The sequence below is a fragment of the Obesumbacterium proteus genome, from assembly GCF_001586165.1.
GTDB classification, from domain to species: Bacteria; Pseudomonadota; Gammaproteobacteria; order Enterobacterales; family Enterobacteriaceae; genus Hafnia; species Hafnia protea.
Map to the genome: position 1 here is coordinate 803,685 of NZ_CP014608.1, position 57,671 is coordinate 861,355.

51 protein-coding genes, 1 tRNA gene and 2 pseudogenes (2 of these 54 cut by a window edge) are annotated in these 57,671 nt (G+C 48.2%); 43 read left to right on the forward strand and 11 right to left on the reverse strand.

Annotated features, from left to right (window positions below; all coding sequences use genetic code 11):
* The 7 genes from DSM2777_RS03920 to metF all read left to right on the forward strand — a co-directional run.
* A protein-coding gene (locus DSM2777_RS03920) for a hypothetical protein (RefSeq protein ID WP_061553229.1) crosses the window boundary here: on the forward strand, positions 1-123 show its final stretch. It extends 183 nt beyond the left edge of the window; the window shows 123 of its 306 coding nt (coding positions 184-306); the start codon falls outside the window, past its left edge; it ends in the stop codon at positions 121-123.
* Complete coding sequence (locus DSM2777_RS24390) at positions 123-1,232, forward strand: flagellar hook-length control protein FliK (protein WP_162270907.1); 1,110 nt, start codon at positions 123-125, stop codon at positions 1,230-1,232. The genes DSM2777_RS03920 and DSM2777_RS24390 overlap by 1 nt, the downstream gene beginning before the upstream one ends.
* A 19-nt stretch (positions 1,233-1,251) precedes the next feature.
* Positions 1,252-1,722, forward strand: a complete 471-nt coding sequence (locus tag DSM2777_RS03930) for a flagellar basal body-associated FliL family protein (RefSeq protein ID WP_046459841.1) — start codon at positions 1,252-1,254, stop codon at positions 1,720-1,722.
* 30 nt (positions 1,723-1,752) lie between these two features.
* On the forward strand, positions 1,753-2,439 hold the full coding sequence (locus tag DSM2777_RS03935; RefSeq protein WP_046459842.1) for a FliA/WhiG family RNA polymerase sigma factor: 687 nt from the start codon (positions 1,753-1,755) through the stop codon (positions 2,437-2,439).
* Positions 2,440-2,452: 13 nt separating this feature from the next.
* Positions 2,453-3,316, forward strand: a complete 864-nt coding sequence (gene motA / locus DSM2777_RS03940; RefSeq protein WP_046459843.1) for a flagellar motor stator protein MotA — start codon at positions 2,453-2,455, stop codon at positions 3,314-3,316.
* Positions 3,316-4,275: a putative lateral flagellar export/assembly protein LafU gene (gene lafU, locus DSM2777_RS03945; RefSeq protein WP_046459844.1), complete on the forward strand. Its 960-nt coding sequence runs from the start codon at positions 3,316-3,318 to the stop codon at positions 4,273-4,275. The genes motA and lafU overlap by 1 nt, the downstream gene beginning before the upstream one ends.
* 303 nt (positions 4,276-4,578) lie before the next feature.
* Positions 4,579-5,487 carry a methylenetetrahydrofolate reductase gene (gene metF / locus DSM2777_RS03950; protein ID WP_025799618.1) on the forward strand — a complete coding sequence of 303 codons (909 nt, stop codon included), beginning with the start codon at positions 4,579-4,581 and terminating at the stop codon, positions 5,485-5,487.
* A gap of 175 nt (positions 5,488-5,662) precedes the next feature.
* Here metF and metJ read toward each other — a convergent pair whose 3' ends face one another.
* Positions 5,663-5,983, reverse strand: a complete 321-nt coding sequence (metJ, locus tag DSM2777_RS03955; RefSeq protein WP_025799616.1) for a met regulon transcriptional regulator MetJ — start codon at positions 5,981-5,983, stop codon at positions 5,663-5,665.
* 277 nt (positions 5,984-6,260) lie between these two features.
* Here metJ and metB point away from each other — a divergent pair, with 277 nt between their 5' ends.
* The 4 genes from metB to DSM2777_RS03975 all read left to right on the forward strand — a co-directional run bounded on the left by metB (position 6,261) and on the right by DSM2777_RS03975 (position 12,329).
* Entirely contained in the window at positions 6,261-7,424 is a 1,164-nt protein-coding gene (gene metB / locus DSM2777_RS03960) for a cystathionine gamma-synthase (RefSeq protein WP_040044400.1), read from the forward strand.
* A 56-nt stretch (positions 7,425-7,480) separates the two neighbouring features.
* Positions 7,481-9,916, forward strand: a complete 2,436-nt coding sequence (locus DSM2777_RS03965; protein ID WP_040044401.1) for a bifunctional aspartate kinase/homoserine dehydrogenase II — start codon at positions 7,481-7,483, stop codon at positions 9,914-9,916.
* A gap of 761 nt (positions 9,917-10,677) precedes the next feature.
* Positions 10,678-11,136: a nucleoside deaminase gene (locus tag DSM2777_RS03970; protein ID WP_061553230.1), complete on the forward strand. Its 459-nt coding sequence runs from the start codon at positions 10,678-10,680 to the stop codon at positions 11,134-11,136.
* A 23-nt stretch (positions 11,137-11,159) separates the two neighbouring features.
* Positions 11,160-12,329 (forward strand): cyanate transporter, encoded by a 1,170-nt coding sequence (locus tag DSM2777_RS03975; RefSeq protein WP_237087841.1) that lies wholly within the window; start codon positions 11,160-11,162, stop codon positions 12,327-12,329.
* 54 nt (positions 12,330-12,383) lie between these two features.
* On the opposite strand, the gene yicI is transcribed toward DSM2777_RS03975, so the two are convergent.
* The 3 genes from yicI to DSM2777_RS03990 form a co-directional block, all read right to left on the reverse strand.
* On the reverse strand, positions 12,384-14,708 hold the full coding sequence (yicI, locus tag DSM2777_RS03980) for an alpha-xylosidase (protein ID WP_061553232.1): 2,325 nt from the start codon (positions 14,706-14,708) through the stop codon (positions 12,384-12,386).
* A complete protein-coding gene (locus DSM2777_RS03985; protein ID WP_061553233.1) occupies positions 14,695-16,104 on the reverse strand; it encodes a glycoside-pentoside-hexuronide family transporter in 1,410 nt (469 codons plus the stop codon). Before DSM2777_RS03985 ends, yicI begins: the two co-directional genes overlap by 14 nt.
* A 191-nt stretch (positions 16,105-16,295) precedes the next feature.
* Positions 16,296-16,871 (reverse strand): DJ-1/PfpI family protein, encoded by a 576-nt coding sequence (locus DSM2777_RS03990; protein ID WP_061553234.1) that lies wholly within the window; start codon positions 16,869-16,871, stop codon positions 16,296-16,298.
* 173 nt (positions 16,872-17,044) lie between these two features.
* Here DSM2777_RS03990 and DSM2777_RS03995 point away from each other — a divergent pair.
* The 12 genes and pseudogenes from DSM2777_RS03995 (at position 17,045) to DSM2777_RS04050 (ending at position 26,804) form a co-directional block, all read left to right on the forward strand.
* Positions 17,045-17,139, forward strand: a tRNA-Sec gene (locus DSM2777_RS03995).
* Between the two features lie 93 nt (positions 17,140-17,232).
* A pseudogene (locus tag DSM2777_RS04000) lies at positions 17,233-18,271 on the forward strand (virulence RhuM family protein).
* Positions 18,272-18,410: 139 nt separating this feature from the next.
* Positions 18,411-19,298, forward strand: a complete 888-nt coding sequence (locus DSM2777_RS04005) for an SMP-30/gluconolactonase/LRE family protein (RefSeq protein WP_156088290.1) — start codon at positions 18,411-18,413, stop codon at positions 19,296-19,298.
* A 293-nt stretch (positions 19,299-19,591) separates the two neighbouring features.
* The gene (locus DSM2777_RS04010) at positions 19,592-19,915 is read left to right on the forward strand and encodes a PTS sugar transporter subunit IIB (RefSeq protein ID WP_025799598.1); all 324 of its coding nucleotides are present in this window, start codon (positions 19,592-19,594) and stop codon (positions 19,913-19,915) included.
* Between the two features lie 122 nt (positions 19,916-20,037).
* Positions 20,038-21,396, forward strand: coding sequence for a PTS N,N'-diacetylchitobiose transporter subunit IIC (chbC, locus tag DSM2777_RS04015; protein WP_025799595.1), 1,359 nt, complete (start codon positions 20,038-20,040; stop codon positions 21,394-21,396).
* Positions 21,397-21,458: 62 nt separating this feature from the next.
* Positions 21,459-21,806 carry a PTS N,N'-diacetylchitobiose transporter subunit IIA gene (chbA, locus tag DSM2777_RS04020; protein WP_040044408.1) on the forward strand — a complete coding sequence of 116 codons (348 nt, stop codon included), beginning with the start codon at positions 21,459-21,461 and terminating at the stop codon, positions 21,804-21,806.
* 14 nt (positions 21,807-21,820) lie between these two features.
* Positions 21,821-22,657: a transcriptional regulator ChbR gene (chbR, locus tag DSM2777_RS04025; RefSeq protein WP_122974920.1), complete on the forward strand. Its 837-nt coding sequence runs from the start codon at positions 21,821-21,823 to the stop codon at positions 22,655-22,657.
* 184 nt (positions 22,658-22,841) lie between these two features.
* Positions 22,842-24,185 carry a 6-phospho-beta-glucosidase gene (locus DSM2777_RS04030; protein ID WP_061553236.1) on the forward strand — a complete coding sequence of 448 codons (1,344 nt, stop codon included), beginning with the start codon at positions 22,842-22,844 and terminating at the stop codon, positions 24,183-24,185.
* Positions 24,186-24,230: 45 nt separating this feature from the next.
* Entirely contained in the window at positions 24,231-24,992 is a 762-nt protein-coding gene (gene chbG, locus DSM2777_RS04035) for a chitin disaccharide deacetylase (protein ID WP_061553237.1), read from the forward strand.
* 160 nt (positions 24,993-25,152) lie between these two features.
* Positions 25,153-26,223 carry a linear amide C-N hydrolase gene (locus DSM2777_RS04040; RefSeq protein ID WP_061553238.1) on the forward strand — a complete coding sequence of 357 codons (1,071 nt, stop codon included), beginning with the start codon at positions 25,153-25,155 and terminating at the stop codon, positions 26,221-26,223.
* Positions 26,224-26,234: 11 nt separating this feature from the next.
* Positions 26,235-26,564 (forward strand): DUF1622 domain-containing protein, encoded by a 330-nt coding sequence (locus DSM2777_RS04045; RefSeq protein WP_061553239.1) that lies wholly within the window; start codon positions 26,235-26,237, stop codon positions 26,562-26,564.
* Between the two features lie 42 nt (positions 26,565-26,606).
* Positions 26,607-26,804, forward strand: a complete 198-nt coding sequence (locus tag DSM2777_RS04050) for a hypothetical protein (protein ID WP_061553240.1) — start codon at positions 26,607-26,609, stop codon at positions 26,802-26,804.
* Between the two features lie 62 nt (positions 26,805-26,866).
* Here DSM2777_RS04050 and DSM2777_RS04055 read toward each other — a convergent pair whose 3' ends face one another.
* Positions 26,867-27,835, reverse strand: coding sequence for a chemotaxis protein (locus DSM2777_RS04055; RefSeq protein WP_046458452.1), 969 nt, complete (start codon positions 27,833-27,835; stop codon positions 26,867-26,869).
* Between the two features lie 261 nt (positions 27,836-28,096).
* Positions 28,097-28,858, reverse strand: coding sequence for an SDR family NAD(P)-dependent oxidoreductase (locus DSM2777_RS04060; RefSeq protein WP_074399229.1), 762 nt, complete (start codon positions 28,856-28,858; stop codon positions 28,097-28,099).
* Positions 28,859-28,971: 113 nt separating this feature from the next.
* Here DSM2777_RS04060 and DSM2777_RS04065 point away from each other — a divergent pair, with 113 nt between their 5' ends.
* Both DSM2777_RS04065 and DSM2777_RS04070 read left to right on the forward strand, forming a co-directional pair.
* Positions 28,972-29,850: an AraC family transcriptional regulator gene (locus tag DSM2777_RS04065; protein ID WP_061553241.1), complete on the forward strand. Its 879-nt coding sequence runs from the start codon at positions 28,972-28,974 to the stop codon at positions 29,848-29,850.
* A gap of 37 nt (positions 29,851-29,887) precedes the next feature.
* A pseudogene (locus DSM2777_RS04070) lies at positions 29,888-30,453 on the forward strand (DNA-3-methyladenine glycosylase).
* A 45-nt stretch (positions 30,454-30,498) separates the two neighbouring features.
* On the opposite strand, the gene DSM2777_RS04075 reads toward DSM2777_RS04070, so the two are convergent.
* Complete coding sequence (locus tag DSM2777_RS04075; protein WP_061553242.1) at positions 30,499-30,840, reverse strand: hypothetical protein; 342 nt, start codon at positions 30,838-30,840, stop codon at positions 30,499-30,501.
* Positions 30,841-31,297: 457 nt separating this feature from the next.
* Between DSM2777_RS04075 and tdcB the strand changes: the two genes are divergently transcribed.
* From tdcB to DSM2777_RS04100, 5 genes are all read left to right on the forward strand, one after another.
* Positions 31,298-32,290: a bifunctional threonine ammonia-lyase/L-serine ammonia-lyase TdcB gene (gene tdcB / locus DSM2777_RS04080; RefSeq protein ID WP_046458450.1), complete on the forward strand. Its 993-nt coding sequence runs from the start codon at positions 31,298-31,300 to the stop codon at positions 32,288-32,290.
* Between the two features lie 91 nt (positions 32,291-32,381).
* The gene (gene tdcC / locus DSM2777_RS04085; RefSeq protein ID WP_025799577.1) at positions 32,382-33,707 is read left to right on the forward strand and encodes a threonine/serine transporter TdcC; all 1,326 of its coding nucleotides are present in this window, start codon (positions 32,382-32,384) and stop codon (positions 33,705-33,707) included.
* Positions 33,708-33,767: 60 nt separating this feature from the next.
* The gene (gene tdcD, locus DSM2777_RS04090; protein ID WP_061553243.1) at positions 33,768-34,976 is read left to right on the forward strand and encodes a propionate kinase; all 1,209 of its coding nucleotides are present in this window, start codon (positions 33,768-33,770) and stop codon (positions 34,974-34,976) included.
* 93 nt (positions 34,977-35,069) lie between these two features.
* Entirely contained in the window at positions 35,070-37,364 is a 2,295-nt protein-coding gene (pflB, locus tag DSM2777_RS04095; RefSeq protein WP_046458448.1) for a formate C-acetyltransferase, read from the forward strand.
* A gap of 164 nt (positions 37,365-37,528) precedes the next feature.
* Entirely contained in the window at positions 37,529-37,957 is a 429-nt protein-coding gene (locus tag DSM2777_RS04100; protein ID WP_025799572.1) for a universal stress protein, read from the forward strand.
* Between the two features lie 92 nt (positions 37,958-38,049).
* Here the strand turns inward: DSM2777_RS04100 and fliB are convergent, their stop codons facing one another.
* Positions 38,050-39,273 (reverse strand): flagellin lysine-N-methylase, encoded by a 1,224-nt coding sequence (gene fliB, locus DSM2777_RS04105; RefSeq protein ID WP_061553244.1) that lies wholly within the window; start codon positions 39,271-39,273, stop codon positions 38,050-38,052.
* 86 nt (positions 39,274-39,359) lie between these two features.
* Positions 39,360-39,935: a class IV adenylate cyclase gene (locus DSM2777_RS04110; RefSeq protein WP_061553245.1), complete on the reverse strand. Its 576-nt coding sequence runs from the start codon at positions 39,933-39,935 to the stop codon at positions 39,360-39,362.
* A 652-nt stretch (positions 39,936-40,587) separates the two neighbouring features.
* On the opposite strand from DSM2777_RS04110, the gene adiA reads away from it, so the two are divergent.
* The 3 genes from adiA to adiC all read left to right on the forward strand — a co-directional run bounded on the left by adiA (position 40,588) and on the right by adiC (position 45,667).
* The gene (gene adiA / locus DSM2777_RS04115) at positions 40,588-42,858 is read left to right on the forward strand and encodes an arginine decarboxylase (RefSeq protein WP_061555323.1); all 2,271 of its coding nucleotides are present in this window, start codon (positions 40,588-40,590) and stop codon (positions 42,856-42,858) included.
* A 325-nt stretch (positions 42,859-43,183) separates the two neighbouring features.
* Positions 43,184-43,945: an AraC family transcriptional regulator gene (locus DSM2777_RS04120; RefSeq protein ID WP_061553246.1), complete on the forward strand. Its 762-nt coding sequence runs from the start codon at positions 43,184-43,186 to the stop codon at positions 43,943-43,945.
* Between the two features lie 354 nt (positions 43,946-44,299).
* A complete protein-coding gene (gene adiC, locus DSM2777_RS04125) occupies positions 44,300-45,667 on the forward strand; it encodes an arginine/agmatine antiporter (RefSeq protein WP_061553247.1) in 1,368 nt (455 codons plus the stop codon).
* A 62-nt stretch (positions 45,668-45,729) separates the two neighbouring features.
* Here the strand turns inward: adiC and DSM2777_RS04130 are convergent, their stop codons facing one another.
* Entirely contained in the window at positions 45,730-46,143 is a 414-nt protein-coding gene (locus tag DSM2777_RS04130; protein WP_046458443.1) for an ACT domain-containing protein, read from the reverse strand.
* A gap of 123 nt (positions 46,144-46,266) precedes the next feature.
* On the opposite strand from DSM2777_RS04130, the gene idi reads away from it, so the two are divergent.
* The 6 genes from idi to DSM2777_RS04160 all read left to right on the forward strand — a co-directional run bounded on the left by idi (position 46,267) and on the right by DSM2777_RS04160 (position 52,751).
* Positions 46,267-46,782 (forward strand): isopentenyl-diphosphate Delta-isomerase, encoded by a 516-nt coding sequence (gene idi / locus DSM2777_RS04135; RefSeq protein WP_174521845.1) that lies wholly within the window; start codon positions 46,267-46,269, stop codon positions 46,780-46,782.
* 320 nt (positions 46,783-47,102) lie between these two features.
* Positions 47,103-47,360, forward strand: a complete 258-nt coding sequence (bhsA, locus tag DSM2777_RS04140; RefSeq protein WP_025799557.1) for a multiple stress resistance protein BhsA — start codon at positions 47,103-47,105, stop codon at positions 47,358-47,360.
* A gap of 208 nt (positions 47,361-47,568) precedes the next feature.
* Positions 47,569-48,006, forward strand: coding sequence for an IS200/IS605 family transposase (gene tnpA, locus DSM2777_RS04145; protein ID WP_043495692.1), 438 nt, complete (start codon positions 47,569-47,571; stop codon positions 48,004-48,006).
* Between the two features lie 199 nt (positions 48,007-48,205).
* A complete protein-coding gene (proC, locus tag DSM2777_RS04150) occupies positions 48,206-49,015 on the forward strand; it encodes a pyrroline-5-carboxylate reductase (protein WP_046458469.1) in 810 nt (269 codons plus the stop codon).
* 250 nt (positions 49,016-49,265) lie between these two features.
* The gene (gene eptB / locus DSM2777_RS04155) at positions 49,266-50,933 is read left to right on the forward strand and encodes a kdo(2)-lipid A phosphoethanolamine 7''-transferase (RefSeq protein WP_061553248.1); all 1,668 of its coding nucleotides are present in this window, start codon (positions 49,266-49,268) and stop codon (positions 50,931-50,933) included.
* Between the two features lie 252 nt (positions 50,934-51,185).
* A complete protein-coding gene (locus tag DSM2777_RS04160; RefSeq protein ID WP_061553249.1) occupies positions 51,186-52,751 on the forward strand; it encodes a methyl-accepting chemotaxis protein in 1,566 nt (521 codons plus the stop codon).
* Positions 52,752-52,806: 55 nt separating this feature from the next.
* Here the strand turns inward: DSM2777_RS04160 and DSM2777_RS04165 are convergent, their stop codons facing one another.
* Entirely contained in the window at positions 52,807-53,295 is a 489-nt protein-coding gene (locus tag DSM2777_RS04165; protein ID WP_061553250.1) for a YbaK/prolyl-tRNA synthetase associated domain-containing protein, read from the reverse strand.
* 567 nt (positions 53,296-53,862) lie between these two features.
* Between DSM2777_RS04165 and dppA the strand changes: the two genes are divergently transcribed.
* From dppA to dppD, 4 genes are all read left to right on the forward strand, one after another.
* On the forward strand, positions 53,863-55,491 hold the full coding sequence (dppA, locus tag DSM2777_RS04170) for a dipeptide ABC transporter periplasmic-binding protein DppA (RefSeq protein WP_046360031.1): 1,629 nt from the start codon (positions 53,863-53,865) through the stop codon (positions 55,489-55,491).
* Positions 55,492-55,655: 164 nt separating this feature from the next.
* Entirely contained in the window at positions 55,656-56,675 is a 1,020-nt protein-coding gene (gene dppB, locus DSM2777_RS04175) for a dipeptide ABC transporter permease DppB (protein WP_040044429.1), read from the forward strand.
* An 11-nt stretch (positions 56,676-56,686) separates the two neighbouring features.
* Positions 56,687-57,592, forward strand: coding sequence for a dipeptide ABC transporter permease DppC (dppC, locus tag DSM2777_RS04180; RefSeq protein ID WP_025799544.1), 906 nt, complete (start codon positions 56,687-56,689; stop codon positions 57,590-57,592).
* A gap of 68 nt (positions 57,593-57,660) precedes the next feature.
* Positions 57,661-57,671, forward strand: partial view of a dipeptide ABC transporter ATP-binding protein gene (gene dppD, locus DSM2777_RS04185; protein ID WP_061553251.1) — the 5' end (the start) only. It continues 970 nt past the right edge of the window; only the first 11 of its 981 coding nucleotides appear in the window; the start codon lies at positions 57,661-57,663; its stop codon lies off the right edge, out of view.

The window sequence follows — 57,671 nt, forward strand, 5'->3', positions numbered from 1 at the left end:
CGCGTGAATGAGATCTGCCGCCAGCAAAGCGCAGAGCTTGAGCACAAGATGGCTCTGCACCGTAATAATCGCGAAGGGGCGATGGCTTACGCCATTTTTAGCGGCGATGAGGACAGCGAATAATGAGCATGATGGATCTGGTTTCTAGCTCAATGCCTTCCGCTTCGGGCACGTCTTCTAGCGTGTCTATCGGCGATTCGACGGGCGTCGCGTCGGCGATCGGCGGAGTGCTAAATAGTGGCGCATTGCCTGAAAACACCGCGCAGTTTAGTCATGAGCTGCTCACTATGGTGGGCTCTTTGCTCGCTCAGCCTGGCGTTGCTGGTTTACGTCCCGCAGTGGGAGGCACAAGTGCCGATACCGCGCTGCCTTCTGGCGATAGCGATGCGAATGTTGACGATCTGACGAGTTTGCCGCAGGAAGATCAACAGCAGATGTTAAATCTGCTGTTGAACACCTATCAGCCACCTGTTCAGCAGGCGGCAGTACCGCAGGGTGAACAACACGCGTCTGCTGAATTGCTAATGCTAAGTCGGCAGACGGCGGCCCAGCCGGTGACGGCAGGCGCTTCTCAGCCAGTGAATGCGTCAGTGCTGAACGCGGCGTTAAACGCCACGCCGTCTGACATTGCCATCTCATCGGCGATGACCAAGACCCACGAAGCGTTTAGTCCTGCGATGCAGCAGCATTCCGCTGTACCCAGCGATCTCCTGAATGCGTCGTTAGCAACGTCTGCGCCTTCAAGCGTAGGTAATAACGTGGCTTCGACGATGCAGAATTTTAATGCGACTACGGCGCCGCTCAAGCTGGAATCCAGCGAAGAGCGTTGGCCGCAGCAGTTGCAAAATTCTCTCGGTGAGCGCTTACAGGTTCAGGTTAAAAATCAGGTCCAGCACGCCACGATCCGACTCGATCCACCGGATATGGGCAAGATCGATATCTCAATTCAATTTGAGTCTGGACGTTTGCAGGTGCATATCAATGCGAGCCAGGGCGAGGTTTATCGCGCTCTGCAACAGGTCAGTAATGAACTGCGCCAAAGCCTGACCGAACAGAACTTTGTACAGGTCAACGTTCAGGTTTCTTCGCAAAACTCACAGCAACAATCAGGGCATGGGCATCAAGGCGAAGCTCAGCAGCCTTTCATTCTCTCGGGCACACCGCTGGACAGTGAAACCACTGAGCCATCGAAGAAAACCCGCGAGGATGAATCTGTCCTCATGACAATTTGAACTACTGAATAAGACATATATGACCGTAAAAACATTTTCATTAGGTTTGGTAATTGCATTAGTCGCCGCTGTGCTGGCGGCGGTTTTGGCCGTAATGGGGAATCACATTCTGGCTCAGCCAGAAAACGGTGTGGGTGACAAAATTTCTAAGATGTTCTCGGCTGATGGCGAGGCCACCGTAGAGTTTGTCGAAATCAAGAACGTTGTGATCACCTTGAAAAGTGATAACAAAAAAGAACGCTATCTGCTTTTGGAGCTGGCGCTCGCCACGTCTGACGGTAAAGAAACTGCGCGTACAGAGGCGATGGTTCCTGCGATCCGCGGGGCGACCGTTAGCCTGTTATCCGATATGGAATATTCACATATTCGCGGCATGAACGTGGTTGAGCTGCGTGAACAGCTGATGGCGGCGTATGTGAAGAAGTTTAAAGCACTGAATACGGGCGTGCCGTTTCACGATGTCATCATTAGCAAGATGGTCTTTCAATAGAAAGCGATAGAAGCACGAGCAATGGAAATAATGGATTTTATGACCAATGAAGCGCTGACTCCGGCGCAAGAAACGCAGTATCTCACTGCGTATCTGCCGTTGGTAAAACGTGTGGTAAGGCAGCTGTCTTACCAAACAAGCAGCGTTCTCGACCGCGAGGACATGGAACAGATCGCCCTAATGGGGTTGCTCTCGTCCTTGCGTCGTTACGGACATCCCGATGAGCAGTTCGGTGCTTATGCTATTCACCGAATTCGCGGCGCCGTGTTAGACGAACTGCGCCAGCTAGACTGGCGCCCGCGCCGCTTACGACAGAAGACCCACAAACTTAATGACGCCATCCGCGAGCTGGCGCGAGAGCTAGGCAAAGAACCTAGCTATGAAGAAATTGCAGGGCGACTGGAGATCTCGCCGCAGGAGTATCAGGAATATCTGTTGCTCGACTGCGCTAAGTCGCTGGAAAGCCTTGATGATTTACTCTCTAACGACGGTGTGGGCTCTGCGCTTAATAGCCGTCCGTTGGAGGACGAGATGATGGTCAGCAATGCTTTGCGTGTTGCTTTGGCCAGCCTCGATAAACGCGAGCAGCTGATCTTGAGCCTCTATTATCAGCATGAAATGAGTCTGAAAGAGATAGCATTGGTGCTGGATCTTACCGAAGCCAGAGTCTGTCAGCTCAATAAGAAAATTACAGAAAAAATTAAAAGCTTTTTCTAGAAGTGGAACCACTATGCAGAAATTATTAGGTCTGATTATTATTTTCGTCTGTGTACTCGGCGGCTTCATTATGTCGGGTGGACGTTTGGCTTCTTTTTGGCAACCCGGCGAAATCGTTATTATTCTTGGCGCAGGTTTAGGGGCTATGGTTTTGGCCAACCCAAAACATGTGCTGGTTGAAATGTGGCATCAGTTCCGTGGTGCACTGCGCAAAAACGAATACACCGACGAATATCAGCGCCAGCTGCTGATGTTGTTATATGAGCTGTTAGAACTGGTTCAGGACGGCGGTTTGAAAGTTCTGGATGAGCACATTGAAGTACCGGAAAGCAGTTCACTGTTCCAGAAATACCCGCTGATCTTGCTGGATAAAGATCTGGTGACCTTTATCTCGGATAACTTCCGTTTGATGGCGATGGGTAAAATCAACGAACACGAACTGGAAGGTATTCTTGAGCAAGAACTGGGTGCGATGGAAGAAGAGCTTCTGTTGCCTTCACGTTCTTTGCAGCGTACCGCAGAAGCGATGCCAGGCTTTGGTATTTGTGCCGCGGTTCTTGGGATCATCATCACCATGGAATCTATCGATGGTTCGATTGCGGTCATCGGTATCAAAGTTGCGGCTGCGCTGATTGGTACGTTCTTGGGCGTATTTATCTGTTACTGCCTGATGGATCCGGTGGCTAACGCCATGGAACAGCGTGCCAAAACGCAGATGGCGGTGCTGGAATGCGTGCGTACCGTGCTGGTTAACCATGTTGCGGGCAAACCAACCCTGCTGGCCGTGGATGCGGGCCGTAAGATGTTGCCAATGGATTCCAAACCGACCTTCGCTACGCTGGACTCTTGGGTGAACCAGATGGTGGGGGGTAACTGATGCGCTCCCCAAAAGGTAAAGGTCACACCACGATAATCAAACGCTCCTCGCGTAAATCGCACGATGCGATTCACGGTGGGGCGTGGAAGGTCGCCTTTGCTGACTTTACGCTCGCAATGATGGCGCTGTTTATGGTGCTGTGGATTATGGGCTCGGTGACTGAAGAAGAGCGTAAAGAAATTGTCTCTACCCTCAACAGCGAATCCATCTTTGATGGCATGTCGATAAATCCCATCACGCAAAAGAACTCTGGTGGGGGAAGTAACCCTATTCTGGAAGGTAAGCGTAGCGGCGACGAAAATACCGAAGGCAGCGGCTCTGGTTCAGATAACGGTGGCATCAAGAGCGAACAACCAAAGCAATCTGTGGCTGACATCGTCAATAAAACGGAATCGCTAGAAGAGGTTAACAAACGCTCTCAGCAAGAAATGGAAGAGCTGGCGCGCATCATCTTGCAGGTCACATCGGCGTATAACGCACAGACCAATATGAAGATGGAAATTGTGCCGCAGGGACTGCGTATTTTGGTGCAAGATGACCAAAAGCGTGAAATGTTCCAGCGCAGTAGCGCCATTTTGACGCCGTTCTTTAATCGCCTGCTACGCGATTTAGCGCCGGTATTTAATAAGCTGGACAATAAAATCATCATTACCGGGCATACCGATTCGTCACGCTACCGCGATCAGGATTTGTACAACAACTGGAACCTGTCGGGCGATCGTGCAATGGCGGCACGCAAGGCGTTGGCTCGTGGCGGTTTGGAGATGGATAAAGTATTGCAGGTGAATGCTATGGCCGACCAAATGCTGCTGGATAACGATCAGCCACTGAGTGCAACCAACCGCCGTATCGAGATTATGGTGCTAACACGCACGGCATCGGATTCTCTGTATCAGTTCTTTGGTAATCACGGCGATAAAGTTGTGAAACCAATTGCGGATAAGATCAGTAAGCGGTAGCTCGTTACCGACCCCCCCCCTAACCCTCCCCTTAGCAGGGGAGGGAATCGTTCAGTGATGTTTGTAAGATCCTCGATCTGCTCCTCTCCCTGTGAAGGGGGAGGCTGGGAGGGGGAATACCAGACATGAATTTATTTCACCTCCCCCTGAACATTCATCATGCGAGAAATTCATTTAACTGTTGACTCAGTGACCAACTTACGGCAATTTCATGTTTAGACGTCTAAACGTATAGACGCTTAATGAAAACGATAATAAAAAGTGTGGCTACGCACGAACAGGTTAATAAGAGGAAGACAGGGTATGAGTTTCTTTCACGCAAATCAGCGCGAGGCGTTGAACCAAAGTCTGGCAGAACTGCACGGACAAATTAATGTGTCATTTGAGTTCTTCCCGCCACGCACTAGCGAAATGGAAGATACTCTATGGCAGTCCATCGACCGCTTGAGCAGCTTGAAGCCGAAATTTGTTTCTGTGACCTACGGTGCTAATTCTGGTGAGCGTGATCGTACCCACAGCATTATCAAAGGCATTAAAGACCGCACTGGTTTAGAAGCTGCGCCGCATTTGACCTGCGTTGATGCCACTCGTGATGAATTGCGCACCATCGCACAGGATTACTGGAATAACGGCATCCGCCATATCGTGGCTCTGCGCGGCGATTTGCCAGCGGGCGGCGGCAAACCCGATATGTATGCCTGTGATCTCGTCTCATTATTGAAAGAGGTCGGTGATTTTGATATTTCCGTTGCCGCCTACCCTGAGGTTCATCCTGAAGCCAAAAGCCCACAGGCCGATCTTATTAATTTAAAACGTAAAATTGATGCCGGTGCCAATCGCGCTATCACTCAGTTTTTCTTCGACGTTGAAAGCTATCTGCGTTTTCGCGATCGCTGCGTTGCGACGGGTATCGACGTGGAAATTGTGCCGGGTATTTTGCCTGTCTCAAACTTTAAGCAGCTTCAGCGCTTTGCGACCATGACCAATGTGCGCGTGCCACACTGGATGACCAGCATGTTTGAAGGGCTGGATGACGATGCTGAAACGCGCAAAATGGTGGGCGCGAATATCGCGATGGACATGGTGAAAATCCTCAGCCGTGAAGGCGTGAAAGACTTCCATTTCTACACGCTAAACCGTGCAGAAATGAGCTATGCCATCTGCCATACGCTCGGCGTGCGCCCTGAGGTTCATTCACCGATTATTGCGTAACTTGCCAAGACCCCCTCCCAACCTCCCCCTTGGCAGGGAGGAAGAGTCGATCGAGATTCTTACCACCTACGCCGAACGGTTCCCTCCCCTGCGAAGGGGAGGGTTAGGGTCAGTCTCTTAGCCGAAAAAAAACCACGCATTTCAGCGTGGTTTTTATTTTGCAGAACCGCAAACATTAATATTCCCAAGTATCTGGGTCGATACCCATCTCTCTCATCAATATTTTTGCCGCTTCTGGAATTTCATCACTACGCTCTTTACGCAGATCTGCATCGTTAGGCAGCGGTTGGCCAGTAAACGCATGCAGAAACGCTTCACACAGCAACTCACTGTTGGTTGCGTGACGTAGGTTGTTGACCTGACGGCGCGTGCGCTCGTCGGTTAAGATTTTCAGCACTTTCAGCGGAATAGATACAGTGATCTTTTTCACCTGCTCGCTTTTTTTGCCGTGCTCAGCATAAGGGCTGATGTATTCGCCATTCCATTCAGCAGCCATGGGGGGATACCTTAATTAGACTTAGTTATTTTGAGAAACGGCTAATTATGTCCGATCCTCACGATTTATGCTCACGAAGTGTCTGATTTATCGGTTTATGCCACCGTTTTGTGACTTCAGTACACCTCAAACTGACATAATTTTAGCGGTTATTTCCTCAAGGCTCAATCTATACGCAAAGAAGTTTAGATGTCTAGAAGTATTGACGTCCATATCCGAAGCGATTAATCTTTATTCCACTTCCACCAAACACATCATCCAGCGCGGAGAGAACAACGTGACATATAAGCAGGCAACACTTGCAGTGCGCAGTGGTTTAAATGATGACGAGCAGTATGGTTGCGTCGTTCCGCCCATCCATCTTTCCAGCACTTATAACTTCACCGACTTCAATGAACCGCGCGCGCATGACTATTCTCGCCGAGGTAATCCTACGCGTGATGTGGTGCAGCGGGCGTTGGCTGAGTTAGAAGGCGGCGCTGGTGCGGTGATGACCAGCACGGGGATGTCGGCAATTCATCTGGTGTGTACGGTTTTCCTCAAACCGGGCGATCTGCTGGTGGCGCCGCACGACTGCTACGGCGGCAGCTATCGTCTGTTCGATAGTTTGGCGAAGCGCGGGGCATATAACGTGCTGTTTGTCGATCAGGGCGATGCGCAGGCTCTCGCGGCCGCGTTGGAACAAAAACCTAAGCTGGTGCTGATTGAAACCCCAAGTAATCCGTTGCTGCGCGTGGTGGATATTGCCGCTATTTGTACAGCAGCTAAGGCCGTGGGCGCGCTAACGGTGGTTGATAACACCTTCTTGAGTCCGGCGCTGCAACAGCCATTAAAATTAGGCGCGGATTTGGTTCTGCATTCCTGTACTAAATACTTAAATGGCCATTCCGACGTGGTTGCGGGAACCGTTATCGCCAAAGATCCTGAGCACGTTACCGAGTTAGCGTGGTGGGCGAATAATATTGGCGTGACCGGCAGCGCTTTCGACAGCTATCTCCTGCTGCGCGGCCTAAGAACGCTAAGCCCGCGTATTCAGCTACAACAGCAAAACGCGCTGAAAATTGTAGAGTTCCTCAAACATCAACCGCTGGTGAAAAAGCTTTATCATCCTTCGTTGCCAGAAAACCAAGGGCATGAAATTGCCTGTCGCCAGCAGTCAGGCTTTGGCGCGATGCTGAGCTTTGAACTGGATGGCGATGAAGCCTTGCTGCGACGATTCCTAAAATCGCTGCAACTGTTTACACTGGCAGAATCTTTAGGCGGCGTGGAGAGTCTCATTTCTCACGCAGGCACGATGACTCACGCGGGTATGGCTCCAGAGGCGCGCAAGGCCGCAGGTATTTCAGAAAGCCTGCTGCGTATTTCTGTAGGTATCGAAGATGGTGACGATTTAATTTCCGATCTGGAGCAGGCGTTCCAGAAAGCTAACAGCCAACGCTAATGTGCTGTTTCTCAAGCGATAACGCTGCATATTAGGCTGGTTTTAAGAGGTAAAGAATGAGCGCACAACCGGTAGCGGGGCAGGCGGTAGGACGCCAGCTGCATAAGTTTGGCGGCAGTAGTTTAGCCGATGTGAAATGTTATCTGCGCGTCGCAGGGATTATGGCTGAGTACAGCGCCCCTGGCGATATGATGGTTGTTTCCGCAGCAGGTAGCACCACCAACCAGCTGATTAGCTGGTTGAGGCTAAGCCAGACTGACCGGATCTCTGCGCATCAGGTTCAGCAGGCGTTACGTCGCTATCAGAGCGAACTCATCACGGGTCTGTTGCCCGCTGAACTTGCCGAACCTTTGGTTGCGCTCTTTACTCAGGACTTGGAGCGCTTAGCCGCTTTGCTCGACGAGCCGATGTGCGATGCGACCTATGCGGAAGTGGTGGGCCACGGTGAGATTTGGTCTGCACGCTTGATGTCGGCGCTGCTCAACGTGAAAGGTATGGAGTCAGAATGGCTGGATGCGCGTAGTTTCCTGCGTGCCGAACGTTCTGCTCAGCCACAGGTTGATGAAGGCCGATCTTATCCTCTATTACAGCAACTTCTGGCGCAGCACCCTAACAAACGCCTCGTCGCCACGGGCTTTATCTGCCGTAACGATGCGGGTGAAACCGTGCTGTTAGGACGTAATGGTTCTGACTATTCCGCTACTCAGATTGGCTCATTAGCGGGCGTTTCTCGCGTGACGATTTGGAGCGACGTGGCCGGTGTGTACAGCGCTGACCCACGTAAGGTTAAAGATGCTTGCCTGTTGCCGTTGCTGCGTTTAGATGAAGCCAGCGAACTGGCACGCTTAGCCGCTCCGGTTTTACATGCGCGCACGTTGCAGCCGGTTTCCGCTAGCGATATTGATTTACAGCTACGCTGTAGCTATCAGCCAGAGCAGGGCTCAACGCGTATTGAACGTGTTTTGGCTTCAGGCACCGGTGCGAAAATTGTCACCAGCCACGATGAAGTTTGCCTGATTGAGCTTAACGTTCCGCAAAGTCATGATTTTGAACATGTGCGTCAGGAAATTGACCGCGTGCTCAAGCGCTCTCAGCTGCGTCCATTAGCGACCGGCGTGCATCGTGACCGCCATATGATCCAGCTGTGCTATACCGCTGAAGTGGTGGAAAGCGCGATGAAGCTGTTGGAAGAGTCTGGCGTTCCGGGTTTGCTACAGCTGCGCGAAGGATTGGCGCTGGTGGCATTAGTCGGTGCAGGCGTATGCAAGAATCCACTGCACAGCCACCGTTTCTATCAGCAGTTAAAAGATCAGCCAATTGAGTTCTTCTGCCAGTCAGAAGACAGCATCAGCTTGGTGGCAGTATTGCGCCGTGGCCCAACTGAAGCTCTGATTCAAGGTTTGCACACCACGCTGTTCCGTGCGGAAAAACGCGTTGGACTGGTATTGATGGGCAAGGGCAACATCGGTTCGCGCTGGTTAGAACTGTTTGCGCGTGAGCAGGAAAACATTTCTGCCCGCAGCGGCTTTGAATTTGTACTGGCTGGCGTGGTGGATAGCAGCCGCAGCTTGTTGAATTATGAAGGTTTAGACGCGAGCCGCGCATTAGCATTCTTTGATGATGAAGCGCAGGAAATGGATGAAGAAAGCCTGTTCCTGTGGATGCGCGCCCATCCTTATGACGATTTAGTGGTGCTGGATGTCACGGCGAGCGAGTCGTTAGCGCAGCAGTATCGTGATTTTGCCAGCTATGGTTTCCACGTTATTAGTGCGAACAAATTGGCCGGTGCATCGTGCAGCGATGATTATCGCCAAATCCGTGATGCCTTTGAGAAAACCGGCCGTCACTGGCTGTATAACGCCACCGTGGGTGCTGGTTTGCCGGTGAACTATACGGTTCGCGATCTGCGTGACAGCGGCGATTCTATCTTGTCGATCAGCGGGATTTTCTCCGGTACGTTATCTTGGCTATTCCTGCAATTTGACGGAACGGTTCCGTTTACCGAATTGGTCGATCAAGCGTGGCAGCAAGGACTGACTGAGCCCGATCCGCGCGTTGATCTCTCTGGTCAAGACGTGATGCGTAAGCTGGTGATCTTGGCGCGTGAGGCTGGTTATGACATTGAACCGAATCAGGTGCGTGTGGAATCGCTGGTGCCGGCGGGCTGCGAAGGGGGATCTATCGATCACTTCTTCGAAAACGGTGAAGACCTGAACGAACAAATGATCCAGCGTTTAGAAGCTGCCAATGAAATGGGTCTGGTGCTGCGCTATGTCGCTCGATTTGACGCCAACGGTAAAGCGCGGGTTGGCGTGGAAGCCGTCCGTCCAGAACATCCACTGGCGGCGCTGTTGCCATGTGACAACGTGTTTGCCATTGAAAGCCGCTGGTATCGTGATAATCCGCTCGTTATCCGTGGCCCGGGCGCAGGACGAGATGTGACGGCGGGGGCTATTCAGTCGGATTTGAATCGGTTGGCGGCGCTGTTGTGAGTTGGGGGACGCCAACGGCTTTTTTCTCTATGGTAGAGCTGTGAAGGGTTTTGTGCGGCTAATATAATCGCGGATGTTTAAAGATTTTAGAATTTGTGAATATTACGTACGCCTAAAAGACCTAGTTTCACATTGAGACTGTGCAGGCGTCCGTGTCGGAGGGCTCAATCGCCGCCCTCCGACGCCTCGGCTTGGCACCGTTCCTCAGCCTGCTTCGCAGGTTCCCTCATTTCGTCATTCCGGCTTTAACGGAACGAACGGCAATCGCCATCCTGGCTCCTCCGTTCTTTCGCCGACGTCCCTGTCGGCGAATCCTAGCCTTCATTCCTCTATTCGGCTGAAGAACAACGTGCCGGAAAAGGTCAACGGCAAGATCAAAATCTACTAAGACAAAAGCCTTTGTCTTTTTGGCGTTTAAGTTTTGGTAGTGAGAGCAGTAGAAACAGGATGTTTCTACGAGGGGAGGAGGCGCCAAGGATGGCGCATGCCGACCCGGCGCGGAGATGGCGTCTCGGATAAAAGCGCGCGAGTTGAGAGCCCCCGCGCAACGGGGCTCTCATCGGACGCCTTCGACTTGGCTATATGTGAAAGCGGTATTGATAGGCGGTCGAAACCTTACACCTATTTAGTAAATTTTGGCGGTAGAAACTTTACACCGTAATGACCTAACCAATCAGAGACAAAGTTTCATTCCGTACTATTCCTCCCCCCCCAATTCAAGATAACCTTACCCTGCTAACTTTTATTAACAGGAGTCACACATGTCTTCTCATGATGAGTATCTACAGCGTGCGTTAGCGCTGGCGGCGGATAGCGTTGAGCAGGGTGGGCGTCCATTTGGCGCAGTGATTGTGCGCAACGATGAGATTGTTGCCGAGGCCGTGAACACCATTCATCTCAATGGCGATCCAACGGCGCATGCCGAGCTGAACGGTATTCGTGAGGTTTCTGCTCATCTGGGAAGCGCCGCGCTGCGTGACTGTACGGTGTATGCGAGCGGTCAGCCTTGCTCGATGTGCCTCAGCGCCATGTATTTGACCGGCGTAAAAGCGGTGTATTTCGCCAACGGCAATCAGGATGGGGAAGAGTATAAATTATCGACTGCGGCTATTTATCAGCAACTACAGCTGCCGTTAGAACAACAATCTTTACCGATTCACCACTTGCCACAGCTAAACGGTCGCAAGCTGTATGAACGTTGGGCGCAAAAGCAGTCATGAGCCAGACACAGAAACAAAGTTTGATGCTGTTAGTTTTGGTGTTAATCGGTCTAAATATGCGGCCGCTTCTTACCTCTATCGGGCCATTATTGCCGCAGCTGCGTGAAGCGAGCGGCATGAGTTTTACCGCCGTTTCATTGTTAACCGCCTTGCCGGTAGTGGCGATGGGCGTATTAGCGCTGGCGGGAGGCTGGGTCGATCGCCATATCAGTGAACGCAATAGCGTAGCGCTGAGTTTGCTGGCTATTGCTGTCGGCGCGCTGCTGCGTGAGCTTGCTCCACAAAGCCTCGTGTTGCTAAGCAGCGCACTGCTGGGCGGGATTGGTATCGGGATTATTCAGGCCGTTATGCCTGCGGTGATTAAACGCTCATTTCAGCGGCGTATGCCGTTGGTGATGGGGTTGTGGTCGGCGGCGCTGATGGGCGGCGGTGGTTTGGGAGCCGCGCTAACACCGTGGCTTGCGCAGCACAGCGATGTTTGGCACCGCTCTTTGGCGTGGTGGGCATTACCTGCTGTGATTGCGTTGATTGGCTGGTGGCCGCAGAGCAAAACGCTGGCGCAGCCAATCAAACACTCGGTGTCAGCACAGCCGCTGCGCTTACATATCAGCCCGCGAGCGTGGACGCTGGGTCTTTATTTCGGACTGATTAATGGCGGTTATACCAGCCTGATCGCATGGCTGCCGCCCTACTACATGCAGCTGGGTTCCAGCGCGCAGTTTAGCGGGAGTTTGCTGGCGTTGATGACGGTTGGGCAGGCGGCAGGAGCATTAATGCTGCCAATGTTTGCACGTCGTCAGGATCGACGCATGCTGCTGCTGGCGGCGCTAATGCTACAGCTGATTGGGTTCTGTGGTTTTATCTGGATGCCTTTGCAGATGTCCGTTCTATGGGCGGTGGTGTGCGGATTTGGACTCGGCGGCGCGTTCCCTTTGTGCTTGGTGTTGGCGCTCGATCACTCGCCTCAGCCAGCGATTGCTGGGCGTTTGGTGGCCTTCATGCAGGGGATCGGTTTCATCGTGGCAGGTCTGTCGCCATACCTTTCTGGATTGCTGCGTAGTCTCAGCGGTAACTTCCTGATGGATTGGATATTCCACGCGTTATTGGTCGTTGGTTTAATGCTCCTGACGCTGCGCTTTGTTCCATCGCGCTATCCGCAAGAATGGGCTGCGCCCGCCGTCGAACGCCATTAAAAAAACCGCCAGCGTTTTAGGCGCTGGCGGCAGTCTGTTTTTAGCAAAGAGAATTTATTTGAGCGTGATCGTCAGGCTATTAACCCCGTCTGCTGGCGTGATGGTAACGCCCATTTCCCCCGCATCTACTGTGCTGCTTTCCTGTGTTATCGCTCGATGAATATTGCGTAAGCATAGGCTCCAGCGTTGAGCGTTTCCTGATCTCGAAACAAGCAGCTGATTACCTTTACGTTGCACGCAAAGCGTAAATTGAGCTTCACCATCGGTGGCCGGAATGACGGCCTTCGCTTGAGTATTTTCCTCTAAGGCAAACAGATGGAAACAGGTGCCATCGGCGTAGTCATAATCAGGTTTTTGGCTGTTATTACCGATAGCGATCAGGCTGTTAGGGCGCACATACAACGGTAGACTGTTGAACCCATGCTGTTCTCGGTGCCAGCCACCGGTGGCTTCTTGGTTGGTATAGAGGTGTGTCCAGCGGCCCGCGGGCAAATAGACGCTAACGTCACCGTTCTCGCTAAATACCGGCGCGACCAGTAGGGAATCCCCCAACATGTATTGGCGATCCAGATAATCGCAGCCCGGATCTTCTGGAAATTCCAGCATCATAGCGCGCATCACCGGCGTACCTGTTTTGGCTGCCTGAGCAGAGGCGGCGTAGAGGTACGGCATCAGGCGGCATTTCCACTCGGTGAAAAAACGTACCACGTCGCAGGCTTCATCGTCATACGCCCACGGTACGCGGTAGGATTTACTACCGTGCAGGCGACTATGGCTGGAGAGTAGGCTAAAGGCGCACCAACGTTTATAGACGTGTGCCGGTGCCGTATTTTCAAACCCACCGATGTCGTGACTCCAGAAGCCAAAGCCAGACAATCCAAGAGATAGTCCACCGCGTAGGCTTTCCGCCATTGATTCATAGGTGGCGTAGCAATCGCCGCCCCAGTGAACCGGAAACTGCTGCGCGCCGACCGACGCCGAGCGGGCAAACAGCACCGCTTCGTCTTTACCCAACTCCTGCTGTAAAACTTCATACACCAACTTGTTGTAAATAAAGGCGTAATGGTTATGCATTTTTTGTGGACATGAGCCGTCGTGCCATACCACGTCGGTTGGAATTCGCTCGCCAAAATCGGTTTTAAAGCAGTCAACGCCCATATGGATTAAGCGTTTGAGATGCCCTGCATACCAGTCGCAGGCCGCAGGATTGGTGAAATCAACGATGCCCTGTCCCGGTTGCCATTTATCCCATTGCCACACGTCACCGTTTGGGCGTTTGAGCAGATATCCCTTCTCCATTCCCTGTTTAAACAGCGGTGATTTTTGCCCGATGTAAGGGTTAATCCATACGCATATTTTTAGCCCGCGTGCTTTCAAACGTTTGAGCATACCTGCCGGATCGGGGAAGGTTTCAGGGTCCCATTCGAAATCGCACCACTGAAATGCCTTCATCCAGAAGCAGTCAAAATGGAATACGTGCAGCGGCAGGTTGCGTTCGGCCATGCCGTCGATAAAGCGGTTAACGGTTTTTTCGTCGTAGTTGGTGGTAAATGAGGTGGTAAGCCAAAGGCCAAATGACCATGCTGGCGGCAGCGCAGGGCGTCCGGTAAGGCGAGTGTAGCGGTCTAGAACCTGTTTGGGCGTTGGACCGTCAAAGACCAAATATTCCAGATGCTCTCCTTCAACGCTGAATTGCACTTTGGAGACTTTTTCCGAACCCACTTCAAACGAGACACATTCGGGATGATTTACCAATACGCCATAGCCGCGATTGGTCAGATAGAACGGAATATTTTTATAGGCCTGTTCGGTGCTGGTGCCGCCGTCGCGGTTCCATGTTTCTACGTTTTGCCCGTTTTTGACGAAAGCAGTAAAGCGCTCGCCAAGGCCATACACGGTTTCTCCCACGCCGAGATCGAGGCGTTCATAGAGATAGGTTTTGCCATCTTTGGCATTTTGAATATAGCCGTTGGATTTAGCCACGCTGCCGGTGATGCGTTCGCCGTTACGCAGGAAATCGAGTGCCCAGTTTTCCCCTTTGGTTACCCGAACGCATAAATCGCCACTGTGCAGAGCGGCGTAATCTTCGGTATTTTCCATCCGCAGGGGGTGTTCGGTGGAGTGATGTAAAGGATGTTGCGGCCCACGCTCTATTCGTCCGGTAAAGTGCGCAATGCGTACTCCAATGATGCCCTCTTGCGGAGAGAAAAAGCGTAGCGTAAACAGCGGGGTATCCAGCTGCGCTGAGCGAGCGCTGGCTTCACGTGGAGCGGCGTAAATGACCATTTCACGGGCGTGCTGCTCGACTTCAAACACGTATAACGGGTGGATGAGGTTGAGTCCTTCATGGATGAGCCAATTGCCGTCACTGATTTTCATGACTTAAATCCTCTGCTGTTTTCATATCTTGAGTAAATGCGTGTTCGTTGCGGCGCACGCCATCGGCCAGCTCTTTGAGGATGCGGTTAATGAACGGTGTACGCAGGGTATACAGGCGAGCGGCGATAAGCGCGCTCAGGAAATAGCAAGCGGCGGGAACCAGCGTGAACAGGGCGATAATGCTCATTATTGTGGCGCTGTTTTGCGTGGCGGCACCCGATTGATATCCCGCTCCTGCCAGCATCCAGCCAATCAGCGCGCCGCCGAGGGCGAGCCCGAGTTTTAAGACGAACAGCGTGCCAGCAAAGCTAATCCCAGTGAGGCGTTTGCCGCCTTTCCATTCGCCGTAATCAACGGTATCAGACATCATCACCCACTGAATTGGAGTGACGAGCTGATGCAGAACACCGATAACAAAGATGAAGATAAACATAGTGATATTGGCGCCAATGGGCACAAAGAACATCGCTATGCTGAGTATGGCGAGGAGGGCATTGGTCCACCAGAAGACGCTGACTTTGCATTTCCAGTCGGTTAGCGGTTTGGCTGCTGCGCTGCCTAACAAATTGCCTACGCAATAGGTGGTGAGGAACCAAGTAAACACCAGCGGGTTGCCGAGAATATAGGTGACGTAGTACATCATGGCGCCGCCGCGGACCGAGACGGCCAAAATATTCAAAATGGTGAGCAGGCCAACGATGCGCCATTGGTCGTTGCGAATGATATCGCGTAGATCCTCACGCATGCTGCCCTGCGTTGTGCCTTCATCGCTGATACGTTCTTTGGTGGTGGCGAAGCAGATCGCCAGCATGATAACGGCCACTAAGGCGAGTACAGCAATACCGCCTTTAAAGCCGAAGGCCTGATCGCCTTTACCAATAAAATTGACCAGCGGCATCATGAGCACGGTGCTTAACATACCGCCCGCGGTGGCCAGCACGAAGCGGTAGGACTGTAGAGAAATTCGTTGAGTTGGATCGGCGGTAATCACGCCGCCCAGCGCGCAGTACGGAATGTTGACGACGGTATACATCAGCGTCAGCAGAGTGTATGTGATGGCGGCGTAAATCATTTTACCGGTTAGACTGAGCTCCGGCGTGCTGTAGGCAAATATGCAGACGATGCCAAAGGGAATAGCTGCAAACAGCACATAAGGCCGAAACTTACCCCAGCGGGTGCGGGTTCGGTCAGCGACTAAACCCATGATAGGGTCGGAAATCGCATCGAGCGCACGCGCTAGCAGGAACATCGTGCCGACGAAGCCAGCGGGAATGCCAAAAATATCCGTGTAAAAAAACATCATGTAGAACATGACGTTGTCAAAAATGATATGGCTTGCGGCATCGCCGAGGCCATAGCCGATTTTTTCTCGCTTTGACAGAATGTGGCTGCTCATATATCCCTCTGAAGGCGTTCGCATCGTGGATTCGATACGCCATTCTTAGGGCAAGGATAAGCCGCTAACCATTGTGTTTTTTCACTCTGAAATTATGTTTTGTGTTTTATGTGATCGGGATAACCCGTTTGAAAATTAAGTAATTAGGCAGTGGAATAGGGTGCAGCAAATATATTTACTGCACCTATTCATTAGGCGTTTGTACGCCAGTAGTCGTAATAGATATGGTCTACCTGAAAATCAACATTGCTTGCGTCACCGGTGAGTTTCCAGCCGAGGTGGAAAGCAAAATCGAAAGCAACGCCAAGGCCTTTCCCACTGAGCAAATTGCCATCTTCGACGATCTTTTCGTCCACGTAGATGCCGTCTTTAACATCCTGATGCAGATCGCCTGAGCAAGTATAGCGGCGGCCATTGAGAAGATTATTCCCTCCCAAAACGCGTGCGGCGGCAGAGCAGATAGGGCAAATCCATTTTCCTGCGGCGTCGTGGCGACGGATGAATTCAACAACCAGTGGATTGGCGGCTAGATTGACGGTTCCTTCTGGCCCGCCAGGAATAACGACGGCATCAAAGGTTTCATCCATGCTGCGTTCGAGAAGCACATCGGCAAACATGCGAATGTTGTGATAGCTGGTGAGCTCCAACATATCCTGACAGGCCAAAGTGGTCACGTGGATGTCCAGACGACGCAGAACGTCGATGGTCATGATCGCTTCCGCTTCTTCAAATCCTTTCGCCAGTAGTACAGCGACTTTCTTAGACATGGTATCTCCTGCAAATAAGGTGACGGCTATTTATGCAGCAAAGGGTACCAAACTTGTGTTGATTAAAATAAAACGTTGTTTTATTTATGAAGAACGCATCGCGAAACTGGGATTTTCCACTTAGCACGTGAGGTTTTTCAGGGTATAATCGCCGACTCTTCAGATCTCCCAATGGAAGATCATCGTCCCCGGTGGGGCGGCTGGACTTCAAATCCAGTTGGGGCCGCCAGCGGTCCCGGGCAGGTTCGACTCCTGTGATCTTCCGCCAATTTACATCTTCCGACCATTCATTAGTTTCTATGAAAATCTCTGGCAACTAGATAAATTACAGCGTTATTGATGAAATAAAAGCGGAGGCGGTATGACGGATAAATACTTAACCCAATCCCCGGCAGGCGAATTTGTTATGTTTGCCAGCGACGATGGAGATGTACGCGTTGAATGCCGCTTTGAACAAGAGACTCTATGGCTCCCTCAGGCAACCATTGCAAATCTTTATCAGATCACTCCCCAAGCCGTTACACAGCATATTAAAGCGATCTATGAAGAAGGCGAACTTGAACAAAATTCAACCTGTAAGTCTTACTTACAAGTTCAACAGGAAGGTAGCCGCCAAGTAAGCCGCAATAGGCTTCACTACAGCCTGCCTGTTATTCTTGCTGTCGGTTATCGCGTTCGCTCCCCTCGTGGCACTCAATTTCGCCAATGGGCAACTCAAACGCTTCAGGAATATCTGATAAAAGGTTTTGTGATGGACGATGAGCGGCTTAAAAATCCGGCTGTTGGCTCATCAACGGTACCTGACTATTTTGATGAGATGCTCGAACGCATCCGCGATATTCGGGCCAGCGAGCGTCGGGTTTATTTGCGGGTTCGGGAAATTTTTGCATTAGCCGCCGATTATCAGCCTTCACTTAAAGAAACGACGCTGTTTTTCCAAACGATCCAAAATAAACTACATTTTGCCTGTACTGGTCATACTGCCGCTGAACTTATCCATCAACGTGCTGATGCCAGCCAACCCCATATGGGGCTGAGTAGCTATAAAGGCGATGAAGTGTGTAAAAGTGATGTGATAATAGCTAAAAATTATCTGAGCAAGGATGAAGTTAGCGAACTTAATCGTGTAGTTAATATGTGGTTGGATTTTGCTGAAGATCAGGCCCGTCGTCGTCAGCAGGTATTTTTACGCGACTGGCAGGATAAGCTGGATCAGTTCCTGCAATTTAACGACCGTGCAGGTTCTGCAAGGCGCAGGTAAAGTCAGCAAGAAAATGGCCGACGAAAAAGCTCAGGCGGAATATGTTCAGTTTGCCGAACAGCAGCGGCGTTTAAAGGAAGCCGAAGGCGAGAAGGATATTGCTAGTTTGCTGCATTGGAAAATTAATACCAAGAAATAGTCCCGCCAATTTCTACACGTCAAAATAAGTAAACTTAGCCTCCTTAATGCGTATCTTTTCACAATTGAGCTTTCTTAATTCAATGGCTTCATGGCATAACATCAATACTCCGATATCCCCCCAATAAGGATCGCTGATGATGCACAAGCTGGAACCGTTATTTGATTATCAGGGTGTTTTGCCCGAATGCCCGACGTGGGACGCGCAAACACAAACGCTTTATTGGACTGATATTCTGCAAAAAGAGATCCATAGCTATCAGCCAACAACAGGCCAGCATCAGAAACTTAATTTTTCTGAGGAAATAGGTTGTTTTGCGCTGCGTGAGCAAGGCGGATTTATTGTTGCGATGCGTTCGGGAATTTATCTTACTGATAGCCACGGCGTAGTGACGAACAAAGTATGTGATAACCCGAATAACCCAGCATTGGCGCGTTTTAACGACGGCGGCACCGATCAGCAAGGTCGTTTTTATGCCGGGACCTATTGGGCGCCGCGTGATTACAACGGCGCTTTGCTTTGTCGTATAGATGCCGAGCTGAAAGCAACGGTTCTGCAATGTGACATTCTCGGCGCTAACGGCTTGGCGTTTTCTGCTGATAACCGTTGGATGTATACCAGCGATACGCCTAACCACGTGATTTACCGTACTCCATTGGATGAGCAGGGCAATCCGGGGTTGCGTGAAGTGTGGAAGACTTTTCCTCGCGGCAATGGGCGACCTGACGGAGCGGCCATGGATAGCGAAGGCTGCTACTGGAGTGCGCTGTTTGATGGCTATCGTATCGCCCGCTTTTCTCCTAGCGGCGAGTTGCTTGAAGAGCACAGGTTGCCGGTTCGCTGTCCGACAATGGTCTGCTTCGGTGGCGCTGACATGAAAACGCTGTTTGTGACCACAACGCGTGAAAACATGACTGAAGAAGAGATCGGTGAACGTCCTCTTTCCGGTGCGCTTTTCACCCTAAAGACCGAAGTTGCAGGCCTAAGCAAGCCGAGATTTAAAGAGAACACTGCCTCTGAGCTTTGAGCCTAAATAGGCTCCGAGCGCTTTCTTTTGTAGGGTTATGCTTACAGCGCATAACTCTAATCTTATTTATTTCCGCGAATTATTTACCCAGAATGTGAAAAGGGTCATAGGAAGTGGTCAAGGAGAGACGATTTTTGTTAGTTCTGAATTACCCCACTCTAAAGTGATGTCGTATACTCGATTCAAACAGGGACAACTCGTCATTTTTGGTGATTGGCAGTAGATGAGTTCTCACCGGTTAGAACGCAGGTGTTGTCAGGTCTGCAATCTATAGAGGATATGAGGGTTTCATAATGGAAAAGAAAGTCATCTATTTATTTTGTTCCGCCGGAATGTCCACCTCTCTGCTGGTTTCTAAAATGAAGGTACAAGCAGAGAAATATGAAGTGCCGGTCATTATCGAAGCATTCCCTGAAACACTGGCTGGTGAGAAGGGCGGCGTGGCGGATCTGGTTCTGCTCGGTCCACAAATTGCTTACATGCAGCCAGAGATCCAAAAGTTATTACCGGGCAAGCCCGTTGAAGTGATTGATTCTGTCATGTACGGCAAAATCGATGGGTTAGGTGTTTTGAAAGCTGCGGTTGCAGCGATCAAGAAAGCAGCAGCAAGTCAGTAATTTTTATTTTTGTTATTTTTTATTTTAATTCTTATTAAGAATTTTTAAGTCAAAGAGAAATCCAGTCAAAGAGCGAATTTCATATTCTGGCCGCCGAATAGCGGCATTAAAGGAAAATACCAATGAGTAAAACCATTGATTCACTTGAAAAGATACTTCTTCCTTTTGCCGTCAAAATAGGTAAACAACCCCACATTAACGCCATTAAAAATGGCTTTATTAAGTTAATGCCGTTGACCCTTGCGGGGGCCATGTTTGTTTTAATTAATAACGTATTTCTAAGCTTTGGTGATGGTTCATTCTTTTATTCCCTCGGCATTCGTTTAGATGCTTCAACTATTGAAACGCTTAACGGATTAAAAGTTATTGGCGGCAACGTTTATAACGGTACGCTGGGGATAATGTCACTGATGGCGCCCTTCTTTATTGGGATGGCATTAGCCGAAGAGCGGAAAGTCGATTCGCTTTCAGCGGGTTTATTATCCGTTGCGGCGTTTATGACCGTAACACCGTACAGCGTGGGTGAAGCCTATGCGGTAGGCGCGAACTGGCTGGGTGGCTCGAATATTATTTCCGGTATGATTATCGGATTGGTAGTTGCCGAAATGTTTGCGTTTATTATTCGCAGAAATTGGGTTATTACCTTGCCAGATAGCGTGCCTTCTTCTGTTTCTCGCTCATTCTCTGCATTAATTCCAGGCTTTATTATCCTGTCTATCTTCGGGATTATTTCTTGGCTGCTGGGATTATATGGCAACAACTTCCACCAAATTATTATGGATTCCATCTCCAAGCCTCTGGCGTCGATGGGCAGCGTGGTGGGCTGGGCTTACGTTATTTTCAACTCCCTGTTGTGGTTCTTTGGTGTGCACGGTTCTTTGGCGTTGACGGCGTTAGACAACGGTATTATGACGCCTTGGGCACTGGAAAACATCGACCTGTACAAGCAATACGGTTCTGTTGAAGCGGCGATTGCAGCGGGCAAAACCTTCCACTTCTGGGCTAAACCGATGCTCGACTCCTATATCCTGTTAGGGGGTTCTGGGGCAACGTTGGGTCTGATTATTGCCATCTTCATCGGCTCACGCCGTGCAGATCACCGTCAAGTGGCTAAGCTGGCGCTGCCGTCAGGCATCTTCCAGATTAACGAACCGATCTTGTTTGGTTTGCCAATTATCATGAACCCAGTGATGTTTATTCCGTTCGTGCTGATTCAGCCGATTCTGGCAGCGATCACGCTGGCGGCGTACAGCATGGGCATCATTCCTCCGGTGACTAACCTTGCACCGTGGACCATGCCTACCGGACTGGGTGCATTCTTTAACAGTAACGGCAGCATCGCTGCGCTGTTAGTCGCATTGTTCAACTTGGGTGTCTCAACGCTGGTGTATATGCCTTTCGTTATCCTGTCTAACAAGGCGCAGGCGATAATTGAAGAAGAAGAAAGCGAAGAAGATATTGCGAACGCATTGAAATTCTAATCTTACCGTTGGCGGGGAGAACATCCTCCCCGCAGTTAGCGGCCCTGTTATGGAGAGTTAAAATGTTTGATTTAGAAAACATTGTTGATACCGAAGAGGAATTGCAGGATCTGGAAGAAGTGGTGATGGGGCTCATTATCAATTCTGGACAGGCTCGCAGCTTGGCCTATGGCGCACTGAAAAAGGCCAAAGAAGGTGACTTCGAACAGGCCAAAGAGTTGATGAATCAGTCTCGCTTATCGCTGAATGAAGCGCATCTGGTGCAAACCAAGCTGATTGAAGGCGATCAGGGCGAAGGGAAAACCAAAGTCAGCCTGATTTTAGTTCATGCGCAAGATCACTTGATGACATCGATGCTGGCTCGTGAACTGATTGCAGAACTGATTGAGGTTCATGAGAAAATAAAATAACGTAGAGAATTATTATGCAGCCATCGGTACTGAGCATGGAAATTAAGACTGCACGTGAAAATCAGCTTTTCGACGGTCAGAATTTTCACATGTTTATCTACAACAAAGTAGAGAGCATTTCAGGGCTGCATGAGCACGATTACTACGAGTTTACGGTGGTGCTGACCGGGCGATATTACCAAAATATCAATGGGAAAAAGGTGCTGTTAGAACGTGGTGACTTTGTCTTTATCCCATTAGGGTCTAACCACCAAAGCTTTTATGAGTTCGGCGCGACGAGAATATTAAACGTCGGGATTAGCAAAGCGTTTTTCGAGCAACATTATTTATTTTTGTTGCCTAATCGATTTGTGGCATCACAGGTTTATCAGATAAAAACCGAGTTCCTAACGTATATAGAGTCCGTTATTTCTTCACTTAATTTTAGGAATGGCGAATTTAATGAGTTTCTTGAAGTGGTGACGTTCTATATCGTAAATCGTTTACGTCATCATAGAGAAACCGAAGTTATCGCCGACGTGCCAGATTGGCTTAAGAACGCGGTAGAAAAAATGCATGACAAGGCGATGTTTGGTGATAAAGCCTTAGCCAATATGGTGGAGCTATCCGGAAAGTCGCAGGAGTATTTGACCCGAGCCACCCAGCGCCACTACGGAAAAACGCCAATGCAGATCATTAATGAGATACGCATTGATTTTGCTAAGAAGCAGCTGGAAATAACCAATTACTCGGTTGCGGATATTGCATTTGATTCCGGCTATAGCAGCCCAAGCATGTTTATTAAAAACTTTAAAAAGCTGACGTCGTTTACACCGAAGAATTATAGAAAGAAATTATGCAGCATTAACTAAAATATGTGTGAATTAATGTGGACTGGTCCTTAAAAGGCAGCCTTCAATCATTCACATATACCCTAATAATGATAATGACAGAAAAAAACTTTGGTTTTTTAAACGCGCACCTGTGATTGGAAGTATATCGGGTATATCTCACTTAATTTTATATGAAGTGCAATGATATTGTACGGGAGTTCCTATGAGTAAAAAGCTGAAAGTCGTTACTATCGGTGGCGGAAGTAGTTATACCCCAGAATTACTTGAAGGTTTTATTAAACGTTACAATGAATTGCCGATTACCGAATTATGGCTGGTTGACGTTGAGGCTGGTAAAGAGAAGCAGGATATTATTTTTGACCTCTGCCAGCGTATGGTCGAGCGCGCCGGTGTGCCGATTGTCATGCATAAAACGCTGGATCGCCGTGAAGCATTGGTTGATGCCGATTTCGTTACCACGCAATTGCGTGTTGGCCAGTTGAAAGCGCGTGAATTGGATGAGCGTATTCCGCTAAGTCACGGCTATCTCGGCCAAGAAACCAATGGTGCAGGCGGTTTATTTAAAGGCCTGCGCACGATACCGGTTATTTTTGACATCATTAAAGATGTGGAAGAGATCTGCCCGAACGCTTGGGTGATTAACTTTACTAACCCAGCGGGTATGGTCACAGAAGCCGTGTTCCGTCATACCAAATTCAAGAAATTCATTGGTGTCTGTAACATCCCCGTTGGCATGAAAATGTTCATTCAGGATGTGCTGAAACTCACCCCGCAGGATGATTTATCGATCGACCTCTTTGGCCTGAACCATATGGTCTTTATCAAAGACGTCATCGTTAACGGAGAATCCCGCTTTGAAGAGCTGCTTGACGGCGTAGCCTCCGGTACGTTAACCGCCGGTTCGGTGAAAAATATCTTTGATTTGCCATTTAGCGAAGGCTTGATCCGTTCTCTCAAGCTGTTGCCGTGTTCTTATCTGCTGTACTACTTCAAGCAGAAAGAAATGCTGGCGATTGAAATGGGCGAATTCTACAAAGGCGGCGCGCGTGCAAGCGTGGTGCAAAAAGTCGAGAAGCAGCTTTTTGATCTGTATAAAAATCCGGAACTGAACGTAAAACCAAAAGAGCTGGAGCTGCGCGGTGGGGCTTATTACTCCGATGCGGCGTGCGAAGTGATCAGCGCGATTTACAACGACAAGCAGACCGAGCAATACGTTAACTTCCCGCACAATGGTCATATTGATAACATTCCGGCAGATTGGACCGTTGAAATGACCTGTACTATTGGACGCGATGGTGCCACGCCGCATCCGCGTTTGACGCACTTTGATGACAAAGTGTTAGGGTTGATTCATACCATCAAAGGCTTTGAAATTGCCGCCAGCGCTGCCGCAATAAGCGGTGAGCTGAATGATGTGCTGCTGGCGATGAACCTGAGCCCGCTGATTCATTCAGATAAAGATGCAGAGGTTCTAGCGCGTGAAATGCTGTTGGCACATGAAGCATTACTGCCTAACTTTGCAAAAACTATCGCGGCACTGAAATAACCCACCGCCTTCCCTGCAAAGGGAAGGCGTTTCGCTGAGGGGATTATGGAAAAATTATTGATAGTGAACGCCGATGATTTTGGGCTTTGTAAAGCGCAAAACTACGGCATTATTGAGGCGTTCAAAAACGGCGTAGTGACCTCTACCACGGCACTGGTTAACTCAGAAAGCGTCGAGCATGCAGCTGCTCTGAGCGCAGAGAATCCTGGGCTGGCGGTCGGAATGCATTTTGCTTTGACGCTAGGACGTCCGCTGTCGCCGATGCCAAATTTGGCGCGTAATGGTGAATTGGGCAAATGGATCTGGGAAATGGCAGAACAGGGAACTCTGCCGCTAGATGAAATTGAACAAGAGCTGAAGTGTCAATTCGAACGCTTTATTGACGTTTTTGGCAGGTTGCCGACGCATATCGATAGCCATCACCACGTGCATATGTTCCCGCAGATTTTCCCTATAGTGGCGGCTTTTGCGAAAGAAAAGGGTGTGGGTTTGCGCATCGACCGTGATGAAGTGCGCAAAGGCGAACTGGAATTGCACGGCGCGCAAAGCACTCAGGGCTTCGACAGCCGTTTTTATGGCGAATCTATTACCGAAGCACTGTTTCTGAGTACGCTCGATAGCGCCATAGAACGTGGCGATAGCTCTTTGGAGATTATGTGTCATCCGGCGTTTATTGATAACACGTTGCTGACCAGTAAATATTGCTACCCGCGCCTTGCCGAGCTGGATGTGTTGACATCGGAATCACTGAAAAAAGCGATTGCAGAACGCGGATTCAAATTGGGATCGTTTCAAGATTTATTCTAGTTAATTAAATCACCTACAGGCGCGGGAGTTATTTCCCGCGCTCCTGTCGTCATTCGTGAAATATAAATACTATCCAAACAAAATACGTTTTATGCAGGGCATCTTTTGCTTAATTATCCATCACTACTTACACTGGTAAAAAATAACCAGGTGATAGCCAATGCATTTAAATATTTTGCTTTCAGCAGCGTCGTTGCTCATTTGTTCGGTTGGGATGTTATTTTCACCCCAGATCGCTTTAGCATGCACCCGTGCGGTATATCAGGGTGAAGATAAGCTAGTTATGACTGGCCGCACAATGGATTGGAAAGAAGATTTGCATTCCGATCTGTGGATCTTTCCGCGTGGAATGGCGCGCAACGGCAATGCTGGCGCTCATTCAGTGGAATGGGTATCAAAGTATGGCAGCGTGACGACGGCGGCTTACAACATTGCTACGACTGATGGCATGAATGAAAAAGGGCTGGTCGCCAATATGCTGTGGCTGGCAGAGTCGCAGTATCCGAAACCTTCTAAAGATAAGCCGAGTCTTTCACTGGCCGCATGGGCTCAGTATGCGTTGGATAACTTTGCCACGGTAGATGAGGCGGTGAAAGAATTGCAGTCTGAGCCATTTGTGGTGGTAACGGGTGATGTTCCCGGCCAGCCTCGCTTAGCGACTATTCATTTAGCGTTGTCTGATGCCAGCGGTGATAGTGCTATTTTTGAATATATCGATGGAAAACTGGTTATCCACCATAGCCCTGAATATCAAATATTAACCAACTCGCCGACCTACGATCAGCAACTGGCGATTGATAAATATTGGGAAGGAATTGGCGGTAACATTATGCTGCCGGGTACCAATCGTGCGGCAGATCGCTTCGTTCGTGCCAAATATTACATTAATGCAATTCCTAAGTATCACGAAGCACGCCTAGCTTTGTCTAGCGTATTGAGCGTTATGCGCTCAGTGTCGGTGCCTTTTGGTATCACTTCGCAGGCAGAGCCGAATATTTCCTCAACTCGCTGGCGTACCATTTCCGATCAAAAAAATAAGCTCTACTATTTTGAATCAGCCGTTGGGATGAGTACGTTTTGGGTGGATTTAAAACAGGCCGATCTTTCTGCTGAGTCGCCGGTGCGCAAACTATCGCTGGGTGTAAACCAAATGGCCGATTTTAGTGGTGAAGTTTCCCATGCCTTTGAGCCAGCTAAACCCTTTGAGTTTTTAGCAGCCGTTGTGGATTAAGGTTAAAAATAATGGAGCATATAAAAGAGATTATTATTTATTTGTCTGAAACCTTGCAGACATTTTTAGAACTTATCTCTGTTTTATGTGTGTTGATAGGGCTAGTGAGAACGCTGTGGTCGGTTATTCCTAACTTTAATAACCAGTCCATTTTTCACATTATGAGAACGCGCTTTGGTAGCTGGTTAGCTTTGGCGTTAGAGTTTCAATTAGCAGCAGATATTTTGGCGACGACAATAAATCCAAGCCTTGATGAATTACTTAAGTTAGCGATTATTGCGGTTATTCGTACTTTCTTGAATTATTTTTTGTCGAAAGAGCTAACGGCAGAAAATAAATAAAGTATATTTAGTGATGTATGTGAAAATAAATAAGGATGGTTTATGTTAGAAAATTACTTCCCAGATCATGTTTCGAATGAGCAGAAACAGCGCACTATCGCAGTTAACGCGGCGCTTGAGCTGATTAAAGTCACTTTGGCGGATAGCAATGATGGAAACAGCGTTAGCCACCAACTGCAAGCGGCAGAGAAACATATCGAATCTTTAGCCGATGCTATCCAGAAAGCCTTGAAGATCTAGTTAAGGTTTATCTATGGGCGGCGCGAACTGCGCTGCCCATATTGAGTTTGGCGGCAAGCCGATTAGCTCCCCGCAACATCAGCCAATGCTTTGTGAATCACTTCTGAAAGTTCGGCAACGTCGAATTTTGCAACGTAGCCATTAGCTCCGACTTTACGGACGTGGTCTTCGTTTGCGCTGCCTGAGAGTGACGAATGGATAACTACCGGGATCTGTTTCAGCGTGGCTTCGTTTTTAATATTTCGCGTCAGGGTGAAGCCATCCATTTCAGGCATTTCGATATCGGTTAATACCAGTCCAATTCGGTCGGTGATTGATTGGCCGGCGGCTTTGGCTTCGGCAGCAATAGACTGAATTTTCTCCCAAGCTTCTAAGCCGGTAGTATGCATCTGCGTCGGAATGCCCATGCCTTTTAGCCCCTGTTCCAGCATCGAACGGGCGACCTTTGAGTCTTCAGCCACAATGGCAACAGCGCCGGGTTTCAAGGCAAAGCTTTTCTCTTTAATCGCTTCCACATCGACGTTACGACCCGAAGGGATAATGTCGTAAAGAATTTGCTCAACATCGAGCACCAGCGCTAAATCCTTATTACCATTTTCATCTTCCATACTGGCAATGCTGGTGATATTACGGCTGTTTACACCGGCTTCAGCGGTATGCACCTGACTCCAATCTAGGCGAATTATATTATCGACAGCCTCTACGGCAAAAGCCTGCGTACTCCGTGCATACTCGGTGATGAGGAGCAAATTGAGGCCGGTTTCAGGCGTGCAGCCGAGCGCTGCCGGAAGGTCGATAACCGGCATAATTTGGTCACGGATATTCACCACACCCAACAGTGGTGAAACCATGCCAGCCGCGCGATTAATTTTTTGCATGGGCACAATTTCACGCAGCTTGAAAACGTTGATCCCATAAAGCTCTGATTTACTGTCGTGTTGGCTTACACCTAACCGAAACAGTAACAGTTCAAACTTGTTGGATAAGGCTAGGTTAGCCCTTTCATCGATATCTTTCTGAAAACTATCCATCTAAACCTCAATTGTTAATCGGCAGGTGTTGTTAATAAGCAGTGTTTTCCATAAACAACGTTGGTCACAACACGAAGTGAATGCGTTATATATGTTATCGGCAAAGTTGAGGAAAAATAGAGAGTAGGGAGGGAAATGATTTTTCAGCCGAGGCTTTATATTTCGGTAATAGGTTGTTTAAAAAGGATTAGCCCTTATTAGACGTTATTAAAAAAGGCCAAGCGTAATATTTTTATTCGCTTAGCCCGCTGGTCTTGATTTTTACAACCTCATTCCGCCTGAAACTTCAATGCGTTGCCCATTGACCCAATGATTATCGTCAGAGAGGAATGAAGCCAGCATTTTACCAATATCGTCTGGCAAGCCTGGTCTGCCAAGCGCAGTCATGTTTGAAACGACTTGGTTTATTTCCGGATTATCGCGAACGACGCCGCCGCTGAAATCGGTTTGAATGGCGCCTGGCGCTACGCTATTCACCGAAATATTGCGTTTGCCGAGATCGTGAGCCAGATAACGAGTGAAAACCTCAACGGCACCTTTAACGGTGGCGTAGGCCACGCTATTTGGGTTCACAAAACGAGTTACGCCAGAAGAGATATTGACGATTTGACCGCCGTCTTTCATCAGCGGCAACAGCTTCTGGGTGAGGAAAAATACGCCTTTGAAGTTCACCTGAAATTGTAAATCTAATTCTTCTTCAGTCACTTGCATAAACGGCGTGTGGTTGGAGATACCCGCGTTATTAACGAGATAATTAAACCTATCAGCATTGAGTTCGTTTAGTGCTTCTTGTACTTGTGCAGCAAAACCATCAAATCCGGCTACGTTGGCCGTATCAAGGTGCAGGGCGATAGCTTTTGCTCCTGCTTTCTCTGCTTCTTCCACCACTTCTGCCGCTTCTTGCTGGCCTGATTTATACGTAAAAATAGAATGAATGCCGCGTTGGGCGAGATTGATGACGGTACTACGGCCAAGGCCTCGGCTTCCACCGGTGATAACTGCGACTTTAATGTTCTGGGTCATGATAAAAACGCCTCGTTGGTTTGATAAGTTAATGATAGGCATAGAAGGAGATAGTGGCGTGCTTGTTATGCGCGTATTATTGCCAGATCGTCTTTTTCGTAATGAATCCGAATATGAGCGAAGAGCTGCTATCTCTGCTAGCAAAGCATACATTTTCAAGCCATGAACAAACCCCGTTTTTAACGTCATTACCCGGCGTGACGCTGGTTCGAGCGAGTAATGGGCGATACCCTCGTCATATTTTGCATCGGCCTGCGCTATGTCTTGTACTGCAAGGCGTTAAGCGCACGGTTTTTGGTGAGGTTCCTTTTGATTACGCGGCTGGTCAGGCATTGATTGTTACAACGGCAATGCCAGGCGTGAGTCGCATACTGGAAGCTGATGCACGACATCCATACTTGGGCGTCATTATTGAATTCGATATAGCCGTGATACGCGATGTTTTTATGCAGCTCTCACATCGACTTTCGCAGCAAAATACCGCGCCACATGCGGCATTTGTGATAGATATCGATGCTCAACTTTCTCGCTGCTTATTACGTGGTCTACGATTGCTTGATAGTCCTGACGCGATCCCCGTGCTTTATGCTGGGTTTATGCAGGAGCTATGCTATTGGCTACTCATGGGACCTAACGGAGCTGATGTTGCACGTATTGTTACGCGTGATACTCACTCAATGGGGGTTGCAGGGGCGCTAGATTTGCTCAGAGAGAAGTACAAAGAGCCGTTGAGCCTTGAGTCTTTGGCGAAAGCGGCAAACCTTAGCCGTTCTGCTTTTCACCGTAAATTTAAAGAGTTAATTGGCATGAGCCCTTTAGAATATCAAAAGCAACTGCGTTTGCTCGAGGCTCGCCAACTGCTGTTGTCACGTAAAGGCACCGCGGAGGCCATTGCTTTTCAAGTGGGCTATAACAGTCCCAACCAGTTCAGCCGCGAATACTCGCGCATGTTTGGTTTATCACCGCGTAAAGACGCGCTGTTGTTGCGCTAATGCTTGGGTTATTTTTCTAAGAAATAGAGGGAGGGATATGAAGAAGCTAAGGCTAGATTTTTACTCTCAAACGCCACTTACGGTTGCCCAACAGCTAATCGGCTGTTATTTGGTTCGAGAGCAGGAAGAAGGGCAGATTATTGGGCGGATAAACGAAGTCGAAGCCTATGACAGCGCGATTGATAAAGCGAGCCATGCCTATGGGGGCAAACGAACCGTCAGAAATGAGCCTCTTTTTCAGGCTGGCGGCATAGCCCACGTTTACTTTATCTACGGCATGCATAATTGCCTTAATGTGGTAACAGGGCTGGCTGACGATGCGACGGCGGTTTTAATTCGGGGTATCGAGATTGTCCAAGGCATCGATCTCGCTGCACAAAACCGCAGTTGAAAAATATATCTAACGGCCCTGGCAAGCTTTGCCGTGCGCTCGCCGTTGATAGGTCGTTTGATTACGCGTCACTACTGGGTGATCAACTTTATATTTGTGAACAAATTGGTGGGCATAAAAAACAGGTAGAAAAAATCGTCGCGAGTAAGCGTATTGGGATTGATTATGCCGAGGAGGCCGTTGATTTCCTTTGGCGTTTTACCGATGAGTAAATACCAAGAATCATTTTAACATTATAAAAAATAAAGAAATTCTATTTAATCTACAATCGCCAGTGACTGGTCCATTGAGTTAATGAGCTGCCGTAGTAGCTGTATTTCATTATCTGACCACCATCCCATCACGTTGCCGATCAACAAAGCATCTCGTAAATCATTGACCGTTCTGACCTCAAATTTGTAGTCATGTTTGAGATCCCAGTGATTATCAAAGACTGTGCATGTCAGATTGGCCGGTAAATCATAGGCATGTGCTATGACGTAGCGCTGATTAGGCTTTGTTTTTAAGTAAATTTGTTCGTTAAATGAGCAGATTTCAAACGGAAAATGAACATCCGTGATCGAGCTTATTATATCTAGCGTGATATTAACTATTTGCATTTTTGGATACCTAAAAACCAAGGCAGTTCTTTTATATTTATAGGCATAGATATAAATAAAAGGGAACGATCTTGATCACAAATTAAATAAACCATAGTTGTCGGTAGAATCACATCTGTCGCTAATTAATATGCTGCCTTATTTATTAAGAGGCGGAAATTAAATCTGTATTTAAAATATTAACAATTAATCTACCTATTATCATCTTGATAATCGGGCGTAGAACTACGCATCTGCAACATTGATAACAATCCATTAATATCGCTTAAATTATATTTGTAAGAATACAAAAATATTTTTTTCTTTAAATCTTCATATAATAATTAAAATGGAAATACTTTTCATAATTTGAAAATCAGAAAATAAATAATGAATTAAATTATCGCGACGCCAATCACATTCAAGTCTGAAATATTTCATCATACTGCAGGCGTCAAATAATCTGTGGGATGAGAAAATGAAGATATATAATAATCTACCTGTGACGCTTAACGACATAATTGAGGCCCAACAAAGGATAAAAGGTCATGTGTATAAAACTGGCATGCCTAAGTCTAACTACCTCAGTGAACGTTGTAACGGCACCATCCATCTAAAATTTGAGAATATGCAACGCACCGGTTCTTTTAAAATTCGCGGTGCTTTTAATAAGTTAGCTTCATTATCCAGAGAAGAACGTGAGCAGGGCGTGATTGCCTGTTCAGCCGGTAACCACGCGCAGGGCGTTTCCCTGTCTTGTGCCATGCTGGGAATTGACAGCAAAGTAGTTATGCCTTGCACTGCGCCAAGCTCTAAAGTTGCCGCAACGGCAGATTATTCTGCTGAAGTTATCCTTCACGGAAATAGCTTTAATGACACCATCTCAAAAGCTCATGAATTAATTGAGTTAGAAAATAGAATCTTTATTCCTCCTTACGACGATGCAAAAGTGATTGCAGGCCAAGGAACTATCGGTTTAGAAATCCTTGAAGATCTGTATGACGTGGATAACGTAATTGTCCCTATCGGTGGTGGGGGATTAATTTCCGGTATCGCTATCGCGTTAAAATCAATTAACCCAACAATCAATATCATAGGTGTTCAAGCGGTCAACGTTCACGGAATGGCAAAATCTTTCCACGAAGGACAATTTTTATCTCACCGCACAACAGGTACAATTGCGGACGGCTGCGACGTGGCGACGCCAGGCAAACTGACATATGAGATTGTCAAAGAGCTGGTAACCGACATTGTTGTAGTCACTGAAGAAGAAATTAAGCGCGGTATGATTGATCTTATCCAAAGAAACAAGATCGTGACTGAAGGTGCTGGAGCATTGGCATCTGCGGCCATATTAAGCGGTAAGCTCAAGGGCTATATCGAAAATAAAAAGACCGTTAGCCTTATTTCCGGTGGGAATATTGATTTATCCAGAATATCAGAGATAACGGGACTGAATCACGTTCACTAATAACTATGCAAACACCCGACAGGGTATAGACCCTAGCTGAGGTTACAGTGATGTAGCCTCAAAAAAGGGCAAATCCGTGAGGAATTACAGTATGACGACAGACAGCGTTACCTATTCGAATCAGGGAACTATGTGGCGGAAATCGGACACCACATGGACTCTTGGATTATTTGGCACCGCCATCGGCGCAGGGGTTCTGTTCTTCCCTATCCGTGCAGGCTTTGGCGGTTTGATCCCTATCCTGATCATGCTTGTGCTGGCCTACCCAATTGCTTTCTTATGTCACCGCGCATTAGCTCGCCTGTGTCTGTCTGGTAGCAATATCACCGGCAACATTACCGACACGGTTGAAGAGCATTTTGGTAAAACAGGTGGGGTCATTATTACCTTCCTGTACTTCTTCGCGATTTGCCCTCTGTTATGGATTTATGGTGTCACCATCACCAACACCTTCATGACATTCTGGGAAAACCAGCTGCAGTTAATGCCGTTGAACCGTGGCCTCGTCGCTCTGGTTCTGTTAATGGCCATGGCTTTCATCATCTTCTTCGGAAAAGATTTGATGGTGAAGGTAATGAGCTTCCTGGTGTTCCCATTCATCGCCAGCTTGGTTCTGATTTCCCTGTCGCTGATCCCTTACTGGAACGCGTCTGTATTTGAACAAGTTAGCACTAGCAGCATCTCTCTGCTGGGTCACGACGGCATTCTGGTTAACGTATGGCTGGGTATCGCCATCATGGTGTTCTCCTTTAACTTCTCGCCTATCGTTTCCTCTTTCGTTGAATCAAAACGTGAAGAATACGAGCCTGAGTTTGGCAAGCAGTTCACCGAAGACCGCTGCTCTAAAATCATCTCTCGCGCAAGTATGCTGATGGTTGCCGTGGTCATGTTCTTTGCCTTCAGCTGCCTGTTTACGCTGTCTCCAGCGATGATGGCCGACGCTAAAGCGCAAAACATTCCGGTTCTTTCTTATCTGGCAAACCACTTCTCAAGCATGGCCGGTGGTAAATCTACCTTCTCAACCGTGTTGGAATATGGCGCGTCACTGATTGCTCTGGTCGCTATCTTCAAATCGTTCTTCGGTCACTATCTGGGAACGTTGGAAGGGATGAATGGCCTGATTGTTAAGTTCGCTTGTAAAGGCGACAAGAAGAAGTATTCAACCGGCAAACTGAACCTGATCAGCATGTTCTTCATCATGGGCTCTACTTGGGTAGTGGCTTATGTTAACCCGAACATCCTTGACCTGATTGAAGCCATGGGTGCGCCTATCATTGCCTCCCTGCTGTGTCTGCTACCGATGTATGCGGTTCGCAAAGTGCCAGCGCTGGCAAAATATAAAGGCAAGCCAGAAAACTACTTTGTTACCATCGTTGGCCTGCTGACCATTCTGAATATTTTCTACAAACTTATTTAATCTAAATTTTAAAGAATAACAGCTAACTCCTCTCTGGGGAGTTAGCTGTGAGGTATATCTATGTCTTCAAAATCTGTAGTGCTAGTTATTAATTGTGGATCTTCATCAATTAAATTCTCTGTTATGCAAGGAAATAACTGCGATGTGATGATGTCCGGCATTGTTGATAACGTCGGTATTGAAAATACCTCAATGACCATTGATAAAACTATCAGTATTAATTTAAAAACCGGTAGTTATGAAGATGCATTGAACTCTATTGTTAGAGAATTAGAAAAAAGAAAACTCAGCGATGCTATTTCATGTGTGGGTCACCGTATTGCCCACGGTGGAGAAGCATTTAGCGATGCGACATTAATTAATGATGAAGTTTTGAAAGAAATTACTAATGTTTCATCCCTGGCACCTTTACATAATTATGCCAACCTTGAGGGCATTATGGCTGCGCGCCATATATTCCCTGAATTACCGCATGTAGCCGTATTTGATACCGCGTTTCATCAGACCTTAAAACCTGAAGCTTATACCTATGCGCTTCCACAGCAATATTTCAAACAATATGGCGTGAGAAGATATGGCTTCCACGGAACCTCTCATCGCTATGTGGCACAGCAGGCGATTGAACAATTAGGCTTAGATGAAAAGAACTCTGGGATTATTGTCGCTCACCTAGGTAATGGCGCATCTGTCTGTGCGGTACAAAATGGCCAAAGCGTTGATACGTCTATGGGCATGACTCCGCTGGAAGGCTTGGTCATGGGAACGCGTAGCGGTGACGTTGATTTTGGCGCATTAGCATATTTGGCGGATAAAACCGGCAAGACGTTAGAAGATTTGATGTTCATGGTGAACAAAGAGTCTGGTCTGTTAGGTATTTCTGGGCTTTCAAGCGACCTGCGCGTGTTGCAAAAAGCGTATGAAGAAGGGCATGAAGGCGCACAGCTGGCGATCAACGTTTTTGTGCACCGCTTAGCCCGTCATATCGGTGGCCATGCTGCTTCGTTGAATAAGCTTGATGCCATTGTGTTCACCGGCGGCATTGGTGAGAACTCTGAGCTGATTCGCCAATTAACGCTACAGCATCTTGCGGTATTCGGTCTTGAACTCGACGAAGCAAAAAATCATCTGCGTCGCACCGGAGAGGCTGAAGTGATTACGGCGCCGAGTTCTAAAGTTATTGCCGCAGTGATCCCAACTAATGAAGAGAAGATGATTGCGCTGGATGCTATTCGCGTGAGTTCCTCCGCTGAACATATTGCATTCGCATAACGTAATTTAATTACGCCTAAATAAATACTGCCGAAATACTCTTTTCGCCCCTAATTAAATAGGGGCGATACCTATGGTTCATGGAGCTTGATAATGAATATCGATCTGGACGTGACAGAGAATACATTTACTGAAGCTTGGAATGGTTTTGCAGGAACGGAATGGAAAGAAAGCATTAATGTAAGAGACTTCATTCAGAATAACTATTCGCCTTATGAAGGCGATGAGTCTTTCCTTTCGACTGCAACCGAAGCAACCACCAAGCTGTGGGAAAAAGTAATGGAAGGCGTGCGGATTGAAAACTCCACTCACGCGCCGGTCGATTTTGATAATGATATAGCAACAACCATTACCGCCCATGCACCGGGGTATATCCATCAAGATCTGGAAAAAATTGTTGGCTTACAAACTGAGAAACCGCTGAAACGTGCGTTATTCCCGTTTGGCGGAATCAATATGATCGAGAGCTCGTTTGAAGCCTACAATCGCAAGCTGGATCCTAATTTTAAATATCTTTTCACCGATATTCGTAAAACACACAACCAAGGCGTGTTTGACGTTTACTCACCTGAAATGATGCGCTGCCGTAAATCCGGCGTTTTAACCGGTTTGCCAGACGGCTATGGCCGTGGGCGTATCATCGGTGACTATCGCCGCGTGGCTCTGTATGGCATCCGTTATCTGATCCGTGAACGTGAATTACAGTTTGCTGATTTACAGGGCAAACTGGAGAAAGGGATTCAGCTTGAGCAAGTGATTCGCCAGCGCGAAGAATTGGCCGAGCAGCGCCGTGCGCTGAAGCAAATTCAGGAAATGGCGGCGAAATACGGGTTTGATATTTCTCGTCCGGCACAGAACGCGCAAGAAGCTATTCAGTGGCTCTATTTTGGCTATTTGGCGGCGGTGAAATCGCAGAACGGCGGCGCGATGTCGCTGGGCCGTACTTCGACGTTCTTAGATGTGTATATCGAACGCGATCTGAAAAATGGGGTGATCAATGAGCAGGAAGCACAGCAGCTGATTGACCATTTCATTATGAAAATCCGCATGGTGCGTTTCTTACGCACGCCTGAGTTTGATACGTTGTTCTCTGGCGACCCAATCTGGGCAACCGAAGTTATCGGCGGGATGGGCTTAGACGGCAGAACGCTAGTCACCAAAAACTCCTACCGTTATCTGAATACGCTGGAAACCATGGGGCCATCACCAGAGCCTAACCTGACAATCCTGTGGTCAGAGCGCTTACCAAAAGCATTCAAAGCCTACGCTGCGAATCTGTCTATCGCGACCTCGTCGTTACAGTATGAAAACGATGATTTGATGCGCCCTGACTTTGACAGTGATGACTATGCGATTGCCTGCTGTGTTAGCCCAATGGTGGTTGGCAAGCAGATGCAGTTCTTTGGTGCTCGCGCCAACTTGGCAAAAACCTTGCTGTATTGCATCAACGGCGGCGTGGATGAAAAACTGAAAATTCAGGTTGGTCCGAAAGTGCCAGCCATGACAGATGAAGTCTTGGATTACGACAAAGTCATGGCGAGTCTGGATTCGTTTATGGATTGGTTGGCAGTGCAGTACATCACTGCGCTGAACGTTATCCACTACATGCACGATAAATACAGCTATGAAGCCGCGTTAATGGCGCTGCATGACCGCGATGTAGTTCGCACCATGGCGTGTGGTATCGCTGGTCTGTCGGTCGCCGCTGACTCACTCGCCGCTATCAAGTATGCCAAAGTGCGCCCAATTCGTGACGAAAACGGGTTGGCGATCGACTTCGCTATCGACGGTGAATACCCGCAGTTCGGTAACAACGACCATCGTGTCGATGATATTGCCTGTGACTTGGTTGAGCGCTTCATGAAGAAGATCCAGAAGCTGCCAACTTACCGAGATGCCGAGCCAACGCAGTCTATTCTGACCATAACCTCAAACGTGGTTTACGGGCAGAAAACCGGGAATACGCCGGACGGACGCCGCGCAGGCACGCCATTTGGCCCGGGGGCTAACCCAATGCACGGTCGCGATCGTAAAGGTGCGGTAGCGTCGTTAACCTCGGTGGCGAAACTGCCGTTCAAATACGCCAAAGACGGTATTTCTTATACCTTCTCTATCGTCCCAGGGGCGTTAGGCAAAGACGAATTTATCCGTAAAAACAATCTCGTGGGTCTGATTGATGGCTATTTCCATCATGAGGAAAACGTCGAAGGCGGACAGCATCTCAACGTGAACGTTATGAACCGAGAAATGCTGCTGGATGCGATTGAAAACCCAGATAAATACCCGAGTTTAACCATCAGGGTATCAGGCTATGCGGTACGATTTAACGCGCTGACGCGTGAACAACAGCAAGATGTGATCTCAAGGACGTTCACTAGCTCGCTGTAATGTTCTCTAAAGCGAACTAACGAAAGCCCTGCGCAAGTTTGCGGGGCTTTTTTTATAGGGTAAAGGCGCATGTCTTGTCTCACAGTTCCAGCCGAAACAGATTCCACCGTGAATTAGGTAAGGTTATTCTATTCATAAGTTTTCTACATGGAGAGGTCATGAATATGTATAAAAGCATTTTGGTGCCGGTAGATATTGAAGAGGATATTCTGACTCAAAACGCCCTGCGTCACGTTGAGTATTTGGCAAAAATGTCAGACGCTGATGTGCATTTCTTGTATGTTTTGCCAGATGCACAGGCCTTCGTTACTGCATACTCTTTTGGCATCAAAGAGTTTGAAAACAAAGCGGTAACCTATGCTGAAGAAAGAATTAGAGAACTCATTCAGGGGGTAGATTTGCCCGCTGAGCGTATGTCTTACACCATTCGTTTCGGCACCCCGCGGGATGAGGCGCTGCAACAGGCTGATGAAATGGGCGCTGACCTCATCATTGTTGGTTCGCACCGCCCAAGCGTTAAAACGTACCTGCTAGGCTCGAATGCGGCAGGCATTGTGCGCCATGCTAAAGTTAATGTGATGGTGATCCGTTAGGCTGGCTGCCATTCTGTTTGTTTGAATGATTTATGTGAAAAAGGAGCGGATATCCGCTCCTTTTTATTAGCCATTTTGCTCTGCCGCTGTGCCTAATTCAGCAATAACAAACAGGACAAATCGTCGTTTGCATTTATCTTATCGATATAGGCATTCAGCTCTTTAGGCAGGTTGCTGTTGTGATTGTAGACCACATGGAACGAGCCAAATAACTTCATGATCTCTTCCTGCGTTATTTCTCTGGTCATGGACATGATGGATATCTGGGTTTTTAAATAAAAATAATCTGTCATCATTAGATAGTATTGGCGCAGGATGTTGTTCATATCCCGACCAGGGAAACCGCTATTATACATATGATAAAGAAGATAATTTTTCATCACATGCTCGTCAGATAAACAAGAGTTAGCCAAGACCTTTTTCCATTGCGCGTCTAATTGACTAAATTTATCACCTATCTTCGCATCGCTCGGCTCTTGGTCTAACTCTAAATAATGAGCAAGTGCATGGTGATTTTCCTCGAGAAAATCACGTCCTCGATTTAACTGATTAATGGCTGTGCCAAATATGCTTAATAGCATCACCTTCATATTCGGTGAACTGCTAATTTGGCTACGCTGTTGAGCCATATCCCCGTTGGATAGCTGTGTATTTAGCGTTAAGAACAAGGACTCTAGATCGTCAAGGTGCGCTTCAACATCGAATTCGATCTGCTGCAAATAAAGAATAAGGTGCACGATAGCGAGCAGGTTATCCTCGATGGCCGGGCTATCGGCCATGACCAGATGGCTGCAAAATAGGTTAATAAGCTGGGTTGTCTGAGAGCGTTCAATGTGTGCCGCTTTTTTCCCAATCCGGTTAGCCGTTTCAACAATGAGCTTGATGTCTTCATTGACTAACATGCTATCTGGCTGGAATAAAACTTGGTTTGCTACTTCAGGACACGCCATGGTGAGGCTCAACAACGTCTCGTTGGCATACTGTTTTTGGAGGCGGGGAAATGTTTTGCACGTTACGCTCAGGGCATTGGCTCCCATTTTGGCGTGAATGGTACAGAGCTTATCTTCATTGAGCATAGGGCAATTTCCTGACTCATCTGGCTTTACCGTAGCAAAATTGTCATAGCCTTTGCGGGTTAATAGCAGTGAGTTTTTTGCGAAAGATTTAATCTTTTCGTGGTGAGAATCGGTATATTTTTTATAGGTTTTCTTATCAATCGATATTTTCCAGCCGGTACAGCAATGATCGACGCAGTCAGCGCCAGTGCATTGAAATCGGGTGTAAAAATTGGGGGTAACGGTCTTATGTGTTTTCATATGCTAGCCAGTGATAGGGTTCTAGTGATGTTTAAATTATCACCAGCCAGCTTTTTTGATCTTTGAATAAACGGGATAAAAATAGGCTAATTAATGCCACTGCGTGTTTGTTCTAGCATTTGACGATAGCTGCGTATTTCCCTTTGTGAATCTTCCAGCCCTAACGCGAATGCTTGATGGCGTAAATCATTGAGCAATTCTGGTACCGCCTGTTCATCGTCGGTCATGATGGCGATTTCGGCAAAATGGCCTAGCGTTGGCAGATAGTCGAGGGTGATGTGGTAACGACCTAAGAAATAGATGCTGCGGTTTTTCTCCATGCGCAAGCTGGGCTCAAAACCGAGTTTCTGCACCATGCTGGCTACTTTTTCACAATCATCAATATTAATCGCTTCGCATTCAGATACGTCCGGCCCTTTAACGATCCACAGCTTAATGCCTGATGGCTGCATTTCCCGAATGCACATGCTAATGCCGTTCTTTTTCAGCGTTGAGTCTGAGTGCTCAGACGTTGGGAGGTCATAGTAGCAATCGATCTCACGATTATTGAGGTGAAAAGGTTCTGCTCCTGCCAAAGTGATGCGTTCGAGAAAGGCTGCGGGATCGCTGAGATGAAATTTCAGCTCAGCCTCATACTTCCCTGCAAAATGTACGCTCGTCATAGGATGTCTTAGGTAGATAACACGATGTCATGAAGGATAACACGGTAGCCAACTGCACTGACGTTGGTGAGCGCTATTTGTGAAGTGTCTCTCTTAGAAAAATAAATAATTAAGGTAGCTGAATATCTATTATCGTAAAGATTTGTGGATGAACAATAGCGTTTGTTTTTTATGTAAATCTAATCGTTGGGTAGATTATAAATAAATATCACTATAAGGTAAAAAAATAAAATCGTTGTGCATAACATATTGCTAAATGTGCTTTTTATAGTCTTTATTATTGCTTATCTTATTGATTTTAATTGTTTTATGTCGCCTGCTCTGTGTTTTTCACCTGACTTTACAACGCAGATAAATAAGGGCAATACTAATTCCAAGGAAAGAGCGGATAAAACCCTAATGCGTTATATAAGGTTTAACAATAACGCTCATTCTATTTGTATGGCGGTTTAGTGCTCTGAGAATATATACCCTTCATACTTCAAGCTGCATTTTTGTTGGCCGTGTTCACTCACCCGAATCACTTACTTGAGTAAGCTCATCGGGCTTCGTTCACCTGCCGCCTCAATGCAACGCGAATTATTTGGGTATAGCTAAATATCCTCAGCGCGACTAAACGTTATGTTTATTTATCTGTAAGGATAAACACATGATGAAAGTATTAATTGTTGAAAGTGAATTTCTCCATCAAGACACCTATGTGGGTGCCGCCGTTGAGCGTTTGGCCGATGAGCTGAGCCGTCAAAATGTTGAGGTGATCAAAGCCGCCTCATTTGACGATGGCTATGCCATTTTGTCTGCCAATGAAGCGATAGATTGCCTGATGTTTAGCCGCGGAATGGATGACTCCGCCGAACACGCGCTGGCGCAGCAACTGCTTAATAAACTGCATGAGCGACAGGAAAATGTTCCGGTCTTTTTGTTGAGTGACAGAGAGAAAACCACTCAGGAACTTAGCCGCGAGATGATGGAGCAAATCGATGAATTTGCTTGGATCCTTGAAGACACCGCTGATTTTATTGCTGGCCGCGCCGTTACTGCCATGAACCGTTATCATCAGCAGCTGCTGCCACCATTGATGACGGCGCTGATGAAATATAGCGACGTTCATGAATATTCATGGGCAGCGCCGGGCCATCAGGGCGGCGTTGGTTTTACTAAAACGCCAGCCGGTCGTTTTTACCACGACTATTACGGTGAAAACCTGTTCCGCACCGATATGGGGATTGAGCGTACCTCACTAGGATCTTTGCTCGATCACACCGGCGCATTCGGTGAAAGTGAAAAGAACGCGGCCCGCGTGTTCGGTGCAGATCACTCGTATTCTGTGGTGGTGGGGACTTCTGGTTCGAACCGCACCATTATGCAGGCGTGTATGACCGAAGATGACGTGGTGGTTATTGACCGCAACTGTCATAAATCCATTGAACAGGGGCTGATATTAACCGGTGCTAAACCCGTTTACATGCTGCCTAGTCGTAACCGTTATGGGATTATCGGGCCAATTTATCCGCAGCAGATGCAGCCGGAAGTGATTAAAGAAAAAATCGCCAACAGCCCGCTGAGTAAAAGCAAGCAGGGCCAACGCCCTTCTTATAGCGTGGTGACCAACTGTACTTATGATGGTGTGTGCTACAACGCCAAAAATGCGCAGGATTTGTTGGAAAAAACCACTGACCGAATTCATTTTGATGAAGCTTGGTATGGCTATGCTCGCTTTAACCCAATGTATAGCGATCACTACGCTATGCGTGGAGAACCTGGCGATCATGAAGGGCCAACGCTGTTTGCGACTCACTCAACGCACAAACTGCTCAATGCGTTATCTCAGGCATCTTATATTCATGTGCGCGACGGTCGCGGCGCCGTTGATTTTTCACGCTTTAACCAAGCGTACATGATGCACGCCACCACTTCGCCACTGTATGCGATCTGCGCTTCTAACGATGTGGCTGTATCGATGATGGATGGCAACAGCGGTCTGTCTCTGACGCAGGAAGTGATTAACGAAGCGGTAGACTTCCGTCAGGCGATGGCGCGTTTGTATAAAGAGTTTACTCAGGATGGTGATTGGTTCTTCAAACCGTGGAACCAAGAAATTGTTACCGATCCGGCAACCGGCAAGCAGATGGCGTTTGAAGATGCGCCAGCTCAGCTTCTGGCAACCGAACAAAGCTGTTGGGTGATGAATCCTGAAGATAACTGGCACGGCTTTAAAGATCTGCCTGAAAACTGGAGCATGTTGGACCCTATCAAGGTCAGTATTTTGGCTCCAGGCATGGGCGATGACGGTGAGTTGCAAGAGAAGGGCGTACCCGCTGCGTTGGTCACCGCATGGCTAAGCCGTCATGGTATTGTGCCGACGCGCACTACCGATTTCCAAGTGATGTTCCTGTTCTCGATGGGCGTTACCAAAGGAAAATGGGGTACGCTTATCAACACGCTGCTTTCGTTTAAACGGCATTATGATGCTAATACTCCGCTATCTTCAGTATTGCCCGATCTGGTTGCGCAGCAGCCAGAAATCTACGGCAAGCTGGGCTTGCGTGATTTGGGCGACAAAATGTTTGCCTATCTGCGTAAAAATAAACCAGGTGCTAAACTGAATACGGCTTATTCTGGCCTGCCAGAAGCGGTGATGACACCGCGTGCAGCCTATCAGGCCATTGTGGCGAATAAGGTGGAGATGGTTGCGATTGACGGTCTGGTCAACCGTGTTGCAGCTAACTCCATCATCCCTTACCCACCAGGAATCCCAATGCTATTATCCGGTGAAAGCTTCGGCGGTGAAGAGAGCCCACAGATCGGTTATCTGCGAGCTCTACAGGCTTGGGACCACGAATTCCCCGGTTTTGAACATGAAACCGAAGGGACTGAAATTATCAACGGTGTTTATCACGTGATGTGTGTTCGCACGGAATAACCATCGTTGGTGATGAAGCAAAGACACCACAGCAAAAAAAAGATAAAGCAGTTTCTCTTGTAGTATTTGCGCGGGTATATCCCGCGCTTTTTCATTCCTGTATGTTTGTTTTTTACTCTGTAATTGTACAATTACTCTGCGTAAAAAAAATGATACGGAAGTATTTATCCCCGCGATATTGAATAATTAAAAAAGCTCTGTATTTTAGTGTCTGGTCGTAGAATTGTCATATGTATTACTTTTTATTTTATGCCTTATTACTTTAGTCGATAAGTCTAACTTAATAACGGCATTTTATTCTTTTACGTCTGTAGGATGTCTTAATATGAAACTCAGTAACAACGAAGGTTGCGTTGTCGTTTTAACACGCAAAGATGTCACTGTTAATTTTAACTCTGAGAATGAAATTACATTCAAAGCCAATCACATGATGCTAATTTCATGTAAAAATAACGTAATAGATTTTTCAGAACTGGATGACTCAGCAGTATTATATTTGAATAAAGATGTTATTAAGGACTATATCCATTTCTTAAAAAAAGATATCAGCGCTCTGTCCCCTAATCTGCGTTCCACACCGTGCTATATGATTGAACGCTGCCAGACACCACATATTTTCCAAGAGGCGGTACGCCTATCGCAAGATGCGCAAGGCTGTGAGGTTGACCGCGAACGTAGCCGTTGTCTTTCGTTCACCGTTTTATCTATTTTCCTAAGCAATAACAATCTAATACCTTTTCTTATTCGTGAAATTAGAAGCAATCTTAGCGCGAATGTTTACAGCATCATTCAAAGCAATATGCATAAAGAATGGAGCCTAACGTCCGTCGCCAGTTGCCTGTGTTTAAGTCCTAGCTCATTGAAAAAGAAGCTAAAAAATGAAGACACCACCTACAGTAAAATCATCACTGACTGTAGAATGCGCTATGCCGTTGAACAACTGATTGTTTTTAATAAAAATATCTCTCAGGTTTCTTCCCTATGTGGCTATAGCAGCACATCCTACTTTATCTCCGTATTCAAGGAATACTACGGGACAACGCCGCTAAACTATGTGCATCAGCATAGAGGTAAAATGATTGCATAGAATTTCACTATAAATGAATATATTTTAAATTCCTGACTTTGCCATTTTGTTCGCTGAGAATACTTACTAAATTGTTTGCTTGATTAATGTCTAACTACTGCCGAAATGCAACTCTACTCATCGTAGAGAAAAGGTTGTATATATTTATGGTGAGGTGGTTTGGTATATATTTATGAAGTTTGAAAAGTTATGTAATCTTTTAATTATTTATCTTTATAAATATTATTTTAGCTGAATTGTCATTGGCTAAAAATATGCCGGAAATGGCGATGTTAGCCGTTTGCTACTGCCATGATTTAACTCTGAGAGTAATATAATTTCTACCAAAAATTCTATTTAACTTAAGGTTAGATTATGTCTTCGGATTCTGAATCTCATAAAGTTGGCCTCATTCCCGTTACCTTAATGGTATCAGGGAATATTATGGGCTCCGGCGTATTTTTATTACCGGCAAACTTAGCGTCTACCGGCGGAATTGCAATCTACGGATGGTTGGTGACTATCATTGGCGCATTAGCGCTTTCAATGGTGTATGCCAAGATGTCGTCTTTAGATCCCAGTCCCGGCGGTTCTTATGCTTATGTTCGTCGTTCCTTTGGCCCATTCCTTGGTTACCAAACCAACGTGCTGTATTGGTTAGCCTGCTGGGTGGGGAATATCGCGATGGTGGTGATTGGCGTTGGCTACCTCAGCTATTTCTTCCCAATTTTGAAAGATCCAATGGTGTTGACCATTACCTGTGTGGTCGTGTTGTGGATCTTTGTATTGCTCAACATTGTTGGGCCACAGATGATTACCCGTGTTCAGGCAGTGGCAACGGTTTTAGCGCTGATTCCTATTGTAGGGATTGCGGTATTTGGTTGGTTTTGGTTCCGCGGTGAAACCTATATGGCAGCGTGGAACGTGAGCGGGCAGGGCACCTTTGGCGCTATCCAAAGCACCTTGAGCGTAACGCTCTGGTCATTTATCGGGGTGGAAAGTGCCTCGGTGGCGGCTGGCGTGGTTAAAAACCCTAAGCGCAACGTTCCGATTGCCACCATCGGTGGGGTGCTGATTGCCGCCGTGTGCTACGTATTATCCACCACCGCCATTATGGGGATGATCCCGAATGCGGCACTGCGTGTTTCTGCCTCACCTTTCGGGGATGCGGCGCGTATGGCCTTAGGTAATACGGCAGGTGCGGTAGTTTCATTCTGTGCGGCTGCGGGCTGCTTGGGCTCATTAGGTGGCTGGACACTGCTGGCTGGTCAAACTGCTAAGGCCGCAGCCGATGATGGCTTGTTCCCACCCATTTTCGCCAAAGTTAACAAGGCGGGTACGCCGGTTGCGGGTTTGCTGATTGTTGGCGTATTAATGACGATTTGTCAGTTCGGCAGTATTTCACCTAATGCGGCGAAAGAGTTTGGTTTGGTTTCGTCGGTGAGCGTGATCTTTACACTGGTGCCTTATCTTTATACCTGTGCGGCATTGTTGCTGCTGGGCCACGGCCACTTCGGTAAGGCTCGCCCTGTTTATTTGGCGATTGTCAGCATTGCATTTGTCTACTGTATTTGGGCCGTTGTCGGTTCCGGTGCGCAGGAAGTGATGTGGTCGTTCGTGGTGTTAATGGTGATCACGGCGCTTTATGCCTTGAACTATAACCGTCAGCATAAAAACCCTTATCCGCTGGATAATACGAATCCTGATGGTTCGTTAAAAGCATCGGCAAAAAATCCGAGCTAAAGTTTTATTGCTTGATATTAACCCGCAGCGGCTTCGGCTCTGCGGGTTTTTTGTTGAGTTAGTTAAGCCTGCGCACTGCGCTGCTGTAACTGGGTCAAAGCCGTTAGGGCACGCTGGGCGTCGGCGGCAGGAATGAAAATGTGGTCGTGATAATAAGCAGCCACCACGTTGGCGCTGATACCCGCCTGTGCGAGTTCGGTGGCAATCGCCGCGGTTAGCCCAACGGCCTCAAGGCTAGAGTGAACCGTGAGCGTGATTTGACGGAAGTCTGAACTGGTATCGAGGCCAGCGGCTTGGGCACCTTCACGTGTTAAAATCAGCGTGATCCCTTCGGCTTCCATAAAAAGCCCCAGCGGGTTCAGCGCGGCGGCTTGTTCCAGCGTGAGTGATTGGCTGGTACAAAAAACGAAAGCTTGCGGGTTAAGTGTGGGCTCCATCGAGGCCAGAAGCTGGGTAATATCTTTAATGCCGCTCATGTAAGTATCTCCTTAACAATTTGGCGCTAGATTAGCGGGCGATCGATGTGGCGTTAAATTAAAAAAAGTTTGCTGCAATTAGGTATGCTAATAGAAGTACGTTGCAACGCGATGAGAGAGGGGATGGTCATGATTGAAGTGATTCTGGTTGATGAAAACGATATGCCGATTGGCAGAATGGAAAAGCTTGAGGTTCATCAGCAGGGGCTATTGCATCGCGCCATCTCTGTGTACGTGTTTAACGATCATAACGAGCTATTGATCCAGCGCCGTGCGGCAGGGAAATATCATGCTGGCGGCCAGTGGAGTAATACCTGCTGCGGTCATCCACTCCCCGGTGAAGATACTCAAGAAGCGGCGATGCGGCGGCTTTATCAAGAAATGGGAATGGCGTGCGCGCTGCATGAATCTTTTGAGCTGAGTTACTGCCTCGACGTTGGCGGTGGGCTAACTGAGCACGAGCTGGCACATGTTTTTATTGGTCATAGCAACGTGGTTCCACAGCTTAATGCAGAAGAGGCCGATGCTTTTGCCTACCATCCCGTGGATGAAATTTTAGAGCAAATGAAGCTCAAGCCCGAGCGCTTTACGCCGTGGTTTAGGCTGTGTCTGCCGAAAGTCGTCGCACATCTCGACTGAAGTTTTGCATCGAGCTGGCGAATATTTCCTGACAAATGCCTTCTGTAATGAAATGTCGGGTATGTGGTTTTTTGTCGGCTGGCCTGAAACCAGGGTTAATCATTGTTTTTAAATGCTTTTATCTGAAAAGCCGCATAGTAAGTTTGTCTCTCTCTCATCGGATTAAAATTCATACGTAAAGTTGCTTAAATTGCGTTCAAAAAAATTGAATAAGAAGCTCAAAACTATCCGATTTTAACTCTTCGTTAACCGATCTATTCTTTAGTCATCGGAAGGCGGGCGCCTTTCAAAACGACAAAATTTAAAGAAAGGTAAACGTTATGAAAATCATCAAAAATTTAGCTGTAGTTTTCGCACTCTCTGCAACCGCATTCGCTGCTACTGCCGCAGACCTCTCTTCTCAGCCAACGTCTGACATGCAGAAAATGGGCGTTGTATCCGTAAGTGGCGCAACTAACCTTGATGGGTTGGAAGCACGCGTAGCGGCTAAAGCTGAACAGGCTGGCGCATCTTCTTATCGCATTATTTCCACCTCTGGAAATAACAAAATGCATGCTACTGCTGAACTGTATAAATAATCGATACTCGTCATACTTGATACAGCATCTGTAGTTCAGAAGCAGTACAGAAAAGGCCTTTCCCAATCAATGGGAAAGGCCTTTTTGTTGTCAGCTTTAAACCACCTCCTCGGGAGGTGGTGATTGTCCCTGTGAGGCTATAGCCTGAAGGAAGCCCATGCCAGAAAATTCCAGCTTACTCACCACAAGTAAGAAGGAAATCACTGACATGAGCAGTTATAGAAGTTCAGCACATGTATTCTGGCGTTGCAAATATCACTTGGTGTGGACGCCAAAGTATCGCTACAAGGTTTTAGCAGGGGCGGTAGGTAAAGAGCTTTATCGCTCAGTTTATATACTTTGCAATATGAAAGATTGTGAGGTACTTGAACTGAATGTTCAGCCAGACCATGTTCATCTTGTCGTGATGATCCCGCCGAAACTCTCGATCTCAACGCTGATGGGCGTCCTGAAAGGGCGCACAGCTATTCGTCTCTACAACAAGTTTCCGCATATACGAAAGAAGCTGTGGGGTAATCATTTTTGGGCGAGGGGATATTTTGCCGACACAGTTGGAGTGAACGAAGAAATTATCAGGCGCTACGTGAGGCATCAGGATAAGAAAGACCAAGAATACGAACAGCAAATGGCGTTATTACAGGATTAAAACGAACAAGGCCCCCTTTTAGGGGGCCCCATTTAAAGCCACCTCTTCAAGAGGTGGATTTTTACTTTTGATATTCAGGGGAGCGGTTGTGCCTTTCTCACGGTTTTGGTGGTAGCCTAAGAAATCGCATCTGAAGATGTCAATTATGTTCGGTACAACGGGCGTTATCGTGGAGGACTGCACTGTGGGGAATAACATCGTGGATAAAAAAATCGGTTTTATTGGCTGTGGCAATATGGGCAAGGCGATTTTAGGTGGTCTGGTGGCGAGTAAATTAGTCTCACCGGAAAATATCACGGTGTATAACCGTAGTGCGCAAAGCGTTGAGGCGATTAGCCAAGAGTTTGGTAGCCAAGGTGCCAGCAGCGCAGATGAAGTCGCTAAGCAGGCTGATATTCTGATCGTAGGTGTTAAGCCGAATATGATGACGAATGTTTTGGGTGAAATTAGAGAATCGCTCAAGCCAAACGCGATTGTGGTTTCCATTGCGGCCGGTGTCACGCTAGAAACGCTAGAATTTGCGCTGAAAGATGGGCAAAAAGTGGTGCGTGTGATGCCGAATACGCCGGCGTTGGTGAATGCAGGAATGTCGTCCATTACGCCGAATAAGCAAATGACCGAAGATGAAAGCGAGCTGATTGTAGAAATTTTTAGCAGCTTTGGTAAGGCCGCTATTGTTCCTGAATATCTGATCCACTCCGTGGTGGGCGTGAGTGGCTCTGCGCCGGCCTATGTGTTTATGTTTATTGAAGCGATGGCTGATGCCGCAGTGCTGGGTGGAATGCCACGCGCGCAGGCCTATCAGTTTGCCGCGCAGGCGGTGATGGGGTCAGCCAAAATGGTGCTGGAAACCGGTAAACACCCCGGCGAACTCAAAGATATGGTGTGTTCTCCAGGGGGAACCACGATTGAAGCCGTAAAAGTGTTAGAGCAAAAAGGTCTGCGTGCGGCCGTGATGGACGCGATGCAAAGCTGTATGGCGAAGTCAGAAGAGATGAGCCGTCGATAATTTTTACCCGTATTCTCCTTTATTTGATATTTGATGCCCCATGCCATGGGGCATCTTCCAGATAATTCCCCCATATGAATCTTCATCTAAGTCCGTCACCATAGCTACGAGGCTGGTGTTGACATTTTTCTGCTGAATAGTCCCTCGCCGATTAAGAACTTTCTTGGTAAATTCCGTCGCCGCATCTGAACGATTTAGAATGCGGTGTGTCTCATGTTTTCTAGGGTTAGCAACAAGGTTTCAGAAAGTAATGCAAAAAATAAAATTGCTATCACAACCAATGCAGGCGCTGCTGTTAGCGATTTATATTGGTATTTTTCTTAATATTCCGGTGTTTTTACGCCGTTTTGATGAAGTCAAAGAGGGGCTCCATTTTTCTAAATGGTTGACGGGAAGTTTAGAGGTGATGGTTGTTCTCCTCTTTACCTTCTTTATTCTGAGAGTGTGTTCGCTGGGAGGACGCTGGTTCTTCAAAATTACGGCTACGCTCATCACGCTGATTTCCGTGGCTGCAAGCTACTATATGACGGCGTTTAACGTCGTGATTGGCTACGGCATTATCATTTCCGTATTTTCTCCAGGCGATTTGGGTCTGTTTTCCGAAGTTGTTGGCTGGAAATTTGTTTTGTGGTTTGTCGCCGCCAGTATCATTCCTTTGGCGATCATCTGGCTGGGCTCAGCGCAAAACACCTTGCTTGAACAGCTGAAAACACCGGGCAAAAGAATCATCTCTTTGGTTGGGATGGCGCTGATCGTTGCGGTGGTATGGGTTCCATTAAACTTAATGGGAACCGCGCAGAAAAAAATCGACCAGAAGAATAACGTTGATATGCCAAGCTATGGCGGCGTGGCCGCTCACTCGTATTTGCCATCAAACTGGCTGGCGGCGTTTGGATTATATGGCTATACCGCGCTGGATGAGCGACAGGATGAAGCCGATTTATTTGACCCTGCGGATCATTTTTCTTACGTTGCGCCTGAAGGGATAGATGATACCTATGTCGTGTTCATTATCGGTGAAACGGCGCGTTGGGATCATATGGGGATTCTGGGGTACGAGCGTGACACCACGCCACAGCTGGCAAAGGAACCTAATCTGGCCGCGTTCCGCGGTGAATCCTGCGATACATCAACCAAACTGTCCCTACGCTGTATGTTTGTGCGTGAAGGCGGGACGGAAAACAACGCTCAGCGCACGCTGAAAGAGCAGAATATTTTCTCTGTATTACATCAGCTTGGATTCAGCTCTGAGCTCTTTGCGATGCAAAGTGAGATTTGGTTCTACAACAATACCGATTCAGATAATTTCTCATTCCGTGAGCTGATCGCCGCAGAACATCGTAATGATGGGAAGCCGGTCGACGATATGCTGTTAGTGGAAGAGCTGCAAAATTCATTGCAGAAGCATCCAAATGGCAAGCATTTAGTCGTACTGCATACGTCTGGTTCTCACTATTTGTATACGCAGCGCTATCCGCGTAGCTATGCGAAGTTTAAACCGGAGTGCATGGGCGTAGACGATTCTTGCACCAAAGAGCAGCTGATGAACTCCTATGACAACAGCATTTTGTACACTGACAACATGATTAAAAGCGTGATTGATCAGGTGCGAGATAAAAAAGCATTGGTGTTTTATGCCTCAGACCACGGTGAGTCGATCAGTGATAATGAGCATTTCCACGGTACTCCGCGTGAAATGGCACCGCCAGAGCAGTTCCGAGTGCCATTGATGGTATGGGCATCGGATAAGTTCTTGGCTTCAGGCAACAATGCCAAAATGTTTGCGCAGGTGCAAAAGCAGGCAAAACAGGGGCAGACTCACCGCCACGTTGAGCTGTATGACTCGATTCTGGGTTGCTTAGGCTATACCCCGCCAAACGGCGGAATTAATGAAAACAACAACTGGTGTCGTTTCTAATTCAATAGCTTAATCGTCATAAGCCGAGAGGAGTTGCTTCTCTCGGCTTTTTTATTCCTAAAATCCTTTTTTCCTCGCATAAAGTTTCCCTCAAGTTCGTCTTTAGCCTGCCGATAAACTGATCAATCATCAGCCAGTTCCCTCTGTTCATAATTTACTCTCCATAGAGAGAGGCGTTTTGTACTGGCTGAGAGAGATACCACATCTGATGTCTTCTTTTGCAGGCTCTTTCATTCCTAGGGATACGACTATATGAGTAAACACCTGACAGTCCGTGGTGGGCTGGCACTCATCATGCTTGTTTATACGCTATTACTGCTGATGATCAGCATTATCGGTATTCAATCTGTTCGCCAAATTAATCAAAGACTGGCCGTTGTGAACCAGGTGCAGGCCGAAGAGCTGAGCCCACTGGCTGCCAGCTTTAATGCTACGCTACGGGCTCGTACCGCAGGGGCACTATCTGTTCGCCAAATGGAGATGGGTAAACTAGCGGCGGCAGATGATAGCCGTCAGCGGGCGGAAAAATTGATCGGTGAGGCTGATGCTTCGATGCAGAAATTTACCGATTTAAAGAAACTGACGCCTCGCGGTGCGCAACTGAGCTCTGAACTGGAAAATACCTACCAGATCTACGTTAATCAGGCGCTACGGCCGATGTTGCAGGCGCTGAAAACCAACGATAGCGCGGCGTATTACGCATTATTAGAAGATCAGTTGCGCAATTTATCGGCCAATTTTGATCAAGACCTGCGTGATTTCCGTGTCTTCGCCGATGAAGTTGGTCAAAAGGCATTGTCAGATGCGCAACATGACTATCAACGCGACCTGATTATTATCAGTGTGTCTTTCATATTTTCGTTACTGATTGGCGCGCTGTGCTGGGTTGCGCTACGTAAAATCATCCTGAATCCATTGGAAAGTTTAGACGGGCATGTTTCTCTGATTGCCAGTGGCGACTTGTCTCAGGATCTTGAGAGTGAAGGCAAATCAGAAATTGCCAAACTGGGACGCCGTGTGCTCACCATGCAAACATCACTGGCAGATACGGTCAGTCAGGTGCGTGATGCCAGTATGCAGGTTGACGTTGGCGCGAAGGAACTGACCGTTGGCAACAGGAACTTATCGCAGCATACGGAAGAGCTGGCCGCTTCGCTGGAGGAAACCGCAGCGAGTATGGAGCAGTTGACCGCCACGGTGAAACAGAATGCGGACAACGCCGAGCAGGCGAATCAGTTGGCAGGGAATGTTTCTCATACCGCGGATAAAGGGGCTGAAATCGTTAGTGAAGCCATTGCTCGCATGCAGGGAATTTCGACCAGCTCCCAGAAAATTGCCGACATTATCAGCGTGATTGACGGTATTGCTTTCCAGACCAATATCCTCGCTTTAAACGCAGCCGTTGAAGCCGCTCGTGCGGGCGAACAAGGACGTGGTTTTGCGGTGGTTGCTGGTGAAGTGCGTAACTTGGCACAGCGCAGTGCTCAATCGGCCAAAGAGATCAAAACGCTGATTGAAGATTCTGCTCGTCGGGTGAAAGAGGGCTCATCGATGGTGACCAACGCGGGCGATACCATGGCTGATATCGCCAAGGAGATTCGTCAGGTAACGGCGCTGATGAGTGAAATTTCTGAAGCTTCTCACGAGCAAAGTCGCGGTATTGAACAGGTGAATCAGGCGATTTCACAGATGGATCAGGTGGCGCAACAAAATGCGGCGCTGGTGGAAGAGTCTGCCGCTGCGACCGGTTCTTTAGAGGAGCAAAGCGGGAATCTGATGCAAAGCATGAGCGTGTTTAGGCTCACGGCGAACGGATAATTGGCATCAACCTCCCCTTGTTTCTTAAGCTGCAAAGGGGAGGTTTTCGCGCGACCTATTCGGCGCGAATAAACGTGACCAATTTAGGTTGAGCGATGCGCTGATAGTCTTGGGTGTTGAGGATCAGAGAACGCTCAAGCGTACCGGCGTTAAATGCTAGCTCATCGAAGCGCTGGAATAGCAGTGGATCGGCTACTAATAACAAGTCTGGGTGGAAGCTAAAAGGCGGTATCGCGCCGAATACGCAGTCGGTTAACGCATCGACTTCCACTGGGCTGGCTAATGAAGCTCGCGTACCGCCGATACCGTGCGCTAACGCGCTGAGATCGGCCTGCTGGTCGTCGGGTAATATGGCTAAAACATGCTGCTTAACGCCGTTTCCTTTCACATGACAGACTAGCGCTTTGGCTCCCTGCCCAAGCTGTGTACCGCGAATTTTTGCCACTTCTTCAGATTTTCCCGCCGTAGGGTGTTCCACTACGCGATAACGAGCCTGATGCTCATCAAGCAGGGCCGTTAAACGCGCAAATGTTGCTATCGACATGCTATCTCTCCTGAGTCTCGGTTTGCATCATCATAGCGCGATCGTACCTGCCCTGACTTGATGCGAAGTGGCCAAAATGGCTCCCTGAAACAGGGCATCGGACCTCGGATCACAGCATTTCCTCCTGTTGATAACGCAGATCACAAACTCAATTGTTCAGATATTCATCATTTAGCGAGAATTTTTTCAGCAAGTTTGGCAGCTGTATTCTCTATTAAAGATTTGTTACATGGTGAAATGAGCTGATATTTGCGCGGTAGCATAAATTTTAATCCTGTAAATGTTATCAATACGTTTCTTTAATGTTTGTATGCTGTATATCACAGTCCTTGTAAATCACGTTTGGTTATATTGACGTCACCTTAAACACTTGCGAAATTGGTATGCATAAGGTGGGTGATTAACACTGGGATCCCTTTCCGAGTGCTACCCAATGTGGCCCCGAAGAATCGTTCTCTTTGGCATGCGGGTTGCACCTATCCTTGGCTGTCAGCCAAAGCTGCACGGATCGCCTATAAAAAAATAGATCTGGCAGAACACACACATCACACTACGGAGCCAAGCGTTATGTCTTCTCATAAGAACACCTCCACCCGCCGTGGAAAGAAAATTGGTGCGCTGAAGTTGGGGATTGGTCTGGTTGCTCTGGCGCTGGCCGCCGGTGCGCAGGCAAAAACTCTGGTTTATTGTTCAGAAGGTTCACCTGAGGGCTTTAACCCGCAGCTGTTCACTTCGGGCACCACCTACGACGCCAGCTCGGTGCCGATCTACAACCGTTTGGTTGAGTTCAAAACCGGTACTACCGAGATTGAGCCCGGCTTAGCTGAAAAATGGGATATTAGCCCAGATGGCAAAACCTATACTTTCCACCTGCGCAAAGGCGTGAAGTGGCAGGGCAGCAAGCTGTTTACACCAACGCGCGATCTGAACGCTGACGACATCGTGTTCTCCTTCATGCGTCAGAAAGATGATAAAAACCCGTACTACAAAGTCTCTGGCGGTACCTATGAGTATTTCCAAGGGATGGGGCTGGGCGAGCTGATTAGCAAAGTTGAAAAAGTGGACGATAACACCGTTCGCTTCGAGCTGACGCGCCCTGAATCGCCGTTCTTGGCTGACTTGGCGATGGACTTCGCTTCTATTCTGTCTGCGGAATACGCCGATGCGATGATGAAAGCCGGTACGCCTGAGAAGATTGACCTTGAGCCACTGGGCACTGGGCCATTCCAATTGGTGCAATACCAGAAAGACTCCAAAATCCTCTATAAACCGTTCAAAGATTACTGGGGACCTAAGCCAAAAATCGATCGCTTAGTCTTCTCCATTACGCCGGATGCGTCCGTGCGTTATGCCAAACTGCAAAAGAATGAGTGTCAGGTGATGCCGTATCCAAATCCGGCTGACATTGACCGTATGAAACAAGACAAATCCATTACTCTGATGGAGCAACCGGGGCTGAACGTCGGCTATCTGTCGTTTAACGTCGAGAAAAAACCGCTGGATAACGTGAAAGTGCGTCAGGCACTGACCATGGCAGTGAACAAAGAAGCGATTATCGACGCGGTATATCAGAAAGCGGGTCAGCCTGCGAAAAACCTGATCCCACCGACCATGTGGAGCTACAACGACAAGATCACCGATTACGCTTACGATCCTGCTAAAGCCAAAGAACTGCTGAAAGAAGCGGGTCTGGCAGACGGTTTTGCTATCGACCTATGGGCAATGCCGGTGCAGCGTCCGTACAACCCGAACGCTCGCCGTATGGCTGAGATGATTCAGGCTGACTGGGCGAAAGTGGGTGTGAAAGCCAAGATCGTGACCTATGAGTGGGGCGAGTACCTGAAACGTGCGAAAGACGGCGAACACCAGACCGTGATGATGGGTTGGACTGGGGACAATGGGGATCCAGACAACTTCTTCGCGACGCTGTTTAGCTGCCAGTCGGCGAAAGACGGTTCTAACTACTCAAGATGGTGCTACAAGCCGTTTGAAGATCTGATCCAGCCAGCACGTGCTGAATCCGACCATGAAAAACGCACCGAGCTTTACAAGCAGGCTCAGGTAGTGATGCATGACCAAGCGCCTGCGCTGATCATTGCCCACTCCACCGTATACGAGCCAGTGCGTAAAGAAGTGAAAGGCTATGTGGTTGATCCATTGGGTAAACATCACTTCGATCAGGTGTCTCTCGACTAATTACCGCTAACCCTCCCAGCCTCCCCCTTGTCAGGGGGAGGAGCCGATTGTGATTTTTATCGATCTGCGCTCTCCTCTGTGAAGGGGAGGGCTGGGGTGGGGTCTCTGTTAGTCGTAGCTGTACTGTGAGCAATGCTTCATCATAAAAATAGAGAGTACGGGATATGTTGCAGTTCATACTCCGGCGTTTGGGGTTAGTTATCCCAACGTTTATTGGCATTACGTTGTTAACGTTTGCTTTTGTTCACATGATCCCCGGCGATCCGGTCACGATCATGGCAGGGGAACGCGGGATCTCGGCCGAACGTCATGCTCAGATGATGACGGAAATGGGCTTGGATAAACCGCTATATCAACAATATTTTCACTACGTCAAAGACGTATTGCACGGTGATTTAGGCACCTCGCTCAAAAGCCGCACGCCGGTTTGGGATGAGTTTGTGCCCCGTTTCAAAGCCACGCTAGAACTGGGTATCTGCGCGATGCTGTTTGCCATTCTCGTGGGTATACCGGTTGGCGTATTAGCCGCGGTGAAGCGCGGCTCCGTTTTCGACCATACCGCTGTCGGCATCTCGCTGACGGGCTATTCCATGCCTATTTTTTGGTGGGGGATTATGCTCATCATGCTGGTGTCGGTGCAGCTCAATCTGACGCCCGTATCGGGGCGCATTGATGACAGCGTATTCCTTGATGATAGCTTACCGCTCACCGGCTTTATGCTGATTGATACCCTTATCTGGGGCGAGCCGGGCGATTTCAAAGACGCGGTCATGCATATGATCCTGCCTGCCATTGTGCTGGGCACTATCCCACTGGCGGTGATTGTGCGTATGACGCGTTCCTCCATGCTGGAAGTGCTTAGCGAAGACTATATCCGCACCGCGCGCGCCAAAGGTTTAGGGCGTATGCGGGTAATCATTGTGCATGCGTTGCGTAATGCGTTGCTGCCGGTGGTTACGGTGATTGGTCTACAGGTGGGGACGCTACTGGCTGGCGCCATTCTGACAGAAACCATCTTCTCTTGGCCGGGCTTAGGCCGCTGGCTAATCGATGCGTTGCAGCGTCGTGATTATCCTGTAGTGCAAGGCGGAGTACTGCTGGTGGCCATTATGATCATCTTGGTCAACCTGCTGGTCGATGTGCTGTATGGCGTCGTCAATCCACGCATTCGGCATAAGAAATAGGAGGCGCAACGATGTCTAACGTTACAACAACGTCCCCAGCAATGAGCGCGCCTAAACCCATGACGCCGTTTCAGGAGTTTTGGCACTACTTCAAGCGCAACAAAGGCGCGGTAGTGGGGCTGGTTTATATCATTATCGTGTTAGTTCTCGCGATCGGCGCCAACGTATTGGCTCCGCATCTTCCCGCAGAGCAGTTTCGTGATGCGCTGCTTAAACCTCCCGTTTGGCAAGACGGCGGCAGTTGGAAGTTTATTCTCGGTACCGATGATGTCGGTCGTGACGTGCTATCGCGCCTGATTTATGGTGCGCGCCTGTCGCTGTTGGTTGGCTGTTTAGTGGTGGTCTTGTCGCTGATCCTCGGCGTGGTATTTGGCCTGCTGGCGGGTTACTTCGGCGGCGTGGTTGATGCCGTCATTATGCGTATCGTCGATATTATGCTGGCGCTGCCAAGCCTGCTGTTGGCTTTGGTGCTGGTGGCTATCTTCGGCCCTTCAATCGTTAACGCTTCGCTGGCGTTGACGTTTGTTGCCTTGCCACATTATGTCCGTTTGACGCGTGCGGCGGTGCTGGTGGAAGTTAACCGCGACTACGTCACCGCGTCTCGCGTGGCGGGGGCCGGTGCCATGCGCCAAATGTTTATCAATATTCTGCCTAACTGTTTAGCGCCTTTGATCGTGCAGGCGTCGTTAGGTTTTTCGAATGCCATCCTCGACATGGCGGCGCTGGGTTTCCTCGGTATGGGCGCACAGCCGCCAACGCCTGAGTGGGGAACTATGCTGTCGGACGTGTTGCAGTTTGCGCAAAGTGCGTGGTGGGTTGTGACCTTCCCCGGCCTTGCGATCCTGCTAACGGTATTGGCATTTAACCTGATGGGCGATGGGTTGCGCGATGCGCTAGACCCGCGCTTGAAACAGTAAAAGTCTACTGACACCGCCTAGGTGAACTGGGCAACGGAACATAGGTAGATTTTTGGGAGCAGAATATTATGGCTTTATT

Bases quoted from the DNA above. Each gene is read 5' to 3' on its own strand.
- DSM2777_RS03970 (WP_061553230.1), top strand. From the start codon at position 10,678: ATGTCTTCTCATGATGAGTATCTACAGCGTGCGTTAGCGCTGGCGGCG.
- DSM2777_RS04040 (WP_061553238.1), top strand. From the start codon at position 25,153: ATGCATTTAAATATTTTGCTTTCAGCAGCGTCGTTGCTCATTTGTTCG.
- pflB (WP_046458448.1), top strand. From the start codon at position 35,070: ATGAATATCGATCTGGACGTGACAGAGAATACATTTACTGAAGCTTGG.
- DSM2777_RS24390 (WP_162270907.1), top strand. From the start codon at position 123: ATGAGCATGATGGATCTGGTTTCTAGCTCAATGCCTTCCGCTTCGGGC.
- DSM2777_RS03965 (WP_040044401.1), top strand. From the start codon at position 7,481: ATGAGCGCACAACCGGTAGCGGGGCAGGCGGTAGGACGCCAGCTGCAT.
- DSM2777_RS03985 (WP_061553233.1), bottom strand. From the start codon at position 16,104: ATGAGCAGCCACATTCTGTCAAAGCGAGAAAAAATCGGCTATGGCCTC.
- motA (WP_046459843.1), top strand. From the start codon at position 2,453: ATGCAGAAATTATTAGGTCTGATTATTATTTTCGTCTGTGTACTCGGC.
- bhsA (WP_025799557.1), top strand. From the start codon at position 47,103: ATGAAAATCATCAAAAATTTAGCTGTAGTTTTCGCACTCTCTGCAACC.
- DSM2777_RS03935 (WP_046459842.1), top strand. From the start codon at position 1,753: ATGGATTTTATGACCAATGAAGCGCTGACTCCGGCGCAAGAAACGCAG.
- DSM2777_RS04010 (WP_025799598.1), top strand. From the start codon at position 19,592: ATGGAAAAGAAAGTCATCTATTTATTTTGTTCCGCCGGAATGTCCACC.
- idi (WP_174521845.1), top strand. From the start codon at position 46,267: ATGGTCATGATTGAAGTGATTCTGGTTGATGAAAACGATATGCCGATT.
- DSM2777_RS04030 (WP_061553236.1), top strand. From the start codon at position 22,842: ATGAGTAAAAAGCTGAAAGTCGTTACTATCGGTGGCGGAAGTAGTTAT.
- dppA (WP_046360031.1), top strand. From the start codon at position 53,863: ATGTCTTCTCATAAGAACACCTCCACCCGCCGTGGAAAGAAAATTGGT.
- fliB (WP_061553244.1), bottom strand. From the start codon at position 39,273: ATGAAAACACATAAGACCGTTACCCCCAATTTTTACACCCGATTTCAA.
- dppB (WP_040044429.1), top strand. From the start codon at position 55,656: ATGTTGCAGTTCATACTCCGGCGTTTGGGGTTAGTTATCCCAACGTTT.
- DSM2777_RS03975 (WP_237087841.1), top strand. From the start codon at position 11,160: ATGCTGTTAGTTTTGGTGTTAATCGGTCTAAATATGCGGCCGCTTCTT.
- DSM2777_RS04075 (WP_061553242.1), bottom strand. From the start codon at position 30,840: ATGCAAATAGTTAATATCACGCTAGATATAATAAGCTCGATCACGGAT.
- adiC (WP_061553247.1), top strand. From the start codon at position 44,300: ATGTCTTCGGATTCTGAATCTCATAAAGTTGGCCTCATTCCCGTTACC.
- DSM2777_RS04130 (WP_046458443.1), bottom strand. From the start codon at position 46,143: ATGAGCGGCATTAAAGATATTACCCAGCTTCTGGCCTCGATGGAGCCC.
- dppC (WP_025799544.1), top strand. From the start codon at position 56,687: ATGTCTAACGTTACAACAACGTCCCCAGCAATGAGCGCGCCTAAACCC.
- adiA (WP_061555323.1), top strand. From the start codon at position 40,588: ATGAAAGTATTAATTGTTGAAAGTGAATTTCTCCATCAAGACACCTAT.
- DSM2777_RS03930 (WP_046459841.1), top strand. From the start codon at position 1,252: ATGACCGTAAAAACATTTTCATTAGGTTTGGTAATTGCATTAGTCGCC.
- DSM2777_RS04120 (WP_061553246.1), top strand. From the start codon at position 43,184: ATGAAACTCAGTAACAACGAAGGTTGCGTTGTCGTTTTAACACGCAAA.
- DSM2777_RS04165 (WP_061553250.1), bottom strand. From the start codon at position 53,295: ATGTCGATAGCAACATTTGCGCGTTTAACGGCCCTGCTTGATGAGCAT.
- DSM2777_RS04045 (WP_061553239.1), top strand. From the start codon at position 26,235: ATGGAGCATATAAAAGAGATTATTATTTATTTGTCTGAAACCTTGCAG.
- DSM2777_RS03990 (WP_061553234.1), bottom strand. From the start codon at position 16,871: ATGTCTAAGAAAGTCGCTGTACTACTGGCGAAAGGATTTGAAGAAGCG.
- tdcD (WP_061553243.1), top strand. From the start codon at position 33,768: ATGTCTTCAAAATCTGTAGTGCTAGTTATTAATTGTGGATCTTCATCA.
- chbG (WP_061553237.1), top strand. From the start codon at position 24,231: ATGGAAAAATTATTGATAGTGAACGCCGATGATTTTGGGCTTTGTAAA.
- DSM2777_RS04055 (WP_046458452.1), bottom strand. From the start codon at position 27,835: ATGGATAGTTTTCAGAAAGATATCGATGAAAGGGCTAACCTAGCCTTA.
- eptB (WP_061553248.1), top strand. From the start codon at position 49,266: ATGCAAAAAATAAAATTGCTATCACAACCAATGCAGGCGCTGCTGTTA.
- DSM2777_RS04100 (WP_025799572.1), top strand. From the start codon at position 37,529: ATGTATAAAAGCATTTTGGTGCCGGTAGATATTGAAGAGGATATTCTG.
- tdcB (WP_046458450.1), top strand. From the start codon at position 31,298: ATGAAGATATATAATAATCTACCTGTGACGCTTAACGACATAATTGAG.
- chbR (WP_122974920.1), top strand. From the start codon at position 21,821: ATGCAGCCATCGGTACTGAGCATGGAAATTAAGACTGCACGTGAAAAT.
- metJ (WP_025799616.1), bottom strand. From the start codon at position 5,983: ATGGCTGCTGAATGGAATGGCGAATACATCAGCCCTTATGCTGAGCAC.
- chbC (WP_025799595.1), top strand. From the start codon at position 20,038: ATGAGTAAAACCATTGATTCACTTGAAAAGATACTTCTTCCTTTTGCC.
- yicI (WP_061553232.1), bottom strand. From the start codon at position 14,708: ATGAAAATCAGTGACGGCAATTGGCTCATCCATGAAGGACTCAACCTC.
- DSM2777_RS04050 (WP_061553240.1), top strand. From the start codon at position 26,607: ATGTTAGAAAATTACTTCCCAGATCATGTTTCGAATGAGCAGAAACAG.
- DSM2777_RS04065 (WP_061553241.1), top strand. From the start codon at position 28,972: ATGAGCGAAGAGCTGCTATCTCTGCTAGCAAAGCATACATTTTCAAGC.
- chbA (WP_040044408.1), top strand. From the start codon at position 21,459: ATGTTTGATTTAGAAAACATTGTTGATACCGAAGAGGAATTGCAGGAT.
- metF (WP_025799618.1), top strand. From the start codon at position 4,579: ATGAGTTTCTTTCACGCAAATCAGCGCGAGGCGTTGAACCAAAGTCTG.
- DSM2777_RS04110 (WP_061553245.1), bottom strand. From the start codon at position 39,935: ATGACGAGCGTACATTTTGCAGGGAAGTATGAGGCTGAGCTGAAATTT.
- DSM2777_RS04060 (WP_074399229.1), bottom strand. From the start codon at position 28,858: ATGACCCAGAACATTAAAGTCGCAGTTATCACCGGTGGAAGCCGAGGC.
- DSM2777_RS04005 (WP_156088290.1), top strand. From the start codon at position 18,411: ATGCACAAGCTGGAACCGTTATTTGATTATCAGGGTGTTTTGCCCGAA.
- tdcC (WP_025799577.1), top strand. From the start codon at position 32,382: ATGACGACAGACAGCGTTACCTATTCGAATCAGGGAACTATGTGGCGG.
- tnpA (WP_043495692.1), top strand. From the start codon at position 47,569: ATGAGCAGTTATAGAAGTTCAGCACATGTATTCTGGCGTTGCAAATAT.
- lafU (WP_046459844.1), top strand. From the start codon at position 3,316: ATGCGCTCCCCAAAAGGTAAAGGTCACACCACGATAATCAAACGCTCC.
- DSM2777_RS04160 (WP_061553249.1), top strand. From the start codon at position 51,186: ATGAGTAAACACCTGACAGTCCGTGGTGGGCTGGCACTCATCATGCTT.